The organism is Parathalassolituus penaei (assembly GCF_026626885.1).
Lineage (GTDB): Bacteria > Pseudomonadota > Gammaproteobacteria > Pseudomonadales > Oceanobacteraceae > Oceanobacter > Oceanobacter penaei.
This window is the reverse complement of the sequence record NZ_JAPNOA010000020.1, coordinates 57,672-115,342: the sequence shown is the minus strand read 5'-3', so window position 1 is coordinate 115,342 and position 57,671 is coordinate 57,672. Positions and strand designations below refer to the sequence as shown.

Genomic DNA, 57,671 nt, shown 5'->3' with positions numbered 1-57,671 from the left:
CCTGGTTGGCGTTGTTGGCGTGCAGGGTGGCCAGACACAAGTGACCGGTTTCGGCGAAGGTAATCGCGTGTTCCATGGTGTCGGCGGAACGCACCTCACCAATCAGGATCACGTCGGGGGCCTGACGCAGACAGTTTTTCAGGGCAACGTCGAAACTTTCAGTGTCGAGGCCCACTTCACGCTGGGTGATGATGCAGCCATCGTGCTGGTGAATAAATTCGATCGGGTCCTCGATACTGAGGATATGGCCCTTGGAGTTGCGATTGCGGTGACCAATCATGGCCGCCAGCGAGGTCGACTTACCGGTACCGGTCGCACCCACAAACACGATCAGGCCACGTTTGGTCATGGCCAGTTCCTTGATCACGTCCGGCAGACCAAGCTGATCCACTTCCGGGATACGGGTCTCGATACGACGCAGTACCATGCCACAGACGTTACGCTGGTAAAACGCACTGGCACGGAAACGGCCGATACCACGGGCGTTGATGGCGAAGTTGAGTTCCTTGTGTTTCTCAAACTCATCCTGCTGCTGGCCGTTCATCAGCCCCAGCACGATATCGCGGGTCTGTTCTGCTGCCAGCGCCTGTTTGCTCAACGGCAGCATCTGACCGTTTACCTTCATCGACGGTGGTGCACCGGCGGTGATAAATAAGTCGGATGCGCCCTTGTCGACCATCAGGCGCAGGAATTTGTCCATCGACATAGCGGTTTACCTCGGAATTCCTCTAAAGGCCCGGAGCGTACCGGGCCTGTCCTTTCAAGCAGCCAGCCGGATCAGAAGTTGTCCGGCACCTTGGCTTTTTCACGGGCGCCTTCACGGGTGATCAGACCACGTGCCAGCAGGTTCTTCAGCGACTGGTCCATGGTCACCATGCCGTAGGAAGCACCGGTCTGGATCGCGGAGTACATCTGCGCCACTTTGTCCTCACGGATCAGGTTTCGGATCGCCGGAGTACCAATCATGATTTCGTGAGATGCCACACGGCCACCACCCACACGCTTCAGCAGTGCCTGGGAGATTACCCCTTGCAGGGATTCCGACAGCATCGAACGCACCATGGATTTTTCGTTAGCCGGGAAAACGTCGACAATACGGTCAATCGTCTTGGCGGCGGAGGTGGTGTGCAGGGTACCGAATACCACGTGGCCGGTTTCGGCGGCGGTCAGGGCCAAACGGATGGTTTCAAGGTCACGCATCTCACCCACCAGAATCACGTCCGGGTCTTCACGCAGTGCGGAACGCAGGGCTTCGTTAAAGCCTAAGGTGTCACGGTGTACTTCACGCTGGTTGATCAGACTCTTTTTCGATTCGTGTACGAATTCGATCGGGTCTTCAATGGTGAGGATGTGGTCGTGTTTGTTGTCGTTGATGTAGTCGATCATGGCCGCCAGGGTGGTGGACTTGCCGGAACCGGTCGGGCCGGTCACCAGCACAATGCCACGTGGCACATTGGCGAGGTTCTTGAACACTTCACCCATGCCCAGCTGGTCCATGGTCAGAACCTTGGACGGAATGGTACGGAATACCGCACCGGCACCGCGGTTCTGGTTAAAGGCGTTTACACGGAAACGCGCCACACCCGGTACTTCGAACGAGAAGTCAGTCTCAAGGAATTCTTCGTAGTCCTTACGCTGTTTGTCGTTCATGATGTCGTACACCAGCGCGTGTACTTCCTTGTGGCTCAGTGGTGGCAGGTTGATCCGGCGCACGTCACCGTCGACACGAATCATCGGCGGCAAACCGGCTGACAAGTGCAAGTCCGAAGCGCCCTGCTTGGCACTGAATGCCAGCAATTCGGTAATATCCATCGCCTAAATCTCCTCTGCGGCGGCCGGGTATGTCACATGACTGTGGAGCCATCAGCAACCATCCGGACTGGCCGGAAACCTGCCACGGATATCCCGTCTGGCATGGCGCCCCGGCACAAGCTTTTATATGATCAGCACATATGGCAGCGGGCATCTGGCCCGTTGGCTCATCATCCTAAACCAAGCCGAACCAATGTCTACTATCGAAGAAAACTACATCCGGATTGACCAACGTATCAGCAACGCCTGTCACAACAGTGGTGTCGAGCGTGCACACGTACGCCTGCTGGCCGTCAGTAAAACCAAGCCGGCCAGTATGGTTCGGGAGTGTTACAACCTTGGTCAACGCTCGTTCGGTGAGAACTATCTGCAAGACGCACTCGGCAAGATGCCGGAGCTGGCCGACCTCACCGATATCGAATGGCATTTTATTGGCCCGCTGCAGTCCAACAAGACCCGCTCGGTGGCTGAACACTTTCACTGGATGGAAACGCTGGAGCGCGATCGTATCGCAACCCGTCTCAACGACCAGCGACCGGCGTCAATGCCAGCGCTGAATGTGCTGATTCAGGTGAACATCAGCGAAGAAGAGCAGAAATCCGGCGTTATGCCTGCCGACGTGGCGGCACTGGCGCAGCTGGTGAATAACTTGCCGCGCCTGTGTCTGCGCGGCCTGATGTGTATCCCTGAAGATACCGACAATCAGGAACGTCTGCGCGACCAGTTCCGGCGGATGCAGCTATTATTGGAAGAGATGCAGCAGCGCCAGCCGCTGGATTATCCGAATGCACGCCTCGATACCCTGTCGATGGGGATGTCCGGCGACCTCGAACTGGCGATTGCGGAAGGCAGTACCCAGGTGCGAATTGGCACCGACATCTTTGGTGCCCGCGACTACCACCCTTGATGTCGGCCAGACCGGCATCAAACCGTTTGCAAACGAATTAACCGTTTTTAAGGAATACGCATGAGCCAGATCGCATTTATCGGTGGCGGCAACATGGCCACCGCCATTATTGGTGGCCTTATCCGTCAGGGCGAAGTGACTGCCAACGCCATTCGCGTCAGCGACCCGGGCGAGCAGCAACGCCAGAACCTGGCCCAGAGCTTTGGGGTCCAGACGTTCGCCGATAACCTCGAAGCCGTCAGTGAAGCCGATCTGGTGATTCTGGCCGTCAAACCACAAATGATGAAAACCGTGCTGGAACCGCTGCAGGCGACCCTGTCCGCACGTCAGCCACTGATTATCTCCATTGCCGCCGGTATTACCCTGGCCAATCTGGAAAAGTGGAGCGGTTGCCGCAACCTGGTGCGTTGTATGCCCAACACCCCGGCCCTGCTGGGCGTGGGCGCAACCGGCATGGTGGCCAGTGAAGCGGTCGAAATCGAACAGCGTACGCTGGCCGATCGTCTGATGCAGGCCACCGGTATCACCGTATGGCTGAAGTCCGAACAGGAAATCGATGCCGTCACCGCCCTGTCTGGCAGTGGCCCGGCGTATTTCTTCCTGCTGATCGAAGCCATGATCGAATCCGGTGTAAAACTCGGTCTGAGTGAAGAAACCTCCCGTCAGCTGGCGCTGCAAACCGCGCTGGGTGCTGGCCAGATGGCCGCCAACGCCGATGTTGGCCCAGCCGAGCTGCGTCGTCGTGTGACCTCACCGGGCGGCACCACTGAACGTGCGATTTTCACCTTCGAAGGCGCTCACCTGCGCGACATCGTGGACGCTGCCATGCAAGCGGCCAATGATCGTGCCGGGGAACTCAATCGCCTGCTGGGTGACTGATCGTTGCAGACCGTTTCACTCTCTGAGCGGGAGCGGTCGGGCAAACCTGTCATTCATACGACAGGTTTGCTAAAAAGAAATTAACGCAACAGGCAACAGGGAATCACCATGTCTCCGTTTTCTCAGGTAGGAATTCTGCTGGTTAACTCCATCGGCAGTCTGGTCTTGCTGGTATTTATCATGCGCTTCCTGCTGCAGCTGGTACGCGCCGACTTCTACAACCCGATTTCGCAGTTTGTAGTGCGTTTTTCCAACCCGCTGCTGATACCACTGCGTCGGGTAATTCCGGGCTTTGGTGGCCTCGACATCGCTTCGCTGGTGCTGGCCTACGGCTCACAGCTGCTGCTGATGGCGCTGATTCTGGTGATTGTTGGTCAACCCGGTATTCCGTGGATGAACCTGGTGATCTGGGCCGGCGTGGGCCTGCTGTCGCTGCTGGTGAAGATCTACTTCTGGGGCATGATCATTATGGTGATTGCGTCCTGGATCGCCCCGAACAGCTACAACCCGATGCTGATTCTGGTGAACCAGATTCTGGAACCGCTGATTCGCCCGGTGCGTCAGCGTATGCCAGACCTGGGTGGCCTCGATCTGTCACCGATTGTGGTGTTCCTGATCATCCAGATTTTCGAAATCCTGATCCTCAACCCGCTGGCGATGATGACCTCAATGCCACGGGGTCTGGCCATCGGTTTCTGATCTGATCCGGTCTGATTGATGACGATGTTCTTTCAGTGGCAGGGCGAGGATCTGGTCCTCACCTGCCATCTGCAGCCCAATGCCAGCAAGGATGATTTTGCCGGTTTGCACGGCGAGGCACTCAAGGTGCGGATTCAGGCCCAGCCGATCGAAGGCAAGGCCAACGCCGCGCTGGTGAAGTTTCTGGCCAAACAGTTTGGCGTCAGCAAGTCGGCGGTGGATATCCTCAGTGGTGAACTCAATCGCCACAAGCGGGTAAAAATCACGACCCCGGCGCGTATCCCGGACGCCTTGCAGGAATGGCTGGGCAGCCGTTAAGAAATCCGAACCCCGTCCACTCAGCTTTCGCCGTTCTGACTGGCCCGCTCGCGGGTAGTCGACGGGCTTTCCCCAAACAGATCCCGATAATCCCGCGCAAATTCCCCCGGATGCCAGAAGCCCCAGCTGGCAGCAATAGTCGCCAGTGGTCGCCAGTCGGCTTCCGCCATCGGTGTGGATAACTGCCGCCGTACACCGTTAAGACGCACCAGTCGCAAGAAGCGTAACGGGCTGATGCCCATCACCGATTCAAAGCTGTATTGCAGGGTACGGCGGCTGACATGCACCCGTTCGCAGAGATCCGTAATGGTCAGAACCTCGTCCGGATGAGCCCGCACGTATTCGCGCACCTGATCCACCACCTGTTTGCGACGCCCATGAGAAGGCGCTTCGGCGGCCCTGGCATCCGAGCCCTGTAACCAGTCGAGCACCCGACCGAGCATCAATTCCTGCTGCAAGCGCGCTGGCACCCCGCTGCCACCTGCGGCGGCCATCGCCAGCAAACGCCCGAGATCCTGACGCAAGGCCTGTAATCGCTGCGGATCACCACCGCGCCGTGGTGCCAACCACCAGTCTTCTGACCATTCAATACCCTGCAGTTCAGCCTGCCGTTGTAGTTCAGCCTGCCGCACCACAATGCCGTAGATATCAAAGTGGTCCGGGGTCAGCAGTTCAAAGTCGAGATTACCGGGGCGACACATCACTTCCGACGCCGCCACGGTTTCACCATTGATGCGGCATTCCTGTGGATTCACCGCCAGCCCCAGCCATAACGAATCGGGCCAGACATTACATTGCTGGCGCAGGGCATGGCTGGTGTGTTCGGTAAACAGCTGCAAATCCGGCAGCACCAGCTCGTCAATACGACCATAAAAGCGGCCGCTGCCGAGCTGGTCGTACTGCTGCTGCCAGTCACGCAGGTTATGAGCGTGTTCGTCAGCGTCCTGCGCTTCGGTCACGCACCAATCCGGTGCCTGCGATGCTTGCTGTTGGTGCTCCACGGCCGTCAAAACTCCGCTGCGTTTTGCCCCGTGCTCATTCACAGGGCCTGATTATGAAGATAACTCATTGAATGCTATCGGAAATTTCAAGTTTGCCAAAATCCGATAGTGATCCGGAACAGGGTTGGCATCAATGAACACACGATCAATCAGTACGAATGAGCAAGTCCTGTTCCCCGGCCACCCGCACGGTCGGCAACAGGCAACTTGCCTGGAGACTCACATGCACAAGGCCTATCGATATTCACTGGGCGGCAAAACCTGGGAATTTCGCAACCTCGGCGAGCTGATGGCACGCGCCACCCCGGCTCGCTCCGGCGACCGCCTCGCCGGTGTGATTGCCCGCTCTGCCGAGGAACGGGCAATCGCCCAGATGGCATTGGCCGAGGTACCGCTGAAGAATTTCCTCAACGAAGCGCTGGTGCCTTATGAGCTGGACGAAATCACCCGCCTGATCATCGATGATCACGACCCGATTGCGTTTGCGCCGATTTCCCACCTGACCGTTGGCGATTTCCGTAACTGGCTGCTGTCCGACCACGCCACCAGCGACGTGCTGGCGTTTATCCGCGCCGGTGTGACCCCGGAAATGGCCGCCGCCGTCAGCAAGATCATGCGCAACCAGGACCTGATTCTGGTGGCGCAGAAGTGCCGGGTGATCACCGCCTTCCGCAGCACCATCGGTCTGGCCAAACGCCTGTCGACCCGTCTGCAACCGAACCACCCGACCGACGATATGAACGGTATTGCCGCCAGCATGCTCGACGGCCTGCTGTACGGCAGTGGTGATGCGGTGATTGGTATCAACCCGGCCACCGACAACGTGGCGCAGGCAACCCGCCTGATGAAGATGATGGACGAGGTGATCCGCAAGTACGAGATCCCTACCCAGTCATGCGTCCTGACTCACGTGACCAACACGCTGGAATGTATCGAACAGGGCGCACCGGTGGATCTGGTGTTCCAGTCGATTGGCGGCACCGAGGCAACCAACAGCAGTTTCGGTTTTAACCTCGCCACCCTGGCCGAAGCCGAACAGGCGGCGCTGTCGCTAAAGCGCGGCACTGTTGGCAACAACGTTATGTATTTCGAAACCGGACAGGGCAGCGCCCTGTCGGCCAACGCTCACCATGGCCTCGACCAGCAAACCTGTGAAGCCCGTGCTTACGCCGTGGCGCGCAAGTTCAACCCGCTGCTGGTTAACACCGTGGTTGGTTTTATCGGCCCTGAGTACCTGTTCGACGGCAAAGAAATCATCCGCGCCGGTCTGGAAGACCACTTCTGCGCCAAGTTGCTGGGCCTGCCGATGGGCTGTGACGTCTGTTACACCAACCACGCCGAAGCCGACCAGAACGACATGGACAACCTGCTGACCCTGCTGGCCACCGCCGGTTGTTCCTTTGTGATGGGCATCCCTGGCTCCGACGACATCATGCTCAATTACCAGACCACCTCGTTCCACGACGCCCTCTACGCACGCCGGGTGCTGGGCCTGAGCCCGTCACCGGAGTTCGAAGCCTGGCTGGAAAACATGCAGATCATGACCAACGCCGCCGGTGCCCGTCTCAACGATCACCTGCCACCAGCGTTCAGCAGTTCCCTGCAGGCGCTGCCTGCGGTTAACAGTTCATCAGAATCCGACACTGCGGAGGGCCGTCGTCATGGTTAATCAGCCAGAAGACTGGAATGGCGTGGTGGATAACCCGTGGCGACGTCTGCGCAGCTACACCGCTGCCCGTATTGGCCTGGGTCGCAGTGGTGTCAGCCTGCCCACCCGTGAACTGCTGGAATTCCAGCTCGCTCACGCCCGTGCCCGCGATGCGGTGCATACCCCGCTGGATCTTGATGGCATCACGTTGCAACTGGAACAACTGGCGGCCGACCAGCCGCTGCTGAACCCGGCGCTGCCGTTACACCTGCACAGCGAAGCCGTTGACCGTATGACCTATCTGCAGCGCCCGGACCTTGGCCGTCGCCTCAGTGAAGCGTCCCGCGTGTTGCTGCAACAAGAGCAGGAACAGGACAACGTCAGCGAACCCTACGATCTCGCGCTGGTAATCGCTGATGGTCTGTCGGCCACCGCGATTGCCCACAACGCCGTGCTCTTTATCCGTGAACTGGCCAGCGCCATGGCCAGCAGTGAACACCGCTGGCGTCTGGCGCCGATCAGTCTGGTGCAACAGGGCCGGGTCGCCATTGGTGACGACATCGGTGAATTGTTAAACGCCCGCACGGTGCTGGTGCTGATTGGTGAACGTCCAGGCCTCAGCTCACCGGACAGTCTCGGTCTGTACCTGACCTGGAATCCACACCGCGGCCTCACCGACGCCTGGCGTAACTGTATTTCCAACGTCCGCCCGGAAGGCCTCAACCATCCGGAAGCGGCCCGCAAGGCGCTGTATCTGCTCAGCGAAGCCCGTCGTCTGCAACTGTCCGGGGTCAACCTCAAGGACCGCAGTGACGACACGCCGCTGGAACAACAACACGAATCCGGAAGTTTTCTGCTCGGTTGATGCCGGGTCACTTTATCCACAAGAGGTAGCCACTTATGTCTGCATCCCATCAGGAATATCTCGCCAAACGGCAACTCAAGAAAGGCACCGCCGGCTGGGTTCTGCTCGCCGGTCTGGGTGTGTCTTACGTTATTTCCGGCGACTTCGCCGGTTGGAACTTCGGTATTGCCCAGGCCGGTTGGGGTGGTTTTGCCATCGCCGCAGTGCTGATGGCGATCATGTACTTCACGCTGGTGTTGTCGCTGGCGGAAATGTCGGCGGCCATTCCGGCTGCTGGTGGCGGTTACAGCTTTGCCCGTCAGGCCATGGGCCCGGCGGGTGGTTATATGACGGGTCTGGCAGTCCTGATTGAATACGCGCTGGCACCCGCTGCCATTGTGATTTTTATCGGTTCCGCCGTGGAATCCCTGATCGGGGTTAACGGCCCGTGGGTCTACGCGGCGTTTTATCTGGTGTTTGTGGGGATTCACCTGGCCGGTGCCGGTGAAGCCCTGAAAGTGATGATGGTGATCAGCGCCCTCGCTGTGCTGGCGATTGTGGGCACCGCCTTCGCGCTGGTTCCACACTTCGAAAGCAGCCATCTGTTTGATATCGCCAGCGCCGAAACCGGTAACAACTTCATGCCGATGGGCTGGATTGGTGTGTGGTCAGCCCTGCCGTTCGCCATGTGGCTGTTCCTGGCGGTAGAAGGTTTACCACTGGCCGCTGAAGAAGCCCGTGATCCTGCTCGTGACGTACCACGCGGTATCATCGGTGCCATGCTGTTCCTGCTGGTCAGCGCCCTGCTGGTAGTGGTGCTGGTGCCAGGTGCAGCCGGTGCGGAAGCCATGGGGGCCAGCGCAGTACCTCTGGTGGATGCCCTGAATGCTACCGGTAATCATCAGCTGGCGACTCTGGTAAACGTGCTGGCGCTGGTGGGTCTGGTCGCTTCGTTCTTCTCCATCATCTACGGTTACAGCCGTCTGGTGTTTGCCCTGTCACGTGCCGGTTACCTGCCACAATCCTGGTCTGTTACCACTGAACGCAAGGTGCCAGCCCGTGCCCTGATCATTCCGGGTGTGTTCGGTTTCCTGTGCTCCCTGACCGGTGAAGGTGACCTGATGCTGGCAATGGCAGTAGTTGGTGCCACGGTGTCCTACGCCCTGATGGCACTGAGCCACATCCTGCTGCGTCTGCGTGCACCGAACCTGCCACGTCCGTACAAGACTCCAGGCGGCATGTTCACCTCCGGTATCGCCCTGCTGCTGTCACTGGTGGCCCTGACCGGTGTTTACGCCTTCGATCCACGCGCCTTTATGTACACGCTGGTGCTGTTTGTAGTGGGTGCCGCCTGGTTCTTCGGTTACAGCAAGAACCATCTGGTTGCCAAATCAGCCGACGAAGAGTTCGCCATGCTGGCTGCTGCCCAATCGGATCTGGATACCAGCGAAACCCCGACTGCCAGCATGAACACGGCAAGTCAGGTAGCCTGAAACCGGACAAAGGCTAACAACTCCGACATTTGTCTGAGCTGAGCCTCCAGAACACAGAGACGGAGTACAATCTCCGTCTCTGTTCTTGTTTCGGGGGCGTTATGGCACACCGTGCCCATCTGTTTTCCCTGCGTGTGGGTGATGCCCTGCGCCAGTCCTGCCTCGAACGTCCTTACGGCAGCCGCCAGTTACGCGGTGATCTGATCGCCGGTATCACAGTGGGGATTATTGCGATTCCGCTGTCGATGGCGCTGGCCATTGCCAGTGGTGTTCCCCCCCAACACGGTTTGTACACCGCCATGATCGCCGGTCTGGTGATTGCTCTCACGGGCGGCTCGCGCTTCAGCATTTCCGGTCCGACCGCAGCGTTTGTGGTGATCCTGCTGCCCATTGCCCAGCAATTTGGCCTCGGCGGCCTGTTGATGGCGACGTTGTTGTCCGGCCTGATTATGATCGCCATGGCATTGGCCCGACTTGGCCGTCTGATTGAATACATCCCGGAAGCGGTCACCCTCGGTTTTACCGCCGGTATCGCCATCGTGATTGCGACCCTGCAGGTCGATGACTTTCTCGGGCTGGGCCTGGGGCCGTTGTCTGGCCATTACTGGCACAAGGCCGGGCATTTATTGGCTTCACTCGGCCAGACCCAATGGCCCAGTGCCCTTACCGGCGCCGTAACCCTGTTAACCCTGATCCTGTGGAAACGCACCGGCATTGCTCTGCCACCGCATTTGCCCGCCTTGCTGGTCGGCACCGGGCTGGCGCTGTTGCTGGCGACCAATGGCCATGAGCAGGCCACCATAGGTTCACGTTTTACCTTCAGTTGGCCCGACGGCTCGGCTGGTCAGGGGATTCCACCGTTCTGGCCGGAATTTGTCTTGCCCTGGAACATGCCCGGCCCGGACGGCCAGACCGTACATTGGGGCTGGAACAACCTGCAGGCGCTGTTACCAGCAGCGTTTTCGATTGCCATGCTGGGAGCCATCGAGTCGCTGCTGTGTGCCGTGGTGCTGGATGGCATGACCAACAGCCGCCACAGCGCCAACAGCGAATTGCTGGGACAAGGGCTCGGCAATCTGCTGGTGCCGTTTTTTGGCGGCATCACCGCCACCGCCGCTATCGCCCGCTCGGCCGCCAACTATCGGGCCGGAGCCAGTTCACCACTGGCAGCCGTGATTCATGCACTGGTGGTGATGGCCGGTCTGTTATTGCTGGCACCGGTACTGGCACAGTTGCCGATGGCGGCGATGGCCGCCTTGTTGTTACTGGTGGCCTGGAATATCTCCGAGGCCGACAAGCTGCTGCACTTCATCAAAACCGCACCGCGCCACGACATTCTGGTGATGCTCACCTGTCTGGGCCTGACCGTGCTGTTTGATATGGTGATCGCCATTGCCGTGGGAATTGTGCTGGCCGCGCTGCTGTTTATGCAGAACGTCGCCGAAATGACCCGCGTCAGTGATGTCAGCACTCACTCGCGCCTGATCAACGAACCACTGCCGGAAGGCTGGCAGGTCTTCAAGATCAACGGGCCGCTGTTTTTTGCCGCCGCCGACCGCATTTTTGCCGAACTGACCCTGATGATCCGCGCCGATGGCCATCAGCGTCAGGGCATTATCCTGTATCTCGATGGCGTTACCCTGCTGGATGCCGGAGGCCTTGCCGCCATGAGTCGCTTTATCGACGAAGCCCGCCGTCAGCAGATGCAGATCATCCTCACCGATCTGCAATTCCAGCCGCTGCGGGCGCTGGCGCGCTCAGGTCTGAGTGCGGCAACCGATGTGCTGGGGGCTGCTCCGACGCTGGCCGATGCCCTGCAACGCCTGAACAATCGTGCGCCAGTAGCGGATGGCACTCTGAATTCCGATCCAGCGCAAGACATCCGGCCCCTGCATGGCTAAAATGGCCCACCACGTCTGGAGGTGCTCATGTCCGTAGAAAAAACCACACACTTTGGCTACAAGACCGTTGCCACTGAAGAAAAGCAGGCAATGGTGGCCGATGTATTCCACTCGGTAGCAGCCAAGTACGACCTGATGAACGACCTGATGTCCTTCGGGGTTCACCGTCTGTGGAAGCGTGTGACCATCGACATGAGCGGCGTTCGCCCGGGCAACCGCGTGCTGGATCTGGCTGGTGGTACCGGCGACCTGACCCGTCAGTTCTCGAAAATTGTCGGCCCGACCGGCAAGGTGATTCTGGCCGACATCAACTCCTCCATGCTCAACGTTGGCCGTGATCGTCTGACCGACCAGGGTTACGTGGGCAATATCGAATACGTACAAGCCAACGCCGAAGCCCTGCCGTTCGAAGACAACAGCTTCGACGTCATCACCATCGCCTTTGGTCTGCGCAACGTTACCGACAAGGACGCCGCGCTGCGTTCCATGACCCGTTGCCTGAAGCCGGGCGGCCGTTTGCTGGTGCTGGAATTCTCCAAACCGACCAACCCGCTGATGAGCAAGGCCTACGACCTGTACTCCTTCACCGCGCTGCCATTCATGGGCAAGCTGGTCGCCAACGACAGTGAAAGTTACAAGTACCTGGCGGAATCCATCCGTATGCACCCGGATCAGGAAACCCTGAAGGGCATGATGGAAGAAGCCGGTCTGACCCGTTGCACCTACCACAACATGACCAGTGGTGTGGTGGCTCTGCACCGCGGAATCAAACCCTGATGCTGGAATCCCTGTTCTCCCGTTTGCCATTGCTGGGGCAGGCTCTGTGCCTGCCGTGGGAACTGGCCATCAATCAGGCCCTGCGCCATGATCCGGCGACCCTGCAGGCCCTGCGCCCGCTGGCTGGCCGTCTGGTCTGCCTGAGTGTGCCGGGGCTGACCCGCCTGTATGTGCGTATCCTGCCGGAAGGCATCAGCCTCAGTGTGAATGGCCAGCAGGAACAGGACGAAGCCATCGACCTGCTGCTGATTGGCAGTCTGGCCGATTTTGCGGCGCTGGCCAGTGCCAGCGACAAAACCACCGCCATGATGAGCGGCCCGTTGTTGCTTGATGGTGACACCGACCTCGCCGCCCGCCTGAGCCGTATCGCCAGCCATCTGGATGTCGATTGGGAAGCCATGCTGCAGCCCTTCACCGGCGCGGTGTTGGCTCACCAGATTGGTGAATCGGTGCGTGGACTGGTCAGCCGTGGCCGCGAAACCGCCGCCACCCTGCACAGCGCCAGCCGTGACTACATGCGTGATGAAGCCGGTCTCGTAACCCCATCCGTATTACTCGAACAGTTCGCCGCCGGGGTTGATGACCTGCGTCTGGCCACTGACCGTCTTGAAGCCCGCATCCAGCAACTGGAACTGGCGCGTAATCCTTCTGCCGGAGAATAAACCACCGTGTCGCGTCTCTGGCGTTTGTGGAAAATCCTGTTTGTATTCAGCCGTTACCGTCTGGATGACCTGCTGCCCCTGCACCACCTGCCGCTGAGCCTGCGTGTTCTGCTGTGGCTGGCGCCGTGGCGTCTGAGCCCGGTTCCGGCACGCCTGACCCGTGGTGAACGCTTACGTCTGGCACTCGAAGCCCTCGGCCCGATTTTTATCAAGTTCGGCCAGATTCTCTCGACTCGCCCGGACCTGATTCCCGACGACATCGTGCTGGAATTAAAACGCCTGCAAGACCGGGTGCCCCCCTTCCCGGAAGATCAGGCCATTGCCCTGATCGAAGCGCAGCTGGGCAAATCCGTACACGAGCTGTTTGATAATTTCTCCAGCACCCCACTGGCCTCGGCCTCGATTGCCCAGGTGCACACCGCACGCCTGCCCAACGGCAAGGATGTGGTGGTCAAGGTGGTGCGTCCCGGTATCGAAAAAACCATCGAACGCGACCTGCAACTTCTGGAAACCATGGCCCGCCTGGCCGTGGCCTACTCCGCTGAAGCCCGACGCCTGAAACCGATGGAAGTGGTGGAAGACTACCGTCACACCATTTATGGCGAGCTGAACCTGCAGATTGAAGCCTCCAACGCCACCCAGCTGCGTCGCAACTTCCTCGACTCCGGCCTGCTGTACGTACCGGAAGTGTACTGGGAATACACCCGCAGCAAGGTGATGACCAGCGAACGTATCTACGGTGTACCGGTTGCCAACATCGACGAACTGCGCGCCCAGGGCACCAACATGAAACTGCTGGCCGAACGTGGTGTGGAGATTTTCTTCACCCAGGTGTTCCGCGACAGCTTTTTCCATGCCGACATGCACCCCGGCAACATCTTTGTCTCCCGCGAGAACCCGCAGAACCCGCAATACATCGGCATCGACTGTGGCATCGTTGGCAGCCTGACCGAAGAAGACCAGCACTATCTGGCCATGAACCTGCTGGCGTTTTTTAACCGCGACTACTACCAGGTTGCGCAGTTACACGTTGATTCCGGCTGGGTGCCAGCCACCACCAAGGTGCACGAACTGGCCGCCGCCATTCGTGCCGTACTGGAACCGATTTTCGAAAAGCCGCTGGCCGAGATTTCCTTCGGACAGGTGCTGATCCAGCTGTTCAGCACCGCCCGCCGCTTTAACATGGAAGTGCAGCCGCAACTGGTGCTGTTGCAGAAAACCCTGCTTAACATCGAGGGGCTGGGTCGTCAGCTGTACCCGCAACTGGACCTGTGGAGCACTGCCAAGCCGTATCTGGAACGCTGGATGCGCGACCGTTTTGGCCCCAAAGCCGCCTTCCAGGAACTCAAACGCCAACTGCCATCCTGGATCGAAAAAGCGCCGAAGATGCCAGCCCTGTTGCACGGTGCCCTCACCCGTATCAACCATATGGACGAGAACCAGCAATCGCTGCAGCGTGAAATTGTTGCCCTGCGCCAGGCACTGGAAGAACAGAGCCGCCAGAAGCGTCAGCAGAATCTGGCCATGCTGGTATCCGCCAGTGGTCTGTTCACCTGGTGGCAAGCCTACGCGTTGGGCATTCCCGACAGTATCGGGCTCAGCATTCTCGGATTCGGAATCTTGTGGTTCCTGATCAAGGGCTAGCGGCCAGGCTGCTGCCCTACCACGAAGCGGGTCGTTGCGTTATGCTCCGGCCCCTGTAACTAGACGATTTGAAAGAGATACGCGCCCTATGAGCAACTGGCTCGACGCTGTTAAATGGGACGATAACGGACTGGTCCCGGCCATTGCCCAGGACTGGAAAACCGGCCGCATCCTGATGATGGCCTGGATGAACCGCGAAGCCCTGCAACTGACCGTGCAGGAAAACCGCGCCATCTATTACAGCCGCTCCCGCCAGAAACTGTGGCGCAAGGGTGAAGAGTCTGGCCACGTCCAGCAGCTGCACGAAGTCCGCCTTGATTGCGATGCCGACGTGATTGTGCTGCAAGTGGAACAGATTGGCGGTATTGCTTGTCATACCGGCCGCGAAAGCTGCTTCTATCAGGTTTGGCAGGATGGCGACTGGGTCAGTGTTGATCCGGTTTTGAAAGACCCGAAAGACATTTACTGATCCGCCCCAGCATTCATCAACAGAGCAGTGCCTGATTATGAGCGAAATCCTGACCGCCCTCGGCGACATTCTTGAACAGCGCAAGGGCGCATCCCCGGACTCTTCCTATGTGGCCAGCCTGTACCACAAGGGTCTGAACAAGATTCTGGAAAAAGTGGGTGAAGAAGCCACCGAAACCATTCTGGCCGCCAAGGATGCCGAGCGCAGTGGCGACAACTCTGACGTGATCTACGAAACCGCTGATCTCTGGTTCCACTCTCTGGTGGCACTGGCGCAACTGGGCGAACGCCCGGAAGCGGTGCTGAACGAACTGGCACGTCGTTTTGATATTTCCGGCCTCGAAGAAAAGGCCTCCCGCAGCGCCCAATAAGGCCGGAGACAGCCATGTCCGACTGTATTTTCTGCAAGATCGTGGCCGGCCAGATTCCGGCCAGCAAGGTCTACGAAGACAGCGATTTTCTTGCTTTCCGGGACATTGCCCCGAAAGCCGATACCCACCTGCTGCTGATTCCGAAACGCCATATCGTTAACCTCAACGATATCAACGCTGCTGACGAAGCCCTGCTGGGACGCCTGCTGCTGACCATCCCGAACATTGCAGCCGCAGAAGGACTGGCCGGATACCGCACCATCACCAATACCGGTGTTGAAGGTGGCCAGGAAGTTTTCCACATGCATTTCCATATCCTCGGCGGCGACCAGCTGCCAGGATTCTGATGACTAACGAGGTTTTATCATGATTGGCGGTATCAGCATCTGGCAATTGCTCATCATTCTGGCGATTGTCATTGTGATTTTCGGCACCAAAAAACTGCGCAACCTGGGTGGCGACCTCGGTGGTGCCATCAAGAACTTCAAATCGGCCATGAACGAAGGCGAAAAGCCGGTAGACAAGACCGAAACTCCGGTCGACACCAACGCTGACCAGCGTCTGATCCAGAATAGCAACGACCAGCGTAAAGACGCTGATTTCAGCAACCAGAAAGACCAGAACCGCAGCTGATATGTTTGATATCGGTTTTTCAGAACTGCTGCTGATTGGCGTGCTGGGCCTGATTGTACTGGGCCCGGAAAAACTGCCCGGCGCAGCCCGTACCCTTGGCCTGCTGATTGGCCGCGCCCGCCGTACCATCAATGGCTTCCAGGATGAACTGGAACGTCAGGTACGCGCTGAGGAGCTGCGTGAAAAACTGAAAGACCCATATGCCACCTTCCTGAATCCGGAAGAAGAGGCACAGCGTCGTCAGGCCGAAGCCATGAGCAATAACCCGGCAGCGGCCAGCCCAGCGACTGCAGCCAGTGCTGACCCGGTTGTGAATACCGGCACGGCATTTGGTACGACCACCCATACGATCAACACCAGCACCAGCAACACCAGCACGATCACCGCGACCACGGATGCCTCGGCTGCAACCACTGCCAGCAGCCACACCGGCGCAGCAACGGCTGCCGATACTCCCAACACCATCCAGGTCACGCCGACCATTCGTTCCCAGGATAACCAGCCAGCATCATGACCCAGGATCAGGAACAGCCGCTTATTTCCCATCTGATTGAACTGCGTAACCGCCTTCTGAAAGTTGTTCTGGTGGTGGCCGTGCTGTTTATCGGGCTGTTTCTGTTTGCCAATGATCTCTACCTGATTCTGGTCAAACCACTGTCGGCACTGCTGGAAAACCACGGCCAGATGATTGCCACCGGCGTTGCCTCCCCCTTTCTGGTGCCGATCAAGCTGACCTCGGTGATGGCCGTTCTGCTGGCCATGCCGTACATGCTGCATCAGGCCTGGGGCTTTATTTCTCCGGGGCTGTACCAGAATGAAAAGAAATTCGCGGTGCCACTGCTGGTGTCCAGCGTGGTGCTGTTTTATGCCGGTGTTTCCTTTGCCTACTTTGTGGTGCTGCCCATTGCCTTCGGTTTCTTCACGCTGGCTGGCCCACAAGGCATCTCGATCATGCCGGATATCACCAATATCCTCGATTTCTGCCTGAACATGTTTTTTGCCTTCGGTTTTGCCTTCGAGATTCCGGTGGCCACCTTCCTGCTGGTACTGACCGGAATTACCTCGGTCGAAGCGCTGGCAGAAAAACGTTCCTATATTTTCCTCGGCTGTTTTGTGGTCGGTATGCTGGTGACACCACCGGATGTTTTTTCACAAACCATTCTGGCCCTGCCGATGTACGCCCTGTTTGAACTGGGTGTTATTGCATCACGTGTTATCAAAACCGAAGAAGACTGATCCATCCGGCACAGCTGTGCCGTTCTGACGCTGGCAGCCGCGCCATAGCCTGTTAAACTGGCCTGTCTCTTGAAACCTCCGGGTGCTGACCTTATCCACAGGCACAGCCCCCCAGGAACAACCCAGGAATACGTCTACATGCCGGAAGTAATCCCTGCCGATTCGGTCGGTCTGGTCACTCCCCAGGTTCATCATTTTGATCAGCCACTCACCCTGCGCAGTGGCCGTGTTCTGCCTGAATACGATCTGGTTTATGAAACCTACGGCCAGCTTAATGCCAACCGCAGCAACGCGGTTCTGATCTGTCATGCCCTGAGTGGTGATCACCACGCTGCCGGTTACCACAGCATGGAAGACCGCAAGCCAGGCTGGTGGGACAACGCGATTGGTCCCGGCAAACCGATTGATACCAACCATTTTTTTGTGGTGGCGCTGAACAACCTCGGTGGTTGTGCAGGCTCAACCGGCCCGACCAGCATCAATCCACAGACCGGCAAACAGTACGGTCCGGAATTCCCGATTGTGGCGGTACGTGACTGGGTCAACAGCCAGGCACGTCTGGCCGATGCCCTGGGAATCGAACAATGGGCCGCCGTGGTTGGCGGTTCTCTGGGTGGTATGCAGGTATTGCGCTGGTCAATCCAGTTCCCGGAACGTCTGCGCCATGCGGTGGTGATTGCCTCGGCACCCAAGCTGTCGGCACAGAACATCGCGTTTAACGAAGTCGCCCGTCAGGCCATTGCCAAGGACCCGGACTTCCACGACGGTTATTACCACGATTACAACACCATTCCGAAAGTCGGCCTGACCCAGGCTCGTATGCTCGGCCACCTGACCTACCTGTCTGAAGACGCCATGCGCCAGAAGTTTGGTCGTGAGCTGCGCGAAGGCAAACTCAACTTCAGCTTCGCCCCGGAATTCCAGGTCGAAAGTTACCTGCATTACCAGGGCGAAAAATTCAGCACCCGCTTTGATGCCAACACCTACATGTTGATGACCAAGGCGCTGGATTACTTCGACCCGTCGGCCGACTACAACCACGATCTGGTGGAATGCCTGAGCCACGCCAAATGCAGTTATCTGGTGATGTCGTTCACCACCGACTGGCGTTTCTCACCCAAACGTTCCAAAGAAATCGTCGATGCCCTGATGGAAGCCAACAAGAACGTCAGTTACGCCTGTATCGAATCCGATGACGGCCACGACGCCTTCCTGTTGCCAATCGAACGTTATCACCAGGTGTTGTCGGCCTACCTGAAACGGGTAGCCGTGGAAGTGGGAGCCAAGGCATGAACAAACTGACCCTCCAAACCCTGCGTCCGGATCTGGCCATCATCCAGGACTGGGTCAAACCCGGCAGTCTGGTGTTTGACCTTGGTTGTGGTGAAGGCACCCTGCTGCGTTACCTGATGGATAACAAGAACGTCCGTGGTTACGGTCTGGAAATCAATGCGGACAAGATCACCGCAGCGGTAGCCAACGGCGTCAACGTGGTTGAACAGGACCTCAACTTTGGTCTGCGCAATTACAAGGACAGCAGTGTCGACACCATCATCATGACCCAGGCGCTGCAGGCGGTTGAACGCCCGGACGAGCTGCTCGACGAAATGCTGCGGGTAGGCGACGAAGCCATTGTGACCTTCCCGAACTTCGGTCACTGGCGCACCCGCTGGTATCTGACCGCACGCGGCCGTATGCCAATGTCAGAAACCCTGCCACACGCCTGGTACAACACGCCTAATATTCATTTGTGCACCATGACGGACTTCGAAGAGCTGTGTGCCAGCAAGAATATCCGTGTGCTGCACAAAACCGTGGTGGACAGTGAACATCACGAGAACTGGGCGATCCGTCTGTGGCCAACCCTGCTGGGCGAGATTGCCATCTATCACCTGACGCGGAGAACATTATGAAAACCATGATTGCTGCCCTCCTGTGCCTGCTGTCGCTGAGTTTGCCGGTCTTCGCCGGTGGCGGTGAACAGAAACAGGTCTTCGGTGACTACGAAGTGCATTACATCGGTCTGACCACCACGTTTATTGCACCGGACATCGCCCGTGCCTATCAGATCGAACGTTCGCGCAACCTCGGTTTCCTGAACATTTCCGTGATTCGTCGCAGCGCCAACGAAGAGGTCGGAACTCCGGTCAAGGCCGAGGTGACTGGCAAAATCCTCAACCTGATTGGCCAGTCAAGTTCACTGGACTTCAAGGAAATCCGCGAGACCAACGCCGTGTATTACATCAATACCCTGCGTTTTGAAGAAGACGAAACCTATCGCATCAGCCTCAAGGTCAAGCCGGAAGGCAGTGACCGTACTTTTGATGTGAACTTCAGTCAGCGTTTTTACGAAGAATAAGAGCGAACACACCCATGAAAATTGTGATTGCCAGTGGTAACGCTGGCAAACAGCGTGAATTTCAGGAGCTGTTTGCCACTCACTTTGCCAACAGCAACGTCGAAATTGTGCCGCAGACCCAGCTCAATGTGCCGGAAGCCGATGAGACCGGCCTGAGCTTCGTCGAGAACGCCATCCTCAAGGCGCGTAATGCCGCGGCCCATACCGGTTTGCCCGCATTGGCCGATGACTCGGGTATCGAAGTGGATGCCCTGCAAGGCCAACCCGGTATTTACAGCGCCCGCTACGCCGGTGTCGGGGCCGGTGATGCTGCTAATAACGCTCGTCTGCTCGACGCTCTGAAGGACATTCCGGACGAACAGCGCACCGCTCGCTTCCAGTGCGTGCTGGTCTACATGCGCCACGCTGAGGATCCAACTCCGCAAATCTTTCAGGGTAGCTGGGAAGGGCGTATCCTGTGGGAAGCAAAGGGCGAACAGGGCTTTGGTTACGATCCGCTGTTTTTTGTGCCGGGCGACGCTTGTTCGGCCGCCGAATTGAGCCGCGACCGCAAGAACGCCATCTCCCATCGAGGCCAGGCCATGCAGAAATTGCTGGCCAGCTGGCACCCCTGATCTGAACAAAACACTCAACTGCCGGTCGGATATCGGCAGTGGCGCTGCTCGTGAGGAAAACGACCACGGGCAGATCACTTACACCCAGGAAAACTGTCGGACGACTATCGTGGATATTCTCGAACAACTGCAAGACAAGATTCAGCACACCATCCAGGCAATTGAAAATCTGCAACTCGAAAACATGCAGCTGCAGGAAGACCTGGAAGCCTTGCGTGGCCAGCTGGCCAGCACCGAAGCCACTCTGGCCGAACGCGACCAGGAACTGGCCTCCCTGCGCGACCAGAACAACCAGCTGAACCAGGAACAGACCCGCATGAGCCACGAACACCACGAGTTTGAAGCCCGTGTGATGTCTCTAATGCAGACTCTGGAATCCGTGGTTACACCTGAAACCAACGCACCAGCTCAGGAAGAAGTCCAGACCAACAACCAGGAGGCTGCCCAACAGGCAGAGTTCCAGCCACAGCCGGAAGAAACTTTCGTGCAGCAGGACAACTTCGTGCCGCAGAACAGCTTCGTCTGATCGCCCCGGAGAGTTGAATGTCGCTGCCACCGCTGAGCCTGTACGTTCACGTTCCCTGGTGCATTCGCAAATGCCCCTACTGCGACTTCAACTCCCACGCCTCACCGGCCGAACTGCCCGAGCAGGAGTATGTCGATGCCCTGCTGGCAGACCTCGACCAGGACTTGTCCTGGGCCCAGGGTCGGCCGATTGAGACCATCTTTTTTGGTGGTGGCACCCCGAGTTTGCTGGGTGCTGACGCCTATCGGCGCTTTTTTAGCGGCCTCCGTCAGCGTCTGACCCTGAGCGATCAGTGTGAAATCACCCTCGAAGCCAATCCGGGCACCTTTGAAGCCGAACGCTTTGCGGCCTACCGCGAGCTGGGCATCAATCGCCTGTCGATGGGCATCCAGAGCTTCCAGCCCCAACAGCTGAAGAACCTCGGTCGTGTCCATGATCGTGACCAGGCCTTGCTGGCGATCAGCACCGCCCGTCAGGTGGGATTTGATAACTTCAATCTCGACCTGATGCATGGTTTGCCGGGCCAAACCCCGGAAGAAGCCCTCGATGACCTGCGCACCGCGCTGCAGTTTGAGCCGCCACACCTGTCGTGGTATCAGCTGACCATCGAACCCAACACCGAATTCTACAAACGTCCGCCGCAACTGCCGGAAGACGACTGCCTGTGGGATATTCAGGAAGCCGGTCAGGCCCTGCTGGCCAGCCACGGCTACCAGCATTACGAAATCTCCGCCTTCAGCCAACCCGGTCGCGCCGCACGCCATAACCTCAACTACTGGCGTTTTGGTGATTACCTCGGCATTGGTGCCGGTGCCCACGGCAAGATCACCCTCGCCAATGGCGAGCAGTTGCGCAGCTGGAAAACCCGTCTGCCCAAGGATTACCTGAATGCCGACAAACCGTTCCTGGCAGGCCAGCAAACCATCGAAGCCGATGAGCTGGGCCTGGAGTGCCTGATGAACGCCCTGCGTTTGCGTGATGGTATCAGTGTTGCGGATTTCGAAAGCCGTACCGGCCAGACGCTGGCCAGTGTCGATGCCGAAGTGCAGAAAGCCATCAAACTGGGCTTGCTGGAAGTGACCGACCACATTCGTGCAACCGAACGTGGCCAGTTATATCTGAACGAACTGCTGGCGCTGTTTATCGACTGAGCACGGCCTGCATCTGCCCGCGACTTCCCCGGTCAAAATGCCAGCCGTAATCCCATGTCCAGTTGCAGGGTACGGCTTTCTTTCAGCGCGACCGGCTCGGCCATTACCCCCAGACGCACATATTGCTGCTGTAACCCCAGCCGAATCGCTCCACTGTTGGCCTCTACCCCGCCTTGCCAGTGAATCCCCGCCGCCAGCCAATCAGCCCCCAGCTGCCAGCTGTTGTGAATCGGGTTCAGCAAGGTATTCAGGGTAAACGCCAGTGTCGGGTTCCACTGATATTGCTGGTAAACCCAGTGCACCCGCGCCGGACGTTCCACCCGATCCTGAAAGTATTCGTAGCCATACAGGAAAAACGTGCAGTCGGTACAGACCCGCGCGCTGGTGTACGGCATGTCCGGCCAGTCGATACGGGCCAGCAGGTTATAACCCTGATAATCAACCTTGTAGTTGCCATGTTCCCAACCGGCACTGAGGTTTAATCCGTGCAGGGTGCCATAACTGCGCTGGTCGAGTTCGCGCCGAACCACAGCATCGTCGGTATAGCCGTAGTCGAGCTGGATATCACCGCCCCAGTTATCCTGATTCTGGTAATACAGCTCACCTTCCAGTGACCCCCAATACAACTTGTAGATATTGAGCTGGTTGTATTCCGGCGTCAGATACCAGTGATCCCCTTCAAACCGGTACGCCAGGGCCGGGCCTTCACCCTGATAATGCTCAACCTCGATACGGGTCTGGAAACGGTTTTCTTCCGCCAGATCAGCCTGATGCACGTACTGGTAATAGCCCTGCGCCGCTTGCCACGGGAACCGGTACTGAGCCTGCAAACGATAGACGTAACTGACCTGCAAGCTGTTATAAAACACTCCGGCACGACGTTGATCCCAGGCAAAGCCGTCTTCACCGCCCTTGTGCAGATCACCACTCCAGTCATCCACCAGCGCCAGCACCCCCATAGGGCCGGTCCAGGCATAGGTCGTCTGCTGGTATTCAATACCTGTGCTGGCCATACAGGCTGGCGCCAGAGCCAGCAAAACAGCGGAAATCCATCGGTTGGCCATAACAACTCCCTGCTGGCACCAAAGGTGCCCATGATTACGGTTCAGTCACTAACATACAAGCCAACAAAAAAGGGCCCGCAGGCCCTTTTCGGTGATTACCGGTTCAAGCGTTTACTGATTAGCCGACACCAGAAACTGTGGTGTGACCACCAGGTTATAACTGCTACCGTTGTCGAACAGGAATACCGGCAAACCATTACGAACCTCCAGAGTACCCACTTCAAAACCACCACTGTAAATGGCGCCACCGAACTCAACATCGGCGCTGTCGCAGGTGGTCAGACTGGTATCGGCGGAGCCACTTGCACAGCTGGCGGTGATGGTCATGCTGGCATCTGCATTGGCAATGCTGATGCTGGTGGTGCTGGAATCTTCCTGATTCGCGGTATCAACGTTGATGTCGATAACCCGATCACCGTATGACAAACGCAGGGTACCGGCCGCATCGGCAAAGCCGGTACGTTCGCCGACCAGGCGCACCACGGCATCATCGTACGTTACCGCACTGGCCTGAATGTCCAGCGCAAATGCAAAGTCCAGATAGGTATCGAGGGTTTCGGCTGAGAGCAGCTGATCAGTAACAGAGGTATCGTCATAGGTTTCGAGAGACCAGACAGCGACTGGTTCATCATCATAGTAATCACTGTAACCATAGACTTCCGCTGTTCCCTGATCACTATTAACATAGAAACTAATCTCGGCCTGCCAATAGTCTGATAATCCTACATCAGCAATAACCTCATCAGCCCATGCTGCAGGAGAAGCAATATTAGCGGTCAGCACAGTAACCGTTGTTTCCCAACTATCGTAGTAGGCATCAGGGATGTTGTTGGAGAGGTCAATATCCCGATCTGACTCGATCTGGATATTACATTCTGAATACTCAGTATCGACCTCGATACAATCCAGCATGGTGAGTTGATAGGAGGTGTCATAATACCAACCATCAAGGCTAATATTTGTCCATCCAGCCGCTTCGAACTCCGCAGTAACAGCAGAGACAATCTCTTCCCAACCACTATCAAGCGTGACGGTCAGGCTGTTATTGACAGTGTCGTAAGCCACTACTTCGTCATCAGCACTGGCAGTCAGCACACCAAACTCGGCATCCGACAATGTATCCGGCTCCAGCATGGCCGCCAGTTCCTGCAGGTTGGAAAGCTGAGCCATACCATGCACCGCCAGCGATCCCATCGTTACGCTGTTACGCACAGCACTGAACTCACCTTGCAACTCCACCAGCGTTGGAACAGTAACGTCATCACCCCAGCTGTCAGTGACATAATCACCGTTGGCGTAATGCAGATAATCCTCACGCAGTTTCAGCTGGCCGCTGAACATCGTAGTGTCAGTGCCGCTTACCACGGAGAAGCCGCCATCAAACGTCAGCTGGGTGTAATCCTCATTACCATCGGTAGCCACCATCATCACCGCGTCAGCGTTACTGTCTTGTGGGTACACCTCCAGCATACCAATCGTACCTTCAAAGCTGGCCGAGCCCTCGGCACTGGCAATGGTCAGCGCTCCTTCGAAACTCATTTCGGTCTGACTCAGATTCTCAAATACCAGCCAGTCATTACTGCTGGCCGACATCATCAGGGTGCCTGCCATGCTGTCGTTACTGCTGTTACCAGCGCTCAGGCCTGCACTCATCTGCATGGTGGCAGTGCCGCTACTGGCATCCGGTGTTACTTCCATATGCAGATCCAGATTGGCAACCGAATCCAGGCCATCATCTGCCATGGCTTCGGTGTTCAGATCCATCACCATGGAGACAAGACCATCGGCTGCACTGTCATCGGCCTTGAAGGCCGCAAGGCTGTCGGCTGAATCAAAAATCAGGCTGATCGAACCAGAGCCGGTCATGTGTTTATCGCCTTCAATCGCCGAAATATTCACGTTACTGAGACTGGCGACCAGACGATCTCCGGATGCAGGCTCCGACAAGGCTACCGCCAGACTGGTAATGGTGGCGTAGGACGATGCCCCCGTCATGGACATGGCCACAATCTGGCCCGAGACCAGCGTGGCACTGATCGTCAGATTGGCACCACCATCTTCAAATTCATCCATCAGCTCGTCTGGAACACCCACATCTTCCAGAGTCATATCAAAGCTGCCCGACGCATCCTCGCCTTCGGAAGCCAATACATAACCCAGTACCGCTGGTGCCAGTGATACCAGTTGCACCAGCAGTTCGGTGCCCTGTACCACTGGCCCTGGTACGGTCATGGTGACCGTTGTGGGAACGCTGCAGATGTAATCACCGGCATTATCGTCCCAGCCCCATTCATCACAGTATTCGTATTCTTCGGTATCGAGCAGCAGGTTCTGGACGGTGGTGGCCAATTCGGAATTGGTGGCGATGGTCTCCACCAGCGCCGCCAGCTCATCACCTTCGGAGTTAAGGGTATTCACCAGCGGATCTGCACTGACATCCTTGAGATCGTTATGCCAGTTGTTGAGGTCTTGCAGCAACGCAACGGCATTGGTGACGGCCAGGGCTTTCTGTTCTTCTTCAGTCAGAGTACCGCTATCCGGGCTACCTTCATCAGCTGCTACCAGTTCATCTTCCGCACTGTTACTGGCAGTTTGTTCTTCCAGGCTGTACTCAACCGCGATAGCACTGAGGTTGGCAGATGCTGCAGAATCAGCAGCGCCACCAAAAATATCTTCAAGGTCAACTTCGGCTTCATCACTGGAGTTGGCAACCAGACCGCCCTGACGGGCATAAGAAGCGGCCAATTCTGAAACCACTGTACTGAGAGATTGCCCCTTGTTAGTTGCCACGTTGGCAATCGCAGCCACCACAGCGCCGTAGCGCTGGGCATTGTTGCTGCTGGAAACCGCACTGGAATTCGTAATATCCGCCGGTACCACAGTGGCAATATCAACGTTATCCAGCCCCAGCAATGTGGCCGTGGCACGGTTGATCGCCGCAATGTCAGATGATGACGTTTTGCCTTCCTGCTGAGCGCGTTCAGCCGCCATATTGGTAAGTGGTGTCACCATCAGGCTCGCCGATGCCGTTTCGGTCGAGACCCCCGCCAGCAAGGCGGTCATTTTGAAATCAGGATCGTGATAGGTGTATTTCTGGCCAAACGCCATCAACGTGTCGCCGTCCATACAACCGGCAGCCGCGTCGCAGGTAAGCAGGGTGCTGGCATTGGTGGTCATGGTCACCAGTACCGGGGTATTCAAAGGGATGTCCATTGCAGCAAGAGAGTAAGTGCCGTCGGAACTTGTGGTGGTCGTGCCATAGGAGGTTTGACCATCCAGCGACGTCACCTTGATATCGGCACCGGCCATAACACCTTTCACCGCCAGGCCGGTGAGACTGACCCGATTGACCGTGGTGCCGCCATTATTACCACCGGAATTATTGTCGTCCGACTTGGAACCGCCACCACCACAAGCGGCCATGGCAAGTGATGTACTGGCAATAACTGCCCACAGATAATTCTTCCGCGTATTCATGGCGCTTTCCCTCTTCTGGCTTTGATAGGAAACGCGGCGGCTCTCATTGTAAACAAGCGTCAGGCCGCGTGAGGAACCGTCAGTCTATAACCAATCCGCCATAACAGCCGAGGCAACACCGCCTGTCATCCTGTCATTCGTCAATTCTGAGACTAACCTGACCTGAATTGCCCCCTCTTGCAAAAGCAGACTAAAGAAAAAAGAACTGAATAAGCCCAATAAAAAAGGGCCCGCAGGCCCTTTTTTATCACAGCAGAACAGCCACTTACTGATTGGCGGAAATCAGGAAGGATGGGGTTACCACCAGGTTGTAGCTGCTGCCATCGTTGAACACAAACACTGGCAGACCATCACGCTCTTCGACGGTGCCCACCTCGAAGCCCGCCGAGTAAATGCTACCGGCGTATTCAACGTTGCTGTCGGCGCAGGTGCCAATGCTGCTATCAATGGTTGCTGACGCACAGGTAGCCGTGATCATCATGCTGGTGACACCATCGGTTACCATCAGGTTATTACCCGCAACATCACCCAGGCCAGACAGAGAGTCCAGACTCAGGGTAATGGCCTGATTACCATAACTGAATACCAGACCACCGGTGATATTTTCATCGGCGGTTTCTTCAGCGGCAATGGTAATAGTGCCATCTTCATATCCGTAAGCAGAGGCATCCAGGTTGGCAACAATTGCGGTAGAACCGTCTTCCAGATCACGCACCACAGCAGCGGTCAGATCCAGATTCAGCGCCTCTACGGCACCGTAATACGTCGCTACCAGCTGACCATTAACGACCATGGAGGTCAGATTGTACGAAGTGGACTCCTGCAAGAAAGTAGTTCCATCCAGAGTATCCGATGCTTCAGCACCGAGCTGAATGGTGCCGGTGAAGCTCAGTTCACCTGGAACACTTGAACCATCTGCCTGTGGGTAATCGGATGCCACATACGCGGTACCATTCAGCAACAGACCCGCTGAACCATCGGTATTATCAACACCAAAAACTGCCAAACCATCAAACGAAGCCTTGGCGCCATCGCTGTTTTCAACCTGAACTTCACCGCTGAAGGACAGGCTCATGCTGTCAGCCACAAAGCTCTGGATATAGAAGGTGTCAGCTGAACCGGTTTCGGTGTGAGTACCGGTCGCACTGAACGTCAGAGTACCGGATACCACTTCGTCAGAAGCAGTACTGTCGGTTGGTTTGACACTGATTTCAACGGTAGCCGCAGCTACGACAGCACCGGCGTCATCACGAGTCAGCACAATATTGGACGACAGAACACCCGTCTGCTGCACAAAACCATCAACTGTGTCATCTACAATACCGTCAACGCTGGAGTCCAGAGTCAGAGTCACCACGTTCATGGATGCAAGAGAAGCTTCCAGTGTGCTGTCGGTACTGGCGCTCAGGAAGTTGTCGCGTTCAGTTTCAGAATTAAAGTTAAAGATCACACGGCCATCAGAGTTGAAGGTTTCACCGTCTGCACCGGTAATACTCAGGCCCTGGATGTCATAAACCAGTGCGGAATCAATCAGCTCACCCTCTGTAGGGAAACCAGATACAAAAGTACCGGAATCTATGGTCGCACCAGTACCATTCCAGCCACTGATACTGATCCCCGCATCATTGATCGTCAGTACCAGATCACCTTCCAGATCACCATCAGCGTTGGTCAGGAAGCCAGTCAACTCATCCAGATTCACACCTGCATCGATCAGATCCATAGCAGATACGGTGTATTCATCAGCGGTGTTGGTTGGCTGCAATACCTCACTGTGAACATTTACATAACCGATCATGCTGATCAGACCGCCAAGGAATTGGGTCGACAGCAACAGATCACCCGGTGTTGGTACCGTCACGCTGCCTGAGCAAACTTCGGTATCGGTATTCCAGTCGTATTCACACAGTGGATAAGTTTCATCGCTGATCAGCAGCTCACGCACACCGCGCAGCACCTGTGACTGATCATCAAAGGCTGGCATCAGGGTATTCAGCTGGTTAGCATGCTCATCGGCAAAGGCGGTGAGGTCATCACCGGCTGCATTCATGGCATCACTCCAGTCATTCAGACTTTCGAGCAACGCCACTGCATTGGTGACGGCTTCAGCCTGGGTAGAGGCTACGGCTTCTTCATTGGCATCCGCTTCGATCCACTGATCTTCTTCGGCAGATTCGGCTTCTTCCGCTTCAACCAGATACAGGGACTCGGTCGCAGTCAGGTTGGCGGCGGCGGCAGAACTGGCGGCCCCCGTAAACAGGGTCGACAGGTCAACGGTTGAGTCATCGCTGGAGTTGGCCACCATACCGCCTTGATCAGCGTAGGAATCCGCTACCGAGCTCACTACTTCAGTGATGGACTTGCCGGTTGACGCGGCAGCTGATGCAAAACCGGCCACCAGTGCGCCGTATTTCTGCGAAGCACTGCTGGCTTCTGCAGAATCCGATTGGGTGATGTCCGCCGGAATTGCGGTGGCGATATCCACACCGTTGAGGCCCAGCAGGTTGGCAGTAGCCACGTTAACGGCGGTGATGGCTTCGGTGGTAGTTGCACCGGTCTGCATCACACGCTCAGCCGCCATATGGGTAACCGGGGTTACCATCAGGGTCAGGCTGGCATTTTCAGCCGTCATTGGCGCCAGCACGGCGGTCATTTTGAAATCAGGATCGTTAAAGCTGTAGCTGACACCAAATGCGTGTTGGTTGCTGTTGCTGTCGGTACAACCGTCAGCGGAGTCGCAGGTCAGCATGGTATTGGCATTGGTGGTCATGGTGACCAGCAAGGCGGTATTCAGTGGCAGATCCATATCCGCCAGGCTGTAGGTACCATCACTACCAGTTGTGGTGGTGTCATAAGTGGTGGAGCCATCGAGACTTGAAACGGTGATGGTTGCGTTGGCCATCACCCCTTTTACCGCCAGACCAGTGAGGCTGACACGGTTCGGGGTTTCGGTACTGCCGCCACCGTTATTATTACCGCCACCATTATTATCGGTGCTGGAGCCCGAGTCCTTGCCATTGCTACCACAGGCAGCTAATACCAGAGAGGTACTGGCAATCAGGGTCCACAGATATTTTTTCTCGAATTTCATAATAACTGTCCATGTGAAGGAAGATTCGGGCGCAAGCGACCAGCGTCACAAAGTGTCGCGTTGCTTCAGCGAGGACAATCATAAATCAGCTATATACAAGCGAGTGCAAAGTTTTGCGGTAAAAGTTACCGTTCGTCGCCAAAATTCCTGTCAATGGCACGAACGGTGATTCGGCTCCATCAATCCACAAGTTGGTTTGTCAGGCACTTGCCTGCAAAGCGACCGATGCGGCGTTATTTTCCACCAGACGCGAGTGCAAGGCTTGCACAGCAACCCGGTAATCCTGAGCCGCGACCAGGAACATGATGTCGACCTGTCGCATGGCCTGATGCACCGAGAGAATATTCACCCCGGCGTCAGACAGGGCCGCCGCCGCTTGTTGTAATAAACCCGGAACTTTCATATCACTGCCGATGGCACTCACCAGAGCAAGTTTTTCCACCCGCACATCCGCACCCGGATACAGAGTGCTCGCCCGCTCCAGCAACTGGTTAATCCGGCGTTTGTTGCCCTTCATATAAAAGGTGACGGTATTGGCGTTTACATCCTTGGTAACCACCTGCATACCAGCACGCGACACCAGCTCATTGAGCTTCTGGCCGTATAACGCGTCACCGACCATATCCTGATCGAATAACTCCAGCGCCCAGACATTCGGCGTTCCGGCAATAATCTCGACCCGTGGCTGCTGGCTGCAATAGTCACGAGTGATGAGAGTGCCAGCATGCTCCGGCTCGAAGGTATTACGCACCACCAGACGTATATCCTGCCGACGCAAACCGGCTGCAGCACGAGGATGGATAGCTTCCATACCCAGACTCGCCAGCTGGTCGGCGACGTCGTAATTGGTAAAACCGATGGGCTGGACCTTGTCGGCACCCACAACCGCAGGATCAGCGGTACTGAGGTGATATTCCTTGTGAATCACCGCTTCGCGGGCACCGGTCAGGGTGGCGATACGGCTGAAGGTCATCTCGCTGTAACCACGATCGTAGGTGCGCATCAGCCCCTCCCGACACTGGGTGTAGCCGGTGACAATGGGCATTTCACGGGTCAGATCGATGTCTGCAAAGGCAGCACGAATGTGCCCGTCAAAGTCCGGCTGCGGACCAATACGCCAGTTGGTGAGATCCACCAGGCGGGCATTAATCCCATGATGGCGCAGCAGTAATACCGAATTATGGGCGCTGTGGGCTTCCCCCAGTGCACTGAGCATTTCCCGCACCCGGTGCAGATGATCATCGAGCTGGAAGTGGCCAAAACTGCACACCACTTCCAGATGCTGCAGGCAATCACGAACCTCGCGCAGGCGTTCATCCACAAAGCGGTTGGCGCGATGTAGCAGCAGCTCGTTATTGATGCCGGCAGCGCCAAACATCTCATCGTTGATGGCGGCCATCTGCGCCTTCACCTCTTCCAGCCGCTGCTGCCATGGACGCTGTTCATCCATTTCGGCAAACAGGGCATACACACCCGGTACGCCGGTTTTCTTGTGTTCCAGCAAGGTATTGGTGATACCGGCATATGCCGACACCACAAATATCCGCTGGTACAAACCTGCAGGCTGACCGTCAACCGAACGTGGCCGCAGCCAGATGTTGTTCAGCACCGCCCGATACTGGCTCATCGAGGTGCCGCCAATTTTTTCGACGCTGTGGTTCAGGGCAGCACTCATGGCTGCTGTCACTTCATCACTCATGCGTCCACCCCGGTCTGGCCCAGAGGTGCCTGATCCAGACAATAGGCGCCGTCCTTGTCATGAATCTCACGGCCGTTCAACGGTGGATTGAATACACAGGCCATTTCCATATCCGACGTGGTTGCGCGCAGCAGGTGGCGGTCGTGTTGATCGAGGATATAGAGGGTGCCGGGGCGAATCGGATAAACCTTGCCGTCTGACAGGGTTTCAATTTCCCCCTCGCCTTTCATGCAGTACACCGACTCCAGGTGGTTTTTGTACCAGATCGGCGTTTCGGTACCGGCGTAAATCGTGGTGATATGAAAAGAGAAACCCATCTGGTCATCAGCGAGCAGCATACGCACGCTTTTCCAGGTGCCGCCATCAACCGAGCGGCTGGTGTTTTCACAGTCTTGCAGAGTACGAACAATCATAAATTACCTTCAGAATTCAGTGGTCAGAGGGAAAATCAGGGCTGTTACGGCTCAGGATGCTTTTGCCATCCGTTCGTTCAGCACCTGCTCCACCGCGGCCGCCAGAATCGCAATCCCGGCTTCCAGGGTTTCCTCTTCAATCGTCAGCGGTGCCAGCACCTTAACGACCTGATCGTCCGAACCACTGGTTTCAATCACCAGACCTCGCTCAAAACAGGCACGGGTAATGGCCGAAGCAACCTTGCCGTTGGCGAACTCCAGCCCTTGCATAATGCCGCGTCCCTTGTGATGGCAGGCACCCGCATGACGGGCCTGAATCTGCAGCAGACGATGTTTCAGCAGCTGGGCTTTCTGCTGCACCGAATGGCTGAAACGGTCGTCAGACCAGTAGGTCAGCAAGGCTTCACGGGATGTCACAAACGCGTGGTTGTTACCGCGGAAAGTGCCGTTGTGTTCACCCGGTTTCCAGGTATCCAGCTCCGGTTTCAGCAACACCACCGCCATCGGCAGACCGTAACCACTGAGGGATTTCGACAGCGTGACAATGTCCGGCTGGATATCGAATTCTTCAAAACTGAAGAAGGTGCCACTGCGGCCACAACCAGCCTGGATGTCATCCACAATCAGCAGCATGTCGTAACGACGGCACAAGGCCTGCAAACCGCGCATCCAATCGGCACTGGCGACATTGAGGCCACCTTCACCCTGAATACATTCCACAATAACCGCCGCCGGATGACCCAAACCGGATGAGCTGTCCTGCAGGGCTTTTTCGAAGTAAGCGAGGGTATTGAAGTCGCCCAGATAACCGTCATATGGCATAAACTGAACACCCGGCAGAGGCATACCAATGGCATCCTTGTAATAACCATTGGCGGTCACGGCCGCCGCACCCTGGGTAACGCCGTGAAACCCGTTGGTGAATGACACAATGGTCTGGCGTCCGCTGTTTTTACGCGCCAGTTTGAGGGCAGCCTCCACCGCATTGGTGCCAGTCGGGCCCGTGAACTGCACCTTGTAGTTCATGCCACGTGGCTTGAGGATCACTTGCTGGAAGGTTTCCAGAAAATCCCGTTTGGCTTCGGTGTGCATATCCAGACCATGGGTCATACCATCGGAGTCGATGTAATCCAGCAACGCCTGCTTGAAACGCGGATTGTTGTGGCCGTAGTTCAGGGTGCCAGCACCACCGAGAAAATCGATGTATTCGCCGCCGTTATCATCCAGCAGGCGAGCATTGCGCGCTTCCTTGAATACCACCGGAAATGACCGGCAATAACCACGTACGTTGGATTCGATATCCTTGAAAATACCCATGATTCAGATCTCCTCTGCTTGCGAGTGGGAAGTGCCTGCGGTGTCCCGCAGTGGTCCGATGCAGACCAGGGTTTCCGTGTCATGCTCTCCAGCAAAGTGCTGAGCACTATCGAACATCACACGGGTTTGCAGTGGCGCACCCAGTTGGCGCGCCAGCTTGTGGAAGGTGTTCCAGGAAGCCTGGTTGGAAGCGGTAATACTGGTATGCAACCAGCACACATCCGGATGACGCCGCAGGAGCTGCTGCAACATCTGGCTGGCCAGCCCCTGACCGCGCGCGGCGGGCGCAACCGCCACCTGCCAGATAAACAGGGTGTCGGGTTGTGCGGGCAAACGGTATCCGGAAACAAAACCGCATAACTCGCTGTTGTGTTCAGCGGCGATGGCGGTATCTGCAAAATGACTGCACTGCAAAAGATTACAGTACATTGAATTGGCATCTAACGGTTTACACGACTCAACCAGCCTGAACAGCGCACTGCCATCAGTTGAATCCGGTTTTCGAAACCGCAGAACATTTAGATCAGTATAAGAATTACTAGCTGTTTTTTCAGACAAAACCTATTAAGAATCGCGTACCGGCTGACTAAATCACATGCGATGTGATTCAAGATGCCATTACGACCCATCCAGTTACTTTTGACCCTAAATAAACTAACAGCCAGAATTTTTAATTACAACCCTAAATAACATCGCAGGCAAAATGGCATGAACTCCGGCACAAAACGGTTTGTTGCCAGAAAACTGCTTAGTACACTATCGGTTTGAGTTTCAAACGGATCTGCCTGCCATGAATCGCCACGATGAAGTCCTGATCGCCCTGCGCCGGATTATCCGCGCCACCGATCTGCACTCACGCCACCTCAACAAAACCTCTGGCCTCACGGCCCCACAGCTGCTGATCCTGCAAACCCTGAATCAGCAAGGGCAAATGACCATTGGTACGCTGGCACAGCAGATCAGCCTGTCACAGGCGACAGTGACCACCATTATTGATCGACTGGAAAAACGCGGGCTGGTACATCGTGAACGGGATCAGCAGGACCGCCGCCGGGTGTATCTGCAGCTCGACCCACAAGCCCAGACCTTGCTGGAGCAGGCGCCAACACCCTTGCAGGACAGTTTTGTACGCCAGTTTCAGGAGCTGGCCGATTGGGAACAAAGCATGATTCTGAGCGCGCTGGAGCGGGTCGCGACCATGATGAATGCGCAGGAGATAGATGCAGCACCGGTTCTCGATATTGGTGCAATGGATCGCCATGATCAGGCGCCGGAAAATCAGGAGCTACCGACAAGTCCGTCAACACTGCCCTGATGTCGGCATGGGAAAACCCCAGAGCAACATCATAAGACCACTTTCGCCAGCGGAAAGGGGCAAATCGTGACAAATACCGGCTGATTGTCAGACTTCAGCCGAAACGTTTGTGCCAGGTCATACACTTGTCATGGCGGCTGTGATACTCAGTAGGTCTGGTTTCCAATCACCCAGGACGGAGAGAATCCATGACCGAAGTAGTAATCGTAGCAGCAACCCGCACCGCCATCGGATCTTTTGGCGGCTCCCTTGCCAGTCTTTCAGCCGTCGAGCTCGGCGCCACCGTTATCAAGGCTCTGATGGAAAAGACTGGTGTTGCTGCCGAGGAAGTAGATGAAGTGATTATGGGTCAGGTACTGACCGCAGGTTGCGGCCAGAACCCGGCTCGCCAGTCTGTTATCAAGGCAGGCCTGGCTGAAACCACCTCTGCCATCACCATCAACAAAGTGTGTGGTTCAGGTCTGAAAGCCCTGCACCTGGCTGCTCAGGCAATTGCACTGGGCGATGCCGACCTGATCATCGCTGGCGGTCAGGAATCCATGTCCAACTCCGCACACGTACTGCCAAATTCCCGTAACGGCCAGCGCATGGGCGACTGGAACATGGTCGACACCATGATTTCTGACGGTCTGTGGGATGCCTTCAACGGTTATCACATGGGTATCACCGCTGAAAACATCGCTGAAGAATTTAATATCAGCCGCGCCGAACAGGACGAATTCGCCGTGGTTTCCCAGGCCCGTGCCATTGCCGCTATCGAAGCTGGCAAGTTCAAGGACGAGATCACCCCGGTTGTGATTCCACAGCGTAAAGGCGACCCGATTGTTTTCGAAAAAGATGAAGGCCCACGTGCCGGCATCTCTGCCGACAAACTGGCTGGTATGCGTCCAGCCTTCAAGAAAGACGGTACCGTCACTGCCGGTAACGCATCTTCCCTGAACGACGGTGCTGCCGCTGTTATGCTGGCCAGCAAGGAAAAAGCCGAAGCTCTGGGCCTGCCAATCCTGGCAACTATCAAAGCCTACTCCAGTGCTGGTGTAAGCCCGAAAATCATGGGTACCGGCCCAATCCCGGCTACCAAGAAGTGTCTGGAAAAAGCTGGCTGGTCCGTTGCTGACCTGGACCTGGTAGAAGCCAACGAAGCCTTCGCGGTACAAGCCCTGTCTGTGAACAAGGGTCTGGGTTTCAACCCTGAAAAGACCAACGTAAACGGTGGCGCTATCGCTCTGGGCCACCCGATTGGTGCGTCAGGCTGCCGTATTCTGGTTTCCCTGCTGCACGAAATGATCCGTCAGGACGCCAAGAAAGGTCTGGCTACCCTGTGTATCGGCGGTGGTATGGGTGTGGCTCTGGCGATCGAGCGTTAATTCGCAACTCGTCTGATCCTTCCATAAGAAAAAGCCCGGTTAATCCGGGCTTTTTTGTGACTGCGATTCGAGGATTGGCAGCGCATTATCCGTAAACGGTACAAACAAAAACGGGTGAGACTGGCTCACCCGTTTGTGTTATTGACGGTACGATCAGGCATCGGTGCCTGGCGCATCCGCTGCTGGTTTCTTGCGAGTACGACGTGGTTTGGCAGGTTCGGCTTGTGGTGCAGGTTCAGAGGCTTCCACAGCTGGTTCTGCAACTTCAGCAACAGGCTCTACAACTTCAGCCACTGGCTCAACCACTTCGGCTACTGGCTCTGCAACTTCTGCTACTGGCTCTGCAACTTCTGCTACTGGCTCTGCAACTTCTGCTACTGGTTCAGCAACTTCGGCAACAGGCTCTACAACTTCGGCGACTGGCATTTCCAGCACTTCGGCCGGTACCTGCTCCAGTGCTTGAACTTCAGGCTTTACCAGCGATGGAGCCTGCAGCCCCTCAACCGCATTCTGAGCCATAAACGCTTTGATCTTCGGAGCAATCAACTCGCGGAACTTACGGCCGTTGAAGATACCGTAGTGGCCCACGCCTTCTTCTTCCACATGCAGTTTCTTGCTGGCCGGTACGTTGGAACACAGATCCAGCGCACAGGCGGTCTGGCCACGGCCGGTAATATCGTCCAGTTCGCCTTCAATCGTCATCAGCGCCATGGTCTTGATGCTCTTGAGGTCAACCTTGCGACCACGGAACTCCATCTCGCCACGCGGCAGCGCCTGCTCAAGGAATACCCGACGAATAGTATCGAGGTAGTAATGAGCTGGCATGTCCATCACCGCGAGGTATTCGTTGTAGAACATGCGGTGCGATTCAGCGCTATCACCATCACCCTTCACCAGATCGGTGAAGAACTTGAAGTGTTTGCTGATGTGGGTATCGAGGTTCATCGACATAAAGCCGGACAGCTGGATAAAGCCCGGATACACCAGCTGACCACGGCCTTTGAAGCCACGTGGTACACGACAAATCACGTTGTCTTCAAACCATTCCAGGTCCTTGCCGGACGCGTAATCGTTCACTTCTGTCGGGTTGATACGAACGTCAATCGGGCCACCCATCAGCACCATACTGGCTGGCAGGCGCGGATCATTTTCGGCAGCCATCACACTGGCGGCCACCATGGCCGGCACACAAGGCTGGCAAACCGCCATAACGTGCAGGTCCGGGCCCAGCAGGCGGAACATCTCGATCAGGTAATCAACGTAATCGTCGAAGTGGAACGTGCCGTCCGCCATCGGTACATCACGGGCGTTTTTCCAGTCGGTGATGTAGACCTCATGGTCGGGCAGAAACTCGCGAACCGTACCCCGCAACAAGGTTGCGTAGTGGCCGGAAAGGGGTGCAATCATCAGCACTTTGGGGTGATTAACGCCTTCGATGTCACGGCGGAAATGCAGCAAATTGCAATAAGGCTTGCTCAGAACCACATCATAGTGGACGGCTACATCCTCACCGTTAACTTCGGTGGAATCCAGTTCCCACGCCGGTTCTTCGTAACAGTCCGTCAGACGCTCCACCAGCTCCATCCCGGCCCGCATGGTGCGGAAGGTCAGGCTGTAGTTGAGCGGGTTCAGTGGCTGGTACAGAAACTGGCGCGACATTCGAGCCAGTACGTGAACAGGACGCATCGCCTCCATGAAATGAGCATTCATTCGATAAAGCATGGTGGTCTCCCTGAAATGTGTGCCGCAGAGGGCACCGTCTTCCTCCAGCCTATCAGAATTCAACGGCAGTTAAGCCGTCCGAACAGGCTGCCACGGAATAAAAAATGGTCAATTCTGCCGGAATTGGCGTGTTTCCACAGGGTAAAACGGGCCATCGCAAAACGGTGCTAATTTGAACAGATGTTTTTCGAAACAGTGCGTCTACCCCGCATGAGCAGTGCCTTCCAGCCCACTTACCTATAATGGCCGGCCCGTTTTAAATTCTGGTGACGAGGTACTTATGAGCATCAAATTCCGGATCATCAACAGCCTGATCATGTCGGGTGTTCTCAGCTTGCTGATGACCTGCTGGATCACATTTATCAACCTTGGCAGCGGCCCCGATTTCCCGCAATTGTGGATGCATGCCTGGTCGCTGGCCTGGCCTCCTGCCTTTATGATTGCCTTCAGTTTTGGCCCAATGGTCATGCGCCTCAGCCACAAACTGGCGCGTACCGGTAAATAACTGTTTCAGGAACCCCACCGCCCACTGATACTCATATCATTCAGACGGTGGCAGTTCTGCAAGGTTCTGCTATCAGCCAATTTTCCAATTGCTGGAGAACATCATGTTGAAACAGGCACTGACCGTGTCCCTGCTCGCCTTGTCTATTAATGCCGTTGCTGAAGAACAACAGCAAACACGCCCCTATATCGACGGCTATACCGAACTCGGTTTGTTAAACACCGAAGGTAACACTGATACCAGCAGCCTGAATGGCAAGTTCGGCATCAAACGTTACGGCGAACAGTGGGACACCACCCTCAAGTTACAGGCACTCAAAAGCCAGGAAGACAACGTCACCTCCAAGGAAAAGTACTACGGCGAGGTGCAGTTCGATCGCAATCTGAACGACACCACGTACCTGCTGGCCCACGCCGACCAGGAACGCGCACGCTTCAGTGGTTTTGATTACCAGACCACCTTGGCCATCGGTTACGGTTATCGCGCCCTCGACAGTCAGGATATGAAACTCGATCTCGAAATGGGTCCGGGTTACCGCCGCGACAAACTGTCGGAAACCGGTGAAATTGACGACGAAGCAATTGCCCGCCTGGCACTGTCGTACAGCTGGAAAGTGGGTGAAGGTACCGAGCTCACCCAAACCGCCAACACTGAGCTGGGTAACAGCAACAGCACGTTTGAAAGTGAAACCGGCCTCAAAAGCCAGATCAACGGCTCACTGGCCACCAAAATCACCTACAAGTACAAGTACGTGGATCAGGTGCCGGAAGACAACAACAATGTGGATACCGAATTCGGCGTCACACTGGTGTACAGTTTCTGAAGAATTGAACCGCGCTCAGGGATGAGCAGCGGCACTGGTGCGGAAGAACAAGATACACAGAAAGATGCGGGGAAAACTGGCAGGCACAAAAAAGGCCTCGCCCGCCGGGAGACGGAACGAGACCTGCTGAACAGCGCGCGCATTATGCAGCCTCATCCCACCAACGGCGGGATTTCTGTCACAACTGAGTAGTACTTCAAGTATTGTGGCGTTTAACGCCCTGCGTCTGGAAAGTTGCCATCATCGGGTCCATGCGGACCATCATCACAACCAGGACCATTGTCCGGACAGGACGGCATATCACCACGAGGACCACCAAACTCCGGTGGTGGCGGCAACATCGGTGGCATACCACCCGGGCCTTCCATATCTTTTGGCAAACGCGGCCAGCGTTTCATCTGCTCGGCACGTTCGTCCTGCACCTGTTTCAGTTGCTCGGGAGTCAGGTTTTCCGACAGCAACGCTTCCATACGGGCGCGCGCAATTTCATTCTGTTCGTGATCAAGCGGCCATTCATGGTCGGCGGTGACACGCAGCACACCGTCATCCAGTGCCTTTTTCTGGGCTTCGGTCAGGGTCAGATTGGCGGTCATACGCTGAATCAGGCCACGGGTCATCTTGATGTGAAAACGGCGCACCGCTTCCGCACCTTTCTGACGCTGTTCAGTGGTTAACACGGCAATCATGGCGGCACGCTGCTCGGCCTGAACCGCGCGTAATTGCTGGCGTTGTTTCAGCACTTCCTCGTCACTCGCAACCTTGCCCCATGCACCAGGCCCGGCCTGCTCATAAAGAGCATCGATACGTTTGCGATACTGGTTTTCAATGTCGCTGAGCTGTTGCTCCTGCTGCTCACTCAGGTCCAGCATCAGAGCCCAGTCGATGACCCGGTGCGGCCCCTGAAATGCCATTGCTGTCGCCGACAGCAACCAGGCACACGTCCCCAGTGCCAGTGTTTTCATCCATGCCTGTTTCATGATGCAGCCTTGGGCGCAGGATACGCCACCTTGTTATCACCCCTCTCATTGTAGGGATTCCAGCTGAAAGTTGTGTTTGTCATGGCAAAGAATTGTCACCGCGGGAGGTTGGCCGTTCGCGCTTCAGAACGGTTATCATAGGCATATTTGAGTCTGGAAGAACAATCATGACCGAGCCTGACGACAACTTCCTCGCAGAGATGCAGGACGTGCAGCCACTGCAGGCACGCGAACGGGTCGCCATTCGGAAAGGTGACATCAACCTTGCTTCACAGGAAGCACGCCGCATTGCTGCTGAAAGTACCGTGGTCAAACGTGACCCCAACTATCTGCATACCTCTGACGTCAAACGCATCGGCCCACACGACATTGTGGGTTACAAACGCCCGGGTATTCAGGATGGCGTTTATCGCAAGTTGCGACTGGGCAAATACGATACCGAAGCCCGCCTCGACCTGCACCGCAAAACGGTGGAAGAAGCGCGCCAACAGCTGTTCAGATTTGTTCACGACTGCATGGAACACGATATTCGCAGCGTACTGGTATTGCCTGGCAAGGGCGAAAAAAGCCAGGGCGACTCGGCAGTATTGAAGAGTTATCTGGTGCACTGGCTGGAGCAGATGGAAGAAGTACAGGCGTTCCACACCGCCCAGCCACATCATGGTGGTACGGGTGCGTTTTATATCCTGTTGCGCAAAAGCGAACGCAAAAAACAGGAAGCCCGCGAAATGTTCAGCAAGGGTCGCCTGTAATCCGGCCAAACCGCTGAGTACGGGAAGCAGGTCAATCAGCGCCAGCTTCCCGCCCGCTCAGCCCCAATCCTCTCTGTAGTAATCCGCTGTTACCCGCCCCGCTTTATCGTCTCCACAATGGAAGGCCTCCAACCTCATAACAACAAGGAGCCCGACCATGTCACGCGTACTCATTATTGCTGGCGATTACGTAGAAGATTACGAACTGATGGTGCCATTCCAGGCGCTGCAAATGGTGGGTCACCAGGTCAGTGTGGTGTGCCCGGACAAAACCAGTGGCAGCACCATTCGTACCGCCATTCACGATTTCGAGGGTGAACAGACCTACAGCGAAAAGCCGGGTCACAACTTTATCCTCAATGCCGATTTTGCTGCCGTTAAAGGCGAAGATTTCGACGCCCTGCTGCTGCCAGGTGGCCGTGCACCAGAATATCTGCGTCTGAATGCCGAGGTGCTGGCACTGGTGAAACACTTCGCCGCGACCAACAAACCGATTGCCGCTGTTTGCCATGGCGCCCAGCTGTTAACCGCTGCTGATGTGATCCGGGAACGTCGTATTTCCGCTTACCCAGCCTGTGCTCCGGAAGTCACCATGGCCGGTGGTATTTACGCCGACATCGCGGTTACCGATGCCGTTACTGATGGCAATATCGTCACCGCTCCGGCCTGGCCTGCGCATCCGGCATGGTTGGCACAATTTAACCAACTGCTCAACAACGCCTGATTCCACAAACGGTACAATCGTTTCCGGAACCCGCAGCAGCCATCCCCTGATGGCTGCAATCGCTTCAGGAAAGGAGGTTGGCCATGTGTGAAATCTATTCCGGTGCTGAACCAGAACTGTTTGAACTGAAAACCCGCTCGATTCGTATTGATGGGGTGGTCACCAGCATCCGGCTGGAAGCCGTGTTCTGGCATTTGCTGGAACAGATCGCCAGCGACGCCGGGTTATCACTCGGCACTTTTCTGAGCAGGATCTATCGGGAAGTGATTGAACGCCGTGGTGAAGTGGGCAACTTTGCCTCACTGCTGCGTGTGGCCTGTACCACCTGGCAGAACGCTGGCCAGCGCCTGGTGTTACCTCCAGACACTGGCAGCAGTCAGCTGATTAACAGCTGACGCGGGCTGTCATACAAAATCAGCGCAGGAACAGCTGGTACGCGGTGTTATCGGACTCGTCCCAGTAACCGTAACCAAGATCGTCCAGATAACCGTGCAGCTCGGACTGTTTGTCAGCTGGCACCTGCAGACCCACCAGCACACGACCACTGGCAGCGCCGTGGTTGCGGTAGTGGAACAGCGAAATGTTGAAGCGTTTGCCGAGGGTTTTCAGGAAGTTCAGCAGCGCACCCGGACGTTCCGGGAATTCAAAACGGTACACACGCTCGTCCGTCACCGAACCCGGCGCATGACCACCCACCATATGGCGGATGTGGTACTTGGCCATATCGTTGTCGCTGATATCCAGCACCGGATACCCTTCCGCCTGCAGTTCACGCACCAGCTCCTGACGAGCACCCGGTTCACCGCTGACCTTTACACCCACGTAAATCTGGGCCTGTTTGTCGTCGGCATAACGGTAGTTGAACTCGGTGATCGGACGTTTACCCAGCAGGCTGCAGAATTTCTGGAAGCTGCCCGGACGTTCCGGAATGGTCACCGCCAGAATGATTTCACGGCCTTCGCCGATTTCCGCCACTTCCGATATATAACGCAGGCGGTCGAAGTTGACGTTGGCACCACTCAGAACGGTCACCAGGTTCTGGCCTTCACAACCTTCACGCTCGACGTATTTCTTCACACCGGCCACCGCCAGTGCACCGGCAGGCTCACACACCGCACGGGTGTCATCAAAGATATCCTTGATAGCGGCGCAGATTTCATCCGGGGTACAGGTGATCACTTCATCAACGTGATCCTTGGCAATTGCCCAGGTGTTGTCGCCGATACGGGCCACCGCCACGCCGTCGGCAAAAATGCCCACCTGTGGCAGCGTCACCAGATGACCCGCCGCCTTGGCCGCCGCCAGACTGGCCGACTCAGTGGACTCCACACCCACCACACGGATTTCCGGACGCAGCGCCTTGATATACGCCGCCATACCGGCCACCAGACCACCACCACCAACCGGAATAAACACAGCATCCACCGGCTCCTGCATCTGACGCAGGATTTCCATGGCGATAGTGCCCTGACCAGCAATTACTTCCGGATCATCGTACGGGTGGATGTAGGTCATGCCTTTTTCTTCCACCAGCTTCTGCGAGTGGGCATAGGCTTCGTCGAAGTTGTCACCGTGCAACACCACGCGGGCACCACGGGCTTTGACCGAACGCACCTTGATGTCCGGCGTGGTACGCGGCATCACAATCACGGCCTTGATGCCGAGCTTTTTGGCGGTCAGCGCCAGACCCTGGGCATGGTTACCGGCCGAAGCCGCCACCACACCACGCTCTTTTTCCTGTTCGGTCAGGTGTGCCACTTTGTTATAGGCACCACGAATCTTGAAGGAATATACCGGCTGCTCGTCTTCACGCTTGACCCAAATCTGGTTGCCGAGGCGTTCACTCAGGAACGGGGCAATGTGCAGAGGTGACTCGATAGCAACATCGTAGACACGTGAGGTCAGAATTTTTCTCAGATAGTCGTTCAGCATGGTGCAGTAAATCCCGGCAAGAACATGAATGGCAGCCGTCAGGAAGGTTCACGGGCTGGAAGGGCAGCATTGTAACGCACAGATCACTATAATGACCCGCAAATCCACCGACCTGTGACACGTCATGAACCAAGATGAACTGAAACGCGCCGTTGGCCAGGCTGCCGTTGACTACATTCTGCCTCACCTCGAGAAAGACTCCATCATCGGTGTCGGCACCGGCTCAACTGCCAACTGCTTTATTGATGCCCTGGCGGCTCACAAGCTGAAGTTTGATGGAGCCGTCGCCAGCTCTGAAGCATCAGCCAAACGCCTGCGCGATCATGGCATCGAAGTCTACGACCTCAACAGCGTATCGGGTCTCGACTTCTATATCGACGGTGCTGACGAGATCAACCACCAGCTGGAAATGATCAAGGGCGGCGGCGCGGCCCTGACCCGCGAGAAAATTGTCGGTGCTGTTGCCCGTCAGTTCATCTGCATCGCCGACGAAAGCAAACTGGTGCCGGTGATGGGCAAGTTCCCGCTGCCAGTCGAAGTGATTCCAATGGCGCGTTCCTACGTTGCCCGTGAACTGGTGAAGCTGGGCGGTGACCCGGTGTACCGTACCGGTGTTGTCACCGATAACGGCGGCCACATTCTCGATGTTTACAACCTGAGCATCACCCAGGCCAAAGAGCTGGAAACCCGCATCAACCAGATCACCGGTGTGATCACCAACGGTCTGTTTGCCCTGCGTCCAGCCAACGTGCTGCTGCTGGGAACCCAGGACGGTGTCAAAACCGTCAAGGCCTGATCCATGCAGCGCCCGGGATGGCTGAACTTCAGTAACTGGCGTGCAGGCAAACCCCTGCTGCTGGTTCTGTTGTGCATGATCGCCATCCCGCTGACCTTGCCGTACTGGCTGCGCCCGCTGCTCAATCAGAGTTTACCGGGCGCCGCACACTGGTTAACCGGCCTTGAATTACAACTGCACATCGACCACCTCAGCTGGCAACGTCTGGATATCAGCACGGCACGCCTGCAACTGACCGATGGCAGCGAAGCTGAACTGCACAATCTCCACCTTGAATTCCCGGCGCTCTGGCAAAACCGCCAGACCCATCCGCGTCGACTTGATATCGAACAACTGACCATCACACTGAATCAGCAAGGCAGCCAACTGGCCGTTGCCGGTGTCAGCCAAGCCGGTCGCAAGGCCGGTGAACGTCTCGAAACCGCCATCGAACAGCAACAGCCGATCAATCTGCCACAACTGCAAGACTGGCTGGCCCTGCCACTCGACAGTATCCGGATTCACACCCTCAGCGTGCATCATCCATGGCTGGATGCCTCCCTTGCCAGCCAGCTGAATGTCCAGCAATGGCGTGTTTATGGCGACGTCCAGCTCAAGGGCCTCGACCAGCCATGGCAACTGGAAAGCCAGCTGAGCCAGAGTGGCCAACTGCTGTTGCAGCTGTCGGAGCAGGAAACCCTGCTGCTGCAGCTGTATGCCAATATCCAACAGGATCAGGGCAACACCCGTATCGACCTGCGCCAGCAACTGGAGCTGGCCGCGCTTTACCCGCGTTTGCAGCAAGCCAGCAGCAGTGGATTACCAGTGCCCACCGGCTTGCCGATCCCCGGCCCACAACTGATCAGCACAGTCGAACTGCAATTACCCGCCGCCGCCCTTTTGCCCCGCGATCTCAGCATTCACAGCAACACCCGGTTGCCACTGGCGACCGGCACCCGGCAGCCGTGGCAACAGCTGGATGGTGAGCTGCAGATAAGCCTCGATCATAACGCCGGAGCCCAATGGGACTGGCAAATCCTGAGCCCGACATTCAGCCTCGCTTATCAGCCGGCCGACGGCCAGCGTCTGCAGGTGCGCGCCAGCCAGCTGCAAGTCAGCGGCCAGTGTGACGATAACCTGCGACGCTGCGAGTTCACCCAGCAAGGGGAGGTCGGACTACAACAGTCCGGGCAATCACTGACGGTGAATCCGGCCGTCACCGGTGTCTGGGAAAATGAGCAGCTGGATATCAGCGCCAATCCGACCCTGACCGCCAGCACCCCGTTTGGCCCGCTCAACGCCAACGCCAGTACCAGCATTCATTGGCAATCGGAACAAATACGGCTGACGATCAACAGCCTGCAAGCACGCCTGCAACCGGATAAACGTTTCCGCACCCAAACCGGCTGGAGCAGCCAGCCACTGCTGATGAAGCTGCAGGAAGCCGCCAACCTGACCCTGATCCCGCATCCGCAACTGGGTTACCGGATTGAAGCCGCACCCTGGAAAATCACCACCGATCCGCTGCGTCTGACCCGCAACAAGGACTACATCCAGCTCGGTGGCGGCAGCCTCGAATGTCAGCCGAGCATGAGTTTCCCGCAATGTCAGCTCGACCTGCGGGTGCGTGATTCCCATCTCGACCCATGGCCAATTCCGGCCGCACGTTTGTTTGGGCCATTACGCTGGCAGGCCAGCAGCAACCAGATCGATGCCGATCTGCAGTTACAAGCGGCCAATCAGCAACTGCTGCTGCGTTCGCGCCTGCAACACAACCTCAGCAGTGGTGATGGTTCAGCCCAGTGGCACCTCGACCGCTTTAACCTTAACTGGCAAGCCATGGGCCTCAAGGACATGGAAAACCTCACCGGCGTGCAGTTACTCGCTGGCCAGCTCAGTGGACAAGGCTGGCTCGACTGGGACAAACAGGGCGAGTTGCATCCGGACATGATGTTGCGAGCCGACGACATCAGCCTGATCTGGAATAACAGCCTCAGTGTTGAAGGCTGGGACTTCCTGCTGGCGCTGCGAGAGCCGCCCGGCAGCAAGGGTGCCGGTTACGTGGCCGATGCCCAGCTCACCGCCAGTACCCTGAATAACGGTCTCAACTTCAGCAACCTGCTGGCCCGTGCGCGCCTGCAAATCCCGGCGGATTTCAGCTGGTATCTGCTCGACCTCGAAGAAATCAACACCGATGTGCTGGGTGGACGCATCCATATTCCGGCCGCCCATTACGACAGCCGCGAAGCGGTTAACGCCTTTAACGTCAGCATCAACAACCTGCAGCTGGCGGAAATGGCGGCGCTGGAACCCTCGGCCGAGGTACAGGCCAACGGCGTGATGGATGGCCTGCTGCCGATTGTGATTACCGCCGCCGGTCCATCCGTACCAGACGGCACCCTGTTCGCCCGCGCACCGGGTGGTGCCATCCGTTATCACAACGACACCAGCATCAACCTCAGTAATGCCGATCCAACCGTAGGGCTGGCCATGCAGGCCCTGAAGAACTTCCAGTTCCGCGAGCTGGGCTCCACCATCAACTACCAACCGGATGGCAGCCTGCATCTGGCCATGAAGTTCGAAGGCAAAAACCCCGACTTCTTTGGTGGCCAATCCACCAACCTCAATATCAACCTCGACTACAACCTGCTCGACCTGCTGGAAAGCCTGCGGGTTGCTGACGACATTATCAGCCGGGTCGAGAAAAAGTACGGACAATAAAACCACTCTCGTCGGGCGTCGGGCGTCGGGCGTCGGGCGTCGGGCGTCGGGCGTCGGGCGTCGGGCGTCGGGCGTCGGGCGTCGGGGGAGATTTTTGTGGGCATAAATGCCCACACTACAACAGAGCATCCATTAACACCGGATTTCCCCAGCGCAGCTGGCTACGATATTGCCCATCTGGGCGAGCCGGGATTCATCGCAACGGCCGACCCGGCCGGGGCATGGATGCCCCGCAAGGCCTATTAACAAGCCGAGTAGACGCCAGAAGTCTGACGTCGGACGAACAACATCCATCAACACCGATTTAGCCCAGCGCAGCTGGCTACGATATTGCCCATCTGGGCGAGCCGGGATTCATCGCAACGGCCGACCCGGCCGGGGCATGGATGCCCCGCCAGCTCAGTTGGCACAGGGATGTGCCATCTGAGCGGGGTCGAACAGCCGTTGTCGGGGAATACCGGGAAAACGAGCCCAGCCGGGCAAAAGCAGGGGGAGGCCCGCCCGGCCGGGGGACAAGGTCCCCCAAGAGGGCAAGCAGCGTCGCCAATTAACAAGCTGAGTAGCCGCCAGACGTCGGACGTCGGACGAACAGCATCCACCGGCACACCGATTTCACCCAGCGCAGCTGGCCACCGTTCATTGCCCATCTGGGCGAGCCGGGATTCACCGCAACGGCCGACCCGGCCGGGGCATGGATGCCCCGCAAGGCCCGTTGGCACAGGGACGTGCCATCGGGCCGGGGTCGAAACGCCGTTGTCGGGGAATACCGGAAAAACGAGCCCAGCGGGCAAAAGCAGGGGGAGGCCCGCCCGGCCGGGGGACAAGGTCCCCCAAGAGGGCAAGCAGCCAGACCAATTAACAAGCCGAGTAGCCGCAAAGCGCCAGACGCCAGATCCGATCGCGGCCCGGCCAGACGCCAGACTATCCTGTAACAGAATTGTCATAAAACTGTCTCACACTGCCGCCCTCATGGCCCAGATCAGGTTTCCGGGTTTTTCCAAGGGTTGCCCGCTTCGTGCACCGGAAAATTCCGCCTATGGATAAAAAAAGCGCGTTACAATCGTCCAGATTGCTTGCCAACCTCAGGAGACCCGTATGTCCTTCACCGACTCTCAGCGCATGTTCCCGGATACCCGCATGCGCCGTATGCGCCGCGACGATTTTTCCCGTCGCCTGATGCGCGAAACGCAGCTGACGGTCGACAGCCTGATTTATCCGATGTTTGTGCTGGAAGGTCATCAGGAGCGTGAAGCGATTGTCTCCATGCCTGGTATCGAACGCCTGTCCATTGACCTGCTGGTCGCCGAAGTGAAACACCTCTACAAGCTGGGTATTCCAGCGGTAGCCCTGTTCCCGGTGACTCCGGCCACGGCCAAATCCGAATTTGCTGAAGAAGCCTTCAACCCGAACGGTCTGGCCCAGCGTGCCGTACGCGCCATCAAGGATGCCGTACCAGACATGGGTGTGATCACCGACGTCGCGCTCGATCCGTTCACCACTCACGGTCAGGACGGCATCATCGATCAGGACGGTTACGTGCTGAACGATCGCACCATCGAAACCCTGGTAAAGCAGGCCCTCAGCCATGCTGAAGCCGGTGCCGACGTGGTTGCTCCATCCGACATGATGGACGGCCGTATTGGTGATATCCGCGCGGCGCTGGAAGAAGAAAGCTTTGTGAACACCCGCATCATGGCCTACTCCGCCAAGTATGCATCGGCGTATTACGGCCCGTTCCGTGATGCCGTGGGCTCTGCCGGTAACCTCGGCAAGGCCGACAAGAAGACCTATCAGATGGACCCGGCCAACAGCAACGAAGCCCTGCACGAAGTGGCGCTCGACCTTGCTGAAGGTGCCGACATGGTCATGATCAAACCGGGTATGCCGTACCTCGATATCGTTCGCCGTATCAAGGATGAATTCCAGGCCCCGACTTTTGTTTACCAGGTCAGTGGTGAATACGCCATGCACAAGGCCGCTGCCATGAATGGCTGGCTCGACGACAACGCCGTGATGGCCGAGTCGCTGATGTGTATCAAACGTGCTGGCGCCGATGGCATCCTGACCTATTTTGCCAAACAGTACGCCGAGTGGATTAACCGCTAAGGACCTCCCATGAGTGAAGAACAGATCATCGAACAAGCTCCCGCACCCGTGATCGACCTGACCAGCAGTGAGTACTACATCAACCGTGAGTTGAGCCATCTGCAGTTCAACATCCGGGTTCTGGAGCAGGCTCTCGACGAGAGCCATCCACTGCTCGATCGTCTGTTCTTCCTCTGTATCTTCAGCAAGAACCTCGACGAATTCTATGAAGTGCGGGTAGCCAGCCTGACCCGCCAGCTGGCCTTCAACCGCGAGCAGGCCGGTGCGGATGGTATGCACCCACAACAGGTGCTGAATGCCATTCACACCCTCTGCAGCGAAACCGTTGAACGCCAGTACCGCATTCTCAACGACACTCTGCTACCAGCGCTGGAGCGTGAAAACATTCACTTCCTGCGTCGCCGCGACTGGACCGAAGAACAGCGCCAGTGGGTGCGCAGTTACTACGATGACAACATCCTGCCACTGATCAGCCCGATTGGTCTGGACCCGTCACACCCGTTCCCGCGCCTGGTAAACAAGAGCCTCAACTTTATTGTTGAGCTGGAAGGCAAGGATGCGTTCGGCCGTGAAACCGGTCTGGCGATTATTCCGGCGCCGCGCTCACTGCCACGCATCATCCGTATCCCGGATGCCATCTCCAGCGGTGGTGACTGCTTTATTTTCCTGTCGTCCATGATCCACGAATACGCCGACGAGCTGTTCCCGGGCATGACGGTAAAAGGCTGTTACCAGTTCCGGGTAACCCGTAACGCCGACCTCGAAATCGACGAAGATGGCACCAACGACCTGGCGTCAGCACTGGAAGACGAACTGCACTCCCGTAACTTCGGCGAGGAAATGCGTCTGGAAGTCGCTGACAACTGTCCGGAAGCGCTCAGTGACTTCCTGCTGCGCAAGTTCAGCCTCGAAAAGAACGACCTCTACAAGGTCAACGGCCCGGTTAACCTCGGTCGTATGATGGAAGTGATTGGCCAAATCAACCGCCCGGACCTGCAATACACGCCGTTTACGCCGGGCCTGCCCAAACACATCAAGTTCAAGAAGAGCATCTTCGAGAGCATTCGCGAAAAAGACACCCTGCTGCTGCACCCGTTTGAGTCCTTCACACCGGTGGTCGACATGCTGCGCGAAGCGGCCAAGGACCCGGCGGTCAAGGCCATCAAACAGACCCTGTATCGTACCGGTGCCAAATCCGAGATCGTCAACGCGCTGGTCGACGCCGCCCGTAACGGCAAGGAAGTTACCGTCGTAATCGAACTGCGCGCGCGTTTCGACGAGGAAGAAAACCTTTACCTCGCCAACCGTCTGCAGGAAGCCGGTGCCGTGGTAGTGTACGGCGTGGTGGGCTACAAAACCCACGCCAAGATGGCGCTGATCGTGCGTAAGGAAGAAGACCGCTACAAACGTTACGTACACATGGGGACTGGTAACTATCACGCCGGTAACGCCCGCGCCTACACCGACTACAGCTTCCTGACCTGTAACGATGTGATTGGTGAAGACGTGCACACCGTGTTCCAGCAGCTGACCGGTATGGGTGCTGCCCAGAAGGTTCGCAAGCTGTTCCACGCACCGTTTACCCTGCACAAGAAACTGATCGAGCTGATCGACCGTGAGCGCGCCCAGGCCGAAGCTGGCCAGCCAGCGCTGATTCGTATGAAAGCCAACGGCCTCACCGAACCACGCCTGATTCGTGCCCTCTACAAGGCCTCCCAGGCCGGTGTACGGGTTGAACTGATCATTCGTGGTATGTGCTGCCTGCGTCCAGGAGTTGCGGGCGTATCGGAGAACATCGAAGTACGCTCGATTATTGGTCGTTTCCTCGAACACACCCGGGTGTATTACTTCCTCAACGGTGGCAAAGACGAAATCTACGCCGGCAGTGCCGACCTGATGGAACGTAACCTGCTGCGTCGGGTGGAAACCGCCTTCCCGGTGGAAAACCCGAAACTGAAAGAACGTATGAAGACCGAGCTGGAATCCTACACGCTGGATAACAGCCAGGCCTGGATTCTGCAGCCGGATGGCACCTACGTGCGCCGCACCCCGCAAGAAGGTGAAGCTGTGATCCGTGCCCAGACCATGCTGCTGGAAACCCTGGCGGCGTCCGTTTAAGGAACTGCCCTGCCGCTGCTGGTCAGCGGCATAAAAAAACCGCCGTTTCTCGCGAAACGGCGGTTTTTTATTATCCGGCAGACCGGCCGTAGCCGGTCAGGGCAGGAAACCTCAGATGTCTTCGATAGACTTCAGAGGGTAGTTGGCTGGCAGCGGACCAGCAGCCACACCAGTGTCGATAGCAGCCTGGGCTACCGCAGTGGACACAACGCCCAGCAGACGGGAGTCAACCGCTTTCGGAATGATGTACTGACGGCCGAATTCCAGAGATTCCAGACCGTATGCATCCAGAACTTCCTGGGTTACCGGTTCTTTGGCCAGACCAGCCAGTGCACGAGCAGCCGCCAGTTTCATGTCTTCGTTGATGCGCTTGGCACGTACGTCCAGGGCACCACGGAAAATGAACGGGAAGCCCAGAACGTTGTTAACCTGGTTCGGGTAGTCAGAACGGCCAGTCGCCATGATGGCATCCGGACGCGCTTCAGCCACGATTTCCGGCATGATTTCCGGAACAGGGTTGGCACAAGCGAAGATGATAGGGTCAGCAGCCATCTTCTTGATCTGTTCGCCAGTCACCATGTTAGGACCAGACAGACCCAGGAAAATGTCAGCGCCTTCCAGTGCATCGTCCACAGTACGCTTGTTGGTCTCAACAGCGAACATGGCCTTGTACTGGTTCAGGTCGTCACGACCGCTGTGGATCACGCCTTTACGGTCACACATGAAGATGTTTTCTGGCTTCATGCCAGCCATGATCAGCAGCTTGGAACAGGAGATCGCAGCAGCACCGGCGCCCAGTACACACATCTTGGCGTCTTCGATTTTCTTGCCAACGATTTCCAGAGCGTTCATGGCACCGGCAACGGTCACGATAGCAGTACCGTGCTGGTCATCGTGGAATACCGGAATATCACACTGCTCGATCAGGGTGCGTTCGATCTCGAAACACTCAGGAGCCTTGATGTCTTCCAGGTTGATACCGCCAAAAGTGATCGCAATGCGACGTACTGTGTCGATAAACGCCTGAGGGCTTTCCGATTCCACTTCAATGTCGATAGAATCAACGCCAGCAAAACGTTTGAACAGCAGTGACTTGCCTTCCATTACCGGCTTGGAAGCCAGTGGACCCAGGTCACCCAGACCCAGAATGGCAGTGCCGTCAGAGATAACAGCCACCAGGTTGCCTTTGCTGGTGTACTTGTAAGCGTTTTCAGGATCAGCCGCAATTTCCTTCACTGGCTCTGCCACACCTGGGCTGTAAGCCAGGGACAGGTCGCGGGAAGTCTTGGCAGGCTTGGTCAGCATGATGCCGATCTTGCCTGGCTTGGGATTGGCGTGATAATCCAGAGCTGCTTGTTTCAAATCTTCTGACATAGTGCTCATCCAGTCGTTTTTGGTGTAATTAAAAGCTCTTGCGCTCCCAAACCAGCCCGATTTTGTACAAACTAGTACCATCGTCTAGCTGGACATAGGCCACAAGAGGGCATCTTTAATAGCAAAAACCCGATGGGTTTTCCACTATATAGCGTATTTGCATTACGCTAATGATGCTTTGGCGCAAGCCAGGCATAACCTTGGAGGAATGGCCCGAATTGGCCAGCATTGTCCGAAAGTAGCAATCCATTACCGGTGCCATCCACACCGGACAGTACCACATCCAGCGTTATGAGTGACTCAGTCCGGCAGGCAGAGTCAGTGCCACTTCCAGACCCGGGCCAAGATTACGCGCCTGCACCGTACCCCCGTGTAACTCGATGATACGTTTGACCAGTGCCAGCCCGAGACCATAACCGCCACTGTTGGCACCCGGGCTGCGGGTCTGATCGACTTGCATAAATGGTGCAAAAATCGTGTCGAGCATGTCTTCCGGAACGCCAGGCCCCTGATCCGCTATGGTGATAAGGATCTGGCCATCGTCCCGACGCTCCAGCTGCACCTTCAGGGTAGACCCTTCCGGTGCAAAACGGATGGCATTTCGCAGAATGTTGTCGACCGCCCGCTCCATCAGCACCCAGTCCCAATTGGCATCCAGCTGACCAGCGTGATTCTGCACCTGCAGTTGCAGCTGCTTGTTGGCAATCTCCAGTTCGGCGTCTTCGAGCCAGTTTTGCAGCATCAGATCGGCTGGCTCCTGCTCTCGCAGCAGCGAGGTATCATCCAGCTGGCTGAGGCGCGCCAGGTCCAGGATCTGGCTGATCAGGCTGTCGACCTGAGCCACGGCCCGCTCGATCCGATCATGCTCATTACTGACAATTCCAGCCTGATCTTTTTTGCGGGCAATACCCAGCGCGATCTGCAAACGGGTCAGCGGTGAACGTAATTCATGGGAGACATCTCGTAGCAGCTGCTGCTGGCTTTGCAACAGACGCCGGGTTGCTTCGGCCATCGACATCACTTCCACCACCAGCTCGCCGATTTCGTCACGACGACTGAGGTCGCGTTGCAACAGACTGACATCAAAGTTGCCGTCGGCCATTTGCCGCACCGCCTGCTGTAACCGCCGGATTGGCCGGGTCAGGCTCCATACCAGCAGGAAACACAACGAGGTCACCAGCACCAGAATCAGCAACGGCAATACCCAACGCTGGCGATCGTCGAGCAGATGCTGCCAATCGCGTCGGGATACCGCGATATACAGATAGTCTCCACTCTGGACCGGGCCAATCATCAACCAGCCATCGTTCTGGCCGTACAAGAGTTCGCCCTGCTCGACCGCCTGATCGGCAAATTCTTCGAGGTCATGGGGTAACTCATCAACGGAATCCACCTGCACCGAGACCAGGTTCCAGCCCGGCTGCAGATGACGCCAGAGTTTGCGGCCTTCGGCCAGAATTGGAGGTCGGCGCTCGATAAGATCGAGCACCAGCATGACATCCTGACGACTGGCAGGGACAAAGTAGTCATCGTCCAGCCATTCGCTGGTGATCACAGCGAGGCCCATGGCCAGAAACACAACCAGCCAGAACCAGAGGAAAATCTTGAAGAACAGCGACCGGTACCAGGTCATGGTGGTCGCTGTATGGGTTTGGACGGAATTCAGGGTTTCACCAACAGGTAACCGCGACTGCGCACGGTTTTGATCCAGTCGTTACCGTCATCACGATGGCCCAGTTTCTTGCGCAGGTTACTGACGTGCATATCAATGGAGCGGTCGTACGCCATCAGGGCACGGCCGAGGGCAGCCATCGACAAGGCATCCTTGGACACCAGCTCACCGGCATGTTCCATCAGGCACTGCAGCACTCCGAACTCGGCACCGGTCAGTACCAGGGATTCGCCATTCACAGTGACGCCACGGTCAGACGGGTTGAGGATCAGCTCACCCACACGCAGCAGGCGGCTGCCAGCAGCACCGCTGTTATCACCCGACAGGTCGATACGGCGGAACAGGGCACGAATACGCGCTACCAGTTCGTGGTGGTGGTATGGCTTCGGAATGTAATCATCGGCACCGTGCTCCAGGCCCAGTACACGGTCCACGCTGTCACCACGAGCGGTCAGCATGATCACCGGCACACTGGATTCCTTGCGCAGACGACGCAGGACTTCAAAGCCGTTAATACGTGGCAACATCACATCCAGCAGGACCAGGTCATATTGACCAGTCAGGGCCAGCTGCAAGCCACGCTCACCATCGTGGGCGAGGGTCAGCTCAAACCCTTCCATCGCCAGGTATTCCTGTAACAGCTCACCCAGCTCGGTATCATCATCAACTAACAGAATCGATTTCATATTGGTCCTCCCCCTACAGTCTAGAGGATGCGCCCGTTGCTCCACAGGCGGTTTACCCTTTTTTGCATCCCTGTTGCAGCAATCTGACAGTCCATACCGTCACTTGCATTGCCGTTACTCAATGATCCAGCAAGGTCGCCAGCCAACGGGTGCGTGGCCGCACTTCGAGGGCAATCTTGACCACCATGGTCAGTGGAATCGACAACAACATACCAACCGGCCCCAGCACCCACCCCCAGAACACCAGAGACAGGAATACCACCAGGGTCGACAACCCAAGCGAACGCCCCATCATGCGGGGTTCCACCACGTTGCCAAACAGAGTGTTGGCAACCACGTACACCACAATGGTTGCCACCGCTTCACCACCACCGAGCTGTACCAGTGCAATCAGCACCGCCGGTACAGCGGCAATGATGGAGCCAATATTCGGAATATAGTTCAGCAGAAAGGCAATCAGCGCCCAAACGGCGGCGTAATCCACGCCAATAATCCACAAGGCAATACCGATGGTTACGCCAGTGCCCAGGCTCACCAGCGTCTTGATGGCCAGATACTGCTGCACCAGATCACTGAAGCGGGCGAAGTGTTCAAACGCATTGGTCTCTTCACCAAAGGCACGTTTGAGTTTGGCCGGCATCGACGGCGCTTCCAGCAGAATAAAAATCACCGTGAACAGAATCAGCAAGGCATTGGCCAGCACACCACCAAGACCATTAAAAATCGTGCCGACCATCCCCAGCACCATGCCCGGATTAAAGTAGTCGGCGACCAGATTATCGGGCACATCAAAGCCATAACCACGTACCCAGTTGGCGGCACTGTCGGTCATGACGGCGATCCGTTCTTCATAGACCGGAATGTCTTCATAAAAAGCGTTCACGGTACCACCGAGGAAAACCGTCAGGCCGAACCCGGCCAGCAGGAACAGTACCAGCATCAGCAACACCGCCAGAACATCGGGCACACCACGACGGGTTAACCACAACATCAGCGGTGCGCTGACAATGGCCGTAAAAATCGCTAACAGGAACGGAATCATGATGCTGGCCGCAGCCTTGATTCCGGCGATGATAATCATGGTCGCTGCCAGCAATAACAGCCGGTTACCAGCCAGTCCGGATGAGTCCTGCACCTTGGGGTTGCTCCTGTGAACCATATTCAGTGGTCATTTAATAGCCATACATATGTCAGGCAGATTAACTGCTTTGCCAATTGTCTGCACTCGGGAACGTGTGTGCTCCTTGGCAAAAGAAAAGGCTTTCTGTATTCTGCGCACCCTACGGAGCGGAAGTGGCGAAATTGGTAGACGCACTGGATTTAGGTTCCAGCGCCGCAAGGCGTGAGAGTTCGAGTCTCTCCTTCCGCACCAGACTTCAGAATCAGACAGTATGGAGACTGCCATGCACGGCCTGCTGATTCTTCTGGTGTTCCTGTTGGCCGGTACCTGGCTACAGAGTTTTCTCGGCCTGCCCATCCCGGCGGCCATCACCGGCATGTTGTTATTGCTGGCGTTCCTGATCTTCCGCGGCTCTATCCCTGAATCCCTGCAAGCCATCACCCGCACCCTGTCACCCTGGTTGCCCATGTTTCTGGTGCCGGTCAGTGTTGGCATTATTACCCACAAACAGTTACTGCTCGATCACGGTCCTCTGCTGCTGCTGATTCTGACCATCAGTCTGATTCCAGGCATCCTCGTGTGTGGCTGGATTATGGGCAAAGAGGACGCTTCGCGATGATTCTGCTGCATACCCCACTGTTCTGGGCGGCGCTTACCATTGCATCGTTTATCGTCGGCCAGCAACTGTACCTGCGCTGTGGCAAACCGGTGTTCCTGCCGCCGATCCTGACGTCCATTGTGCTGATGGCGATCTGTCTGGAAGGCACAGGCACCGGATATCAGACCTACATGGAAGGTGGCCGTTACCTGCATGATTTGCTGGGTCCAGTGATTGTGATGCTGGCGGTGCCGTTGTATCAGCAATTACATGCCATGCGCGCGCACTGGAAACGGATTGCCCTCGCCATCAGTCTCGGCAGCGGCACGACCATTCTGTGTGCATGGGCGCTGAGCCAATGGTGGCTGGGTGACAGCCTGATCAGCACCACCCTGTTAACCAAATCCATTACCACGCCGGTTGCGGTTGCCGTTACCAGCCAGCTTGGCGGCGATCCGGCACTGGCCTCGGCCTTTGTGATTGTGACCGGGATTCTTGGCGCTGTGATGATTGTGCCTATACTGTCCCTGATGGGCATTAACCAGCCACACACCCAAGGCCTGACCCTGGGCATCTGTGGTCATGCCATCGGAACCGGTCGCGCCCTCGAATTGGGCCCCGAAGCCTCAGCCTACGCGGCTATGGCCATGACCCTGACAGCCACCCTGCACGCTCTGGTGATTCCGCTGATTGCTGGCTGATGCCGCTCAACGGCCCGGACAGGATTTGCCATGGACAAGCATTTTCGCCAACTGATTGGCCTTGCCATTGCCGCACTGGTGGCGAGTTGTACCCTGTTGGCGTTAGCGCTCGACTACTATCTGTCGCCCATCAATCCGGCGCCCCGGCAGGTATCACCAATACTGTTCTGGCAACTCTGGGGAACCGGCAGCCTGTTACTGGCAGCCATTATCCTGCTGCTGTGTGTTGCCATTTTCCATCTGATGCGACCTCTGGCCGAAGCGCTGGAGTCCAGCCGCCACCAGCATGAATTCACCTGGGAACACGTCAGTGGTATTGCCATGCGGATCACTCGTCAGCAACGCCTGATGGACGCCAACCCCAATCTGTTTCGCCTGTTCAACCTGAGCATCGGTGACCTTCTGGTTACTATCCAGACCCCCGATGAACAGGATCGGATTCGTCAGTATCTGGAGCAGGCAGCTGACAGCGACGCACTGGTGGATTTTGAATGCAACCTGATCGATCGCGAAGGCGACGTTGGGCGTTGGGCGATTCGAGTACGCCCCTGGAGTCAGGGTAACAACCAATACCTGCTGGTGACCGGTGATGACATCAGTAAACGTCACTACATGGAAATTCTGCTGCGCGAAGAACAGCAACGCCTCAGCACTTATATGGAAACCATGCAGACACTGT

Annotated in this window: 54 protein-coding genes and 1 tRNA gene (2 of these 55 cut by a window edge); 38 read left to right on the top strand and 17 right to left on the bottom strand. The window is 56.7% G+C overall.

From position 1 onward, the window contains the following. Together OUO13_RS07435 and OUO13_RS07430 are read right to left on the bottom strand one after the other, a co-directional pair. A protein-coding gene (locus OUO13_RS07435) for a PilT/PilU family type 4a pilus ATPase (RefSeq protein WP_283173236.1) crosses the window boundary here: on the bottom strand, nt 1–706 show its 5' portion. 410 nt of this gene lie to the left of the window's left edge; only the first 706 of its 1,116 coding nucleotides appear in the window; its start codon is at nt 704–706; the stop codon falls past the left edge of the window. Nucleotides 707–777: 71 nt separating this feature from the next. Beyond that, a complete protein-coding gene (locus OUO13_RS07430) occupies nt 778–1,812 on the bottom strand; it encodes a type IV pilus twitching motility protein PilT (RefSeq protein WP_283173235.1) in 1,035 nt (344 codons plus the stop codon). Nucleotides 1,813–2,005: 193 nt separating this feature from the next. Between OUO13_RS07430 and OUO13_RS07425 the strand changes: the two genes are divergently transcribed. The 4 genes from OUO13_RS07425 (at nt 2,006) to OUO13_RS07410 (ending at nt 4,615) form a co-directional block, all read left to right on the top strand. Next, on the top strand, nt 2,006–2,719 hold the full coding sequence (locus OUO13_RS07425; protein ID WP_283173234.1) for a YggS family pyridoxal phosphate-dependent enzyme: 714 nt from the start codon (nt 2,006–2,008) through the stop codon (nt 2,717–2,719). A 60-nt stretch (nt 2,720–2,779) separates the two neighbouring features. Beyond that, entirely contained in the window at nt 2,780–3,598 is an 819-nt protein-coding gene (gene proC / locus OUO13_RS07420; RefSeq protein WP_283173233.1) for a pyrroline-5-carboxylate reductase, read from the top strand. 108 nt (nt 3,599–3,706) lie between these two features. Then, on the top strand, nt 3,707–4,297 hold the full coding sequence (locus OUO13_RS07415; protein ID WP_283173232.1) for a YggT family protein: 591 nt from the start codon (nt 3,707–3,709) through the stop codon (nt 4,295–4,297). A gap of 18 nt (nt 4,298–4,315) precedes the next feature. Next, nucleotides 4,316–4,615 (top strand): DUF167 family protein, encoded by a 300-nt coding sequence (locus OUO13_RS07410; protein ID WP_283173231.1) that lies wholly within the window; start codon nt 4,316–4,318, stop codon nt 4,613–4,615. Between the two features lie 20 nt (nt 4,616–4,635). On the opposite strand, the gene OUO13_RS07405 is transcribed toward OUO13_RS07410, so the two are convergent. Then, nucleotides 4,636–5,574: a helix-turn-helix domain-containing protein gene (locus OUO13_RS07405; protein ID WP_283173230.1), complete on the bottom strand. Its 939-nt coding sequence runs from the start codon at nt 5,572–5,574 to the stop codon at nt 4,636–4,638. A 265-nt stretch (nt 5,575–5,839) separates the two neighbouring features. Here OUO13_RS07405 and OUO13_RS07400 point away from each other — a divergent pair, with 265 nt between their 5' ends. The 19 genes from OUO13_RS07400 (at nt 5,840) to hemW (ending at nt 21,943) form a co-directional block, all read left to right on the top strand. After that, nucleotides 5,840–7,285, top strand: coding sequence for an ethanolamine ammonia-lyase subunit EutB (locus tag OUO13_RS07400; protein ID WP_283173229.1), 1,446 nt, complete (start codon nt 5,840–5,842; stop codon nt 7,283–7,285). Further along, nucleotides 7,278–8,129: an ethanolamine ammonia-lyase subunit EutC gene (gene eutC / locus OUO13_RS07395; RefSeq protein ID WP_283173228.1), complete on the top strand. Its 852-nt coding sequence runs from the start codon at nt 7,278–7,280 to the stop codon at nt 8,127–8,129. The genes OUO13_RS07400 and eutC overlap by 8 nt, the downstream gene beginning before the upstream one ends. 35 nt (nt 8,130–8,164) lie before the next feature. Continuing rightward, the gene (eat, locus tag OUO13_RS07390; RefSeq protein ID WP_283173227.1) at nt 8,165–9,601 is read left to right on the top strand and encodes an ethanolamine permease; all 1,437 of its coding nucleotides are present in this window, start codon (nt 8,165–8,167) and stop codon (nt 9,599–9,601) included. Nucleotides 9,602–9,702: 101 nt separating this feature from the next. Continuing rightward, complete coding sequence (dauA, locus tag OUO13_RS07385; protein WP_283173226.1) at nt 9,703–11,502, top strand: C4-dicarboxylic acid transporter DauA; 1,800 nt, start codon at nt 9,703–9,705, stop codon at nt 11,500–11,502. A gap of 27 nt (nt 11,503–11,529) precedes the next feature. Further along, nucleotides 11,530–12,279: a bifunctional demethylmenaquinone methyltransferase/2-methoxy-6-polyprenyl-1,4-benzoquinol methylase UbiE gene (gene ubiE, locus OUO13_RS07380; protein ID WP_346429341.1), complete on the top strand. Its 750-nt coding sequence runs from the start codon at nt 11,530–11,532 to the stop codon at nt 12,277–12,279. After that, a complete protein-coding gene (locus OUO13_RS07375; protein WP_283173224.1) occupies nt 12,279–12,941 on the top strand; it encodes a ubiquinone biosynthesis accessory factor UbiJ in 663 nt (220 codons plus the stop codon). The genes ubiE and OUO13_RS07375 overlap by 1 nt, the downstream gene beginning before the upstream one ends. A gap of 6 nt (nt 12,942–12,947) precedes the next feature. Continuing rightward, a complete protein-coding gene (gene ubiB, locus OUO13_RS07370; RefSeq protein ID WP_283173223.1) occupies nt 12,948–14,585 on the top strand; it encodes a ubiquinone biosynthesis regulatory protein kinase UbiB in 1,638 nt (545 codons plus the stop codon). Nucleotides 14,586–14,673: 88 nt separating this feature from the next. Next, nucleotides 14,674–15,054 (top strand): phosphoribosyl-AMP cyclohydrolase, encoded by a 381-nt coding sequence (gene hisI, locus OUO13_RS07365; protein WP_283173222.1) that lies wholly within the window; start codon nt 14,674–14,676, stop codon nt 15,052–15,054. A 37-nt stretch (nt 15,055–15,091) separates the two neighbouring features. Next, entirely contained in the window at nt 15,092–15,424 is a 333-nt protein-coding gene (locus tag OUO13_RS07360) for a phosphoribosyl-ATP diphosphatase (protein WP_283173221.1), read from the top strand. A gap of 14 nt (nt 15,425–15,438) precedes the next feature. Further along, nucleotides 15,439–15,771 carry a histidine triad nucleotide-binding protein gene (locus tag OUO13_RS07355; RefSeq protein ID WP_283173220.1) on the top strand — a complete coding sequence of 111 codons (333 nt, stop codon included), beginning with the start codon at nt 15,439–15,441 and terminating at the stop codon, nt 15,769–15,771. A 19-nt stretch (nt 15,772–15,790) separates the two neighbouring features. Then, the gene (gene tatA / locus OUO13_RS07350) at nt 15,791–16,057 is read left to right on the top strand and encodes a Sec-independent protein translocase subunit TatA (RefSeq protein WP_283173219.1); all 267 of its coding nucleotides are present in this window, start codon (nt 15,791–15,793) and stop codon (nt 16,055–16,057) included. A 1-nt stretch (nt 16,058) separates the two neighbouring features. Beyond that, nucleotides 16,059–16,571, top strand: coding sequence for a Sec-independent protein translocase protein TatB (tatB, locus tag OUO13_RS07345; RefSeq protein ID WP_283173218.1), 513 nt, complete (start codon nt 16,059–16,061; stop codon nt 16,569–16,571). After that, complete coding sequence (gene tatC, locus OUO13_RS07340) at nt 16,568–17,293, top strand: twin-arginine translocase subunit TatC (protein ID WP_283173217.1); 726 nt, start codon at nt 16,568–16,570, stop codon at nt 17,291–17,293. The genes tatB and tatC overlap by 4 nt, the downstream gene beginning before the upstream one ends. Before the next feature lie 138 nt (nt 17,294–17,431). Then, nucleotides 17,432–18,586 (top strand): homoserine O-succinyltransferase MetX, encoded by a 1,155-nt coding sequence (metX, locus tag OUO13_RS07335; RefSeq protein ID WP_283173216.1) that lies wholly within the window; start codon nt 17,432–17,434, stop codon nt 18,584–18,586. Next, a complete protein-coding gene (metW, locus tag OUO13_RS07330) occupies nt 18,583–19,206 on the top strand; it encodes a methionine biosynthesis protein MetW (protein ID WP_428982323.1) in 624 nt (207 codons plus the stop codon). The genes metX and metW overlap by 4 nt, the downstream gene beginning before the upstream one ends. Next, on the top strand, nt 19,203–19,652 hold the full coding sequence (locus OUO13_RS07325; protein ID WP_283173215.1) for a DUF4426 domain-containing protein: 450 nt from the start codon (nt 19,203–19,205) through the stop codon (nt 19,650–19,652). The genes metW and OUO13_RS07325 overlap by 4 nt, the downstream gene beginning before the upstream one ends. Nucleotides 19,653–19,666: 14 nt before the next feature. After that, the gene (gene rdgB, locus OUO13_RS07320; RefSeq protein WP_283173214.1) at nt 19,667–20,266 is read left to right on the top strand and encodes an RdgB/HAM1 family non-canonical purine NTP pyrophosphatase; all 600 of its coding nucleotides are present in this window, start codon (nt 19,667–19,669) and stop codon (nt 20,264–20,266) included. A gap of 109 nt (nt 20,267–20,375) precedes the next feature. Then, nucleotides 20,376–20,792: a coiled-coil domain-containing protein gene (locus tag OUO13_RS07315; RefSeq protein ID WP_283173213.1), complete on the top strand. Its 417-nt coding sequence runs from the start codon at nt 20,376–20,378 to the stop codon at nt 20,790–20,792. Between the two features lie 17 nt (nt 20,793–20,809). Continuing rightward, entirely contained in the window at nt 20,810–21,943 is a 1,134-nt protein-coding gene (gene hemW, locus OUO13_RS07310) for a radical SAM family heme chaperone HemW (protein ID WP_283173212.1), read from the top strand. Nucleotides 21,944–21,975: 32 nt separating this feature from the next. Here hemW and OUO13_RS07305 read toward each other — a convergent pair whose 3' ends face one another. The 7 genes from OUO13_RS07305 to ectA all read right to left on the bottom strand — a co-directional run bounded on the left by OUO13_RS07305 (nt 21,976) and on the right by ectA (nt 33,562). Then, nucleotides 21,976–23,007, bottom strand: coding sequence for a hypothetical protein (locus OUO13_RS07305; RefSeq protein WP_283173211.1), 1,032 nt, complete (start codon nt 23,005–23,007; stop codon nt 21,976–21,978). A gap of 111 nt (nt 23,008–23,118) precedes the next feature. Beyond that, nucleotides 23,119–26,484 carry a hypothetical protein gene (locus OUO13_RS07300; RefSeq protein ID WP_283173210.1) on the bottom strand — a complete coding sequence of 1,122 codons (3,366 nt, stop codon included), beginning with the start codon at nt 26,482–26,484 and terminating at the stop codon, nt 23,119–23,121. 265 nt (nt 26,485–26,749) lie between these two features. Further along, entirely contained in the window at nt 26,750–29,575 is a 2,826-nt protein-coding gene (locus OUO13_RS07295; protein WP_283173209.1) for a hypothetical protein, read from the bottom strand. A gap of 199 nt (nt 29,576–29,774) precedes the next feature. Beyond that, nucleotides 29,775–31,274, bottom strand: coding sequence for an aspartate kinase (locus OUO13_RS07290; RefSeq protein WP_283173208.1), 1,500 nt, complete (start codon nt 31,272–31,274; stop codon nt 29,775–29,777). Continuing rightward, nucleotides 31,271–31,687: an ectoine synthase gene (locus tag OUO13_RS07285; protein WP_283173207.1), complete on the bottom strand. Its 417-nt coding sequence runs from the start codon at nt 31,685–31,687 to the stop codon at nt 31,271–31,273. The genes OUO13_RS07290 and OUO13_RS07285 overlap by 4 nt, the downstream gene beginning before the upstream one ends. A gap of 51 nt (nt 31,688–31,738) precedes the next feature. Beyond that, a complete protein-coding gene (gene ectB, locus OUO13_RS07280; RefSeq protein WP_283173206.1) occupies nt 31,739–33,004 on the bottom strand; it encodes a diaminobutyrate--2-oxoglutarate transaminase in 1,266 nt (421 codons plus the stop codon). Between the two features lie 3 nt (nt 33,005–33,007). Beyond that, nucleotides 33,008–33,562, bottom strand: coding sequence for a diaminobutyrate acetyltransferase (gene ectA / locus OUO13_RS07275; RefSeq protein WP_283173205.1), 555 nt, complete (start codon nt 33,560–33,562; stop codon nt 33,008–33,010). A gap of 232 nt (nt 33,563–33,794) precedes the next feature. On the opposite strand from ectA, the gene OUO13_RS07270 reads away from it, so the two are divergent. Further along, the gene (locus tag OUO13_RS07270) at nt 33,795–34,319 is read left to right on the top strand and encodes a MarR family winged helix-turn-helix transcriptional regulator (RefSeq protein ID WP_283173204.1); all 525 of its coding nucleotides are present in this window, start codon (nt 33,795–33,797) and stop codon (nt 34,317–34,319) included. Between the two features lie 188 nt (nt 34,320–34,507). Further along, nucleotides 34,508–35,686 carry an acetyl-CoA C-acetyltransferase gene (locus OUO13_RS07265; RefSeq protein ID WP_283173203.1) on the top strand — a complete coding sequence of 393 codons (1,179 nt, stop codon included), beginning with the start codon at nt 34,508–34,510 and terminating at the stop codon, nt 35,684–35,686. Nucleotides 35,687–35,839: 153 nt separating this feature from the next. Here the strand turns inward: OUO13_RS07265 and OUO13_RS07260 are convergent, their stop codons facing one another. Beyond that, nucleotides 35,840–37,408, bottom strand: coding sequence for a polyhydroxyalkanoate depolymerase (locus OUO13_RS07260; protein WP_283173202.1), 1,569 nt, complete (start codon nt 37,406–37,408; stop codon nt 35,840–35,842). A 280-nt stretch (nt 37,409–37,688) separates the two neighbouring features. Here OUO13_RS07260 and OUO13_RS07255 point away from each other — a divergent pair, with 280 nt between their 5' ends. Together OUO13_RS07255 and OUO13_RS07250 are read left to right on the top strand one after the other, a co-directional pair. Continuing rightward, on the top strand, nt 37,689–37,913 hold the full coding sequence (locus OUO13_RS07255; protein ID WP_346429340.1) for a DUF2798 domain-containing protein: 225 nt from the start codon (nt 37,689–37,691) through the stop codon (nt 37,911–37,913). Nucleotides 37,914–38,016: 103 nt separating this feature from the next. Continuing rightward, nucleotides 38,017–38,736, top strand: coding sequence for a DUF481 domain-containing protein (locus OUO13_RS07250; protein ID WP_283173201.1), 720 nt, complete (start codon nt 38,017–38,019; stop codon nt 38,734–38,736). A gap of 212 nt (nt 38,737–38,948) precedes the next feature. Here OUO13_RS07250 and OUO13_RS07245 read toward each other — a convergent pair whose 3' ends face one another. Continuing rightward, on the bottom strand, nt 38,949–39,713 hold the full coding sequence (locus OUO13_RS07245; protein WP_283173200.1) for a hypothetical protein: 765 nt from the start codon (nt 39,711–39,713) through the stop codon (nt 38,949–38,951). 167 nt (nt 39,714–39,880) lie between these two features. Here OUO13_RS07245 and smrA point away from each other — a divergent pair, with 167 nt between their 5' ends. The 3 genes from smrA to OUO13_RS07230 all read left to right on the top strand — a co-directional run bounded on the left by smrA (nt 39,881) and on the right by OUO13_RS07230 (nt 41,584). Next, a complete protein-coding gene (gene smrA / locus OUO13_RS07240) occupies nt 39,881–40,465 on the top strand; it encodes a DNA endonuclease SmrA (RefSeq protein ID WP_283173199.1) in 585 nt (194 codons plus the stop codon). Nucleotides 40,466–40,622: 157 nt separating this feature from the next. Beyond that, nucleotides 40,623–41,189, top strand: coding sequence for a DJ-1/PfpI family protein (locus OUO13_RS07235; RefSeq protein ID WP_283173198.1), 567 nt, complete (start codon nt 40,623–40,625; stop codon nt 41,187–41,189). Between the two features lie 83 nt (nt 41,190–41,272). Beyond that, nucleotides 41,273–41,584 carry a ribbon-helix-helix domain-containing protein gene (locus tag OUO13_RS07230; RefSeq protein ID WP_283173197.1) on the top strand — a complete coding sequence of 104 codons (312 nt, stop codon included), beginning with the start codon at nt 41,273–41,275 and terminating at the stop codon, nt 41,582–41,584. A gap of 19 nt (nt 41,585–41,603) precedes the next feature. Here the strand turns inward: OUO13_RS07230 and ilvA are convergent, their stop codons facing one another. Continuing rightward, nucleotides 41,604–43,121 (bottom strand): threonine ammonia-lyase, biosynthetic, encoded by a 1,518-nt coding sequence (gene ilvA / locus OUO13_RS07225; protein ID WP_283173196.1) that lies wholly within the window; start codon nt 43,119–43,121, stop codon nt 41,604–41,606. 124 nt (nt 43,122–43,245) lie between these two features. Between ilvA and rpiA the strand changes: the two genes are divergently transcribed. The 4 genes from rpiA (at nt 43,246) to ppk1 (ending at nt 50,841) form a co-directional block, all read left to right on the top strand. Next, complete coding sequence (gene rpiA, locus OUO13_RS07220; protein ID WP_283173195.1) at nt 43,246–43,917, top strand: ribose-5-phosphate isomerase RpiA; 672 nt, start codon at nt 43,246–43,248, stop codon at nt 43,915–43,917. A gap of 3 nt (nt 43,918–43,920) precedes the next feature. Continuing rightward, nucleotides 43,921–46,617 carry an intermembrane phospholipid transport protein YdbH family protein gene (locus OUO13_RS07215; protein WP_283173194.1) on the top strand — a complete coding sequence of 899 codons (2,697 nt, stop codon included), beginning with the start codon at nt 43,921–43,923 and terminating at the stop codon, nt 46,615–46,617. Between the two features lie 1,095 nt (nt 46,618–47,712). After that, complete coding sequence (gene hemB, locus OUO13_RS07210; protein WP_283173193.1) at nt 47,713–48,723, top strand: porphobilinogen synthase; 1,011 nt, start codon at nt 47,713–47,715, stop codon at nt 48,721–48,723. 9 nt (nt 48,724–48,732) lie between these two features. Then, nucleotides 48,733–50,841, top strand: coding sequence for a polyphosphate kinase 1 (gene ppk1 / locus OUO13_RS07205; RefSeq protein ID WP_283173192.1), 2,109 nt, complete (start codon nt 48,733–48,735; stop codon nt 50,839–50,841). A 111-nt stretch (nt 50,842–50,952) separates the two neighbouring features. On the opposite strand, the gene OUO13_RS07200 is transcribed toward ppk1, so the two are convergent. The 4 genes from OUO13_RS07200 to OUO13_RS07185 all read right to left on the bottom strand — a co-directional run bounded on the left by OUO13_RS07200 (nt 50,953) and on the right by OUO13_RS07185 (nt 55,708). Beyond that, nucleotides 50,953–52,215 carry a malic enzyme-like NAD(P)-binding protein gene (locus OUO13_RS07200; RefSeq protein ID WP_283173191.1) on the bottom strand — a complete coding sequence of 421 codons (1,263 nt, stop codon included), beginning with the start codon at nt 52,213–52,215 and terminating at the stop codon, nt 50,953–50,955. A gap of 289 nt (nt 52,216–52,504) precedes the next feature. Further along, nucleotides 52,505–53,848: an ATP-binding protein gene (locus OUO13_RS07195; protein WP_283173190.1), complete on the bottom strand. Its 1,344-nt coding sequence runs from the start codon at nt 53,846–53,848 to the stop codon at nt 52,505–52,507. A 29-nt stretch (nt 53,849–53,877) separates the two neighbouring features. Then, a complete protein-coding gene (locus tag OUO13_RS07190) occupies nt 53,878–54,573 on the bottom strand; it encodes a response regulator (RefSeq protein WP_283173189.1) in 696 nt (231 codons plus the stop codon). A gap of 118 nt (nt 54,574–54,691) precedes the next feature. Continuing rightward, entirely contained in the window at nt 54,692–55,708 is a 1,017-nt protein-coding gene (locus tag OUO13_RS07185; RefSeq protein ID WP_283173188.1) for an AI-2E family transporter, read from the bottom strand. Nucleotides 55,709–55,860: 152 nt separating this feature from the next. On the opposite strand from OUO13_RS07185, the gene OUO13_RS07180 reads away from it, so the two are divergent. The 4 genes from OUO13_RS07180 to OUO13_RS07165 all read left to right on the top strand — a co-directional run. After that, nucleotides 55,861–55,945, top strand: a tRNA-Leu gene (locus OUO13_RS07180). Nucleotides 55,946–55,976: 31 nt separating this feature from the next. After that, nucleotides 55,977–56,312, top strand: a complete 336-nt coding sequence (locus OUO13_RS07175) for a CidA/LrgA family protein (RefSeq protein WP_283173187.1) — start codon at nt 55,977–55,979, stop codon at nt 56,310–56,312. Further along, complete coding sequence (locus OUO13_RS07170) at nt 56,309–56,992, top strand: LrgB family protein (protein WP_283173186.1); 684 nt, start codon at nt 56,309–56,311, stop codon at nt 56,990–56,992. Before OUO13_RS07175 ends, OUO13_RS07170 begins: the two co-directional genes overlap by 4 nt. 30 nt (nt 56,993–57,022) lie before the next feature. After that, nucleotides 57,023–57,671: the beginning of a PAS domain-containing hybrid sensor histidine kinase/response regulator gene (locus tag OUO13_RS07165; RefSeq protein WP_283173185.1), read on the top strand. It continues 1,496 nt past the right edge of the window; 649 of the gene's 2,145 nt are visible here — the first part of the coding sequence; the start codon lies at nt 57,023–57,025; its stop codon lies off the right edge, out of view.

What these genes read in the sequence shown, in the direction of transcription:
- OUO13_RS07430 (WP_283173235.1), bottom strand. Translation starts at nt 1,812, where the DNA reads ATGGATATTACCGAATTGCTGGCATTCAGTGCCAAGCAGGGCGCTTCG.
- OUO13_RS07425 (WP_283173234.1), top strand. Translation starts at nt 2,006, where the DNA reads ATGTCTACTATCGAAGAAAACTACATCCGGATTGACCAACGTATCAGC.
- proC (WP_283173233.1), top strand. Translation starts at nt 2,780, where the DNA reads ATGAGCCAGATCGCATTTATCGGTGGCGGCAACATGGCCACCGCCATT.
- OUO13_RS07415 (WP_283173232.1), top strand. Translation starts at nt 3,707, where the DNA reads ATGTCTCCGTTTTCTCAGGTAGGAATTCTGCTGGTTAACTCCATCGGC.
- OUO13_RS07410 (WP_283173231.1), top strand. Translation starts at nt 4,316, where the DNA reads ATGACGATGTTCTTTCAGTGGCAGGGCGAGGATCTGGTCCTCACCTGC.
- OUO13_RS07400 (WP_283173229.1), top strand. Translation starts at nt 5,840, where the DNA reads ATGCACAAGGCCTATCGATATTCACTGGGCGGCAAAACCTGGGAATTT.
- eutC (WP_283173228.1), top strand. Translation starts at nt 7,278, where the DNA reads ATGGTTAATCAGCCAGAAGACTGGAATGGCGTGGTGGATAACCCGTGG.
- eat (WP_283173227.1), top strand. Translation starts at nt 8,165, where the DNA reads ATGTCTGCATCCCATCAGGAATATCTCGCCAAACGGCAACTCAAGAAA.
- dauA (WP_283173226.1), top strand. Translation starts at nt 9,703, where the DNA reads ATGGCACACCGTGCCCATCTGTTTTCCCTGCGTGTGGGTGATGCCCTG.
- ubiE (WP_346429341.1), top strand. Translation starts at nt 11,530, where the DNA reads ATGTCCGTAGAAAAAACCACACACTTTGGCTACAAGACCGTTGCCACT.
- OUO13_RS07375 (WP_283173224.1), top strand. Translation starts at nt 12,279, where the DNA reads ATGCTGGAATCCCTGTTCTCCCGTTTGCCATTGCTGGGGCAGGCTCTG.
- hisI (WP_283173222.1), top strand. Translation starts at nt 14,674, where the DNA reads ATGAGCAACTGGCTCGACGCTGTTAAATGGGACGATAACGGACTGGTC.
- OUO13_RS07360 (WP_283173221.1), top strand. Translation starts at nt 15,092, where the DNA reads ATGAGCGAAATCCTGACCGCCCTCGGCGACATTCTTGAACAGCGCAAG.
- OUO13_RS07355 (WP_283173220.1), top strand. Translation starts at nt 15,439, where the DNA reads ATGTCCGACTGTATTTTCTGCAAGATCGTGGCCGGCCAGATTCCGGCC.
- tatA (WP_283173219.1), top strand. Translation starts at nt 15,791, where the DNA reads ATGATTGGCGGTATCAGCATCTGGCAATTGCTCATCATTCTGGCGATT.
- tatB (WP_283173218.1), top strand. Translation starts at nt 16,059, where the DNA reads ATGTTTGATATCGGTTTTTCAGAACTGCTGCTGATTGGCGTGCTGGGC.
- tatC (WP_283173217.1), top strand. Translation starts at nt 16,568, where the DNA reads ATGACCCAGGATCAGGAACAGCCGCTTATTTCCCATCTGATTGAACTG.
- metX (WP_283173216.1), top strand. Translation starts at nt 17,432, where the DNA reads ATGCCGGAAGTAATCCCTGCCGATTCGGTCGGTCTGGTCACTCCCCAG.
- metW (WP_428982323.1), top strand. Translation starts at nt 18,583, where the DNA reads ATGAACAAACTGACCCTCCAAACCCTGCGTCCGGATCTGGCCATCATC.
- OUO13_RS07325 (WP_283173215.1), top strand. Translation starts at nt 19,203, where the DNA reads ATGAAAACCATGATTGCTGCCCTCCTGTGCCTGCTGTCGCTGAGTTTG.
- rdgB (WP_283173214.1), top strand. Translation starts at nt 19,667, where the DNA reads ATGAAAATTGTGATTGCCAGTGGTAACGCTGGCAAACAGCGTGAATTT.
- hemW (WP_283173212.1), top strand. Translation starts at nt 20,810, where the DNA reads ATGTCGCTGCCACCGCTGAGCCTGTACGTTCACGTTCCCTGGTGCATT.
- OUO13_RS07305 (WP_283173211.1), bottom strand. Translation starts at nt 23,007, where the DNA reads ATGGCCAACCGATGGATTTCCGCTGTTTTGCTGGCTCTGGCGCCAGCC.
- OUO13_RS07300 (WP_283173210.1), bottom strand. Translation starts at nt 26,484, where the DNA reads ATGAATACGCGGAAGAATTATCTGTGGGCAGTTATTGCCAGTACATCA.
- OUO13_RS07295 (WP_283173209.1), bottom strand. Translation starts at nt 29,575, where the DNA reads ATGAAATTCGAGAAAAAATATCTGTGGACCCTGATTGCCAGTACCTCT.
- OUO13_RS07290 (WP_283173208.1), bottom strand. Translation starts at nt 31,274, where the DNA reads ATGAGTGATGAAGTGACAGCAGCCATGAGTGCTGCCCTGAACCACAGC.
- OUO13_RS07285 (WP_283173207.1), bottom strand. Translation starts at nt 31,687, where the DNA reads ATGATTGTTCGTACTCTGCAAGACTGTGAAAACACCAGCCGCTCGGTT.
- ectB (WP_283173206.1), bottom strand. Translation starts at nt 33,004, where the DNA reads ATGGGTATTTTCAAGGATATCGAATCCAACGTACGTGGTTATTGCCGG.
- OUO13_RS07270 (WP_283173204.1), top strand. Translation starts at nt 33,795, where the DNA reads ATGAATCGCCACGATGAAGTCCTGATCGCCCTGCGCCGGATTATCCGC.
- OUO13_RS07265 (WP_283173203.1), top strand. Translation starts at nt 34,508, where the DNA reads ATGACCGAAGTAGTAATCGTAGCAGCAACCCGCACCGCCATCGGATCT.
- OUO13_RS07260 (WP_283173202.1), bottom strand. Translation starts at nt 37,408, where the DNA reads ATGCTTTATCGAATGAATGCTCATTTCATGGAGGCGATGCGTCCTGTT.
- OUO13_RS07255 (WP_346429340.1), top strand. Translation starts at nt 37,689, where the DNA reads ATGAGCATCAAATTCCGGATCATCAACAGCCTGATCATGTCGGGTGTT.
- OUO13_RS07250 (WP_283173201.1), top strand. Translation starts at nt 38,017, where the DNA reads ATGTTGAAACAGGCACTGACCGTGTCCCTGCTCGCCTTGTCTATTAAT.
- OUO13_RS07245 (WP_283173200.1), bottom strand. Translation starts at nt 39,713, where the DNA reads ATGAAACAGGCATGGATGAAAACACTGGCACTGGGGACGTGTGCCTGG.
- smrA (WP_283173199.1), top strand. Translation starts at nt 39,881, where the DNA reads ATGACCGAGCCTGACGACAACTTCCTCGCAGAGATGCAGGACGTGCAG.
- OUO13_RS07235 (WP_283173198.1), top strand. Translation starts at nt 40,623, where the DNA reads ATGTCACGCGTACTCATTATTGCTGGCGATTACGTAGAAGATTACGAA.
- OUO13_RS07230 (WP_283173197.1), top strand. Translation starts at nt 41,273, where the DNA reads ATGTGTGAAATCTATTCCGGTGCTGAACCAGAACTGTTTGAACTGAAA.
- ilvA (WP_283173196.1), bottom strand. Translation starts at nt 43,121, where the DNA reads ATGCTGAACGACTATCTGAGAAAAATTCTGACCTCACGTGTCTACGAT.
- rpiA (WP_283173195.1), top strand. Translation starts at nt 43,246, where the DNA reads ATGAACCAAGATGAACTGAAACGCGCCGTTGGCCAGGCTGCCGTTGAC.
- OUO13_RS07215 (WP_283173194.1), top strand. Translation starts at nt 43,921, where the DNA reads ATGCAGCGCCCGGGATGGCTGAACTTCAGTAACTGGCGTGCAGGCAAA.
- hemB (WP_283173193.1), top strand. Translation starts at nt 47,713, where the DNA reads ATGTCCTTCACCGACTCTCAGCGCATGTTCCCGGATACCCGCATGCGC.
- ppk1 (WP_283173192.1), top strand. Translation starts at nt 48,733, where the DNA reads ATGAGTGAAGAACAGATCATCGAACAAGCTCCCGCACCCGTGATCGAC.
- OUO13_RS07200 (WP_283173191.1), bottom strand. Translation starts at nt 52,215, where the DNA reads ATGTCAGAAGATTTGAAACAAGCAGCTCTGGATTATCACGCCAATCCC.
- OUO13_RS07195 (WP_283173190.1), bottom strand. Translation starts at nt 53,848, where the DNA reads ATGACCTGGTACCGGTCGCTGTTCTTCAAGATTTTCCTCTGGTTCTGG.
- OUO13_RS07190 (WP_283173189.1), bottom strand. Translation starts at nt 54,573, where the DNA reads ATGAAATCGATTCTGTTAGTTGATGATGATACCGAGCTGGGTGAGCTG.
- OUO13_RS07175 (WP_283173187.1), top strand. Translation starts at nt 55,977, where the DNA reads ATGCACGGCCTGCTGATTCTTCTGGTGTTCCTGTTGGCCGGTACCTGG.
- OUO13_RS07170 (WP_283173186.1), top strand. Translation starts at nt 56,309, where the DNA reads ATGATTCTGCTGCATACCCCACTGTTCTGGGCGGCGCTTACCATTGCA.